Source organism: Lysobacter spongiicola DSM 21749 (genome assembly GCF_900167055.1).
GTDB classification, from domain to species: Bacteria; Pseudomonadota; Gammaproteobacteria; order Xanthomonadales; family Xanthomonadaceae; genus Novilysobacter; species Novilysobacter spongiicola.
The window spans coordinates 1-55,769 of record NZ_FUXP01000013.1; the positions used below are offsets into that span (position 1 = coordinate 1).

Annotated in this window: 51 protein-coding genes (1 of these 51 running past the window's edge); 32 read left to right on the forward strand and 19 right to left on the reverse strand. The window is 68.6% G+C overall.

Going from position 1 to position 55,769, the window contains the following annotated elements; all coding sequences use genetic code 11:
* The 6 genes from B5D37_RS15165 to cfa all read left to right on the forward strand — a co-directional run.
* A partial coding sequence (locus B5D37_RS15165) for a YadA family autotransporter adhesin (protein WP_200809251.1) occupies nt 1-2,694 on the forward strand: 2,694 nt, incomplete at its 5' end.
* A gap of 57 nt (nt 2,695-2,751) precedes the next feature.
* Nucleotides 2,752-4,617, forward strand: coding sequence for a S8 family peptidase (locus B5D37_RS12470; RefSeq protein WP_078759070.1), 1,866 nt, complete (start codon nt 2,752-2,754; stop codon nt 4,615-4,617).
* A 118-nt stretch (nt 4,618-4,735) separates the two neighbouring features.
* Nucleotides 4,736-5,593 (forward strand): 5'-nucleotidase, lipoprotein e(P4) family, encoded by an 858-nt coding sequence (locus B5D37_RS12475; RefSeq protein WP_078759071.1) that lies wholly within the window; start codon nt 4,736-4,738, stop codon nt 5,591-5,593.
* 91 nt (nt 5,594-5,684) lie between these two features.
* Entirely contained in the window at nt 5,685-6,620 is a 936-nt protein-coding gene (locus B5D37_RS12480) for a hypothetical protein (RefSeq protein WP_143814311.1), read from the forward strand.
* A 47-nt stretch (nt 6,621-6,667) separates the two neighbouring features.
* The gene (plsB, locus tag B5D37_RS12485) at nt 6,668-9,412 is read left to right on the forward strand and encodes a glycerol-3-phosphate 1-O-acyltransferase PlsB (RefSeq protein ID WP_425478068.1); all 2,745 of its coding nucleotides are present in this window, start codon (nt 6,668-6,670) and stop codon (nt 9,410-9,412) included.
* A 132-nt stretch (nt 9,413-9,544) separates the two neighbouring features.
* Nucleotides 9,545-10,738, forward strand: coding sequence for a cyclopropane fatty acyl phospholipid synthase (gene cfa / locus B5D37_RS12490; protein ID WP_078759074.1), 1,194 nt, complete (start codon nt 9,545-9,547; stop codon nt 10,736-10,738).
* Nucleotides 10,739-10,872: 134 nt separating this feature from the next.
* On the opposite strand, the gene B5D37_RS12495 is transcribed toward cfa, so the two are convergent.
* Entirely contained in the window at nt 10,873-11,091 is a 219-nt protein-coding gene (locus tag B5D37_RS12495) for a YdcH family protein (protein WP_078759075.1), read from the reverse strand.
* A gap of 65 nt (nt 11,092-11,156) precedes the next feature.
* Here B5D37_RS12495 and ttcA point away from each other — a divergent pair, with 65 nt between their 5' ends.
* Together ttcA and B5D37_RS12505 are read left to right on the forward strand one after the other, a co-directional pair.
* Entirely contained in the window at nt 11,157-12,059 is a 903-nt protein-coding gene (gene ttcA / locus B5D37_RS12500; RefSeq protein ID WP_078759076.1) for a tRNA 2-thiocytidine(32) synthetase TtcA, read from the forward strand.
* A 98-nt stretch (nt 12,060-12,157) separates the two neighbouring features.
* Nucleotides 12,158-13,063: a recombination-associated protein RdgC gene (locus B5D37_RS12505; protein WP_078759077.1), complete on the forward strand. Its 906-nt coding sequence runs from the start codon at nt 12,158-12,160 to the stop codon at nt 13,061-13,063.
* A gap of 48 nt (nt 13,064-13,111) precedes the next feature.
* Here the strand turns inward: B5D37_RS12505 and icmH are convergent, their stop codons facing one another.
* From icmH to tssJ, 3 genes are all read right to left on the reverse strand, one after another.
* Nucleotides 13,112-13,903, reverse strand: a complete 792-nt coding sequence (gene icmH, locus B5D37_RS12510; protein WP_078759078.1) for a type IVB secretion system protein IcmH/DotU — start codon at nt 13,901-13,903, stop codon at nt 13,112-13,114.
* A gap of 22 nt (nt 13,904-13,925) precedes the next feature.
* A complete protein-coding gene (tssK, locus tag B5D37_RS12515; protein ID WP_078759079.1) occupies nt 13,926-15,257 on the reverse strand; it encodes a type VI secretion system baseplate subunit TssK in 1,332 nt (443 codons plus the stop codon).
* Nucleotides 15,258-15,372: 115 nt separating this feature from the next.
* Complete coding sequence (tssJ, locus tag B5D37_RS12520; protein ID WP_234987882.1) at nt 15,373-15,921, reverse strand: type VI secretion system lipoprotein TssJ; 549 nt, start codon at nt 15,919-15,921, stop codon at nt 15,373-15,375.
* Between the two features lie 285 nt (nt 15,922-16,206).
* On the opposite strand from tssJ, the gene B5D37_RS12525 reads away from it, so the two are divergent.
* The 8 genes from B5D37_RS12525 (at nt 16,207) to B5D37_RS12560 (ending at nt 23,556) form a co-directional block, all read left to right on the forward strand.
* Nucleotides 16,207-16,812 (forward strand): tetratricopeptide repeat protein, encoded by a 606-nt coding sequence (locus B5D37_RS12525; RefSeq protein WP_200809252.1) that lies wholly within the window; start codon nt 16,207-16,209, stop codon nt 16,810-16,812.
* Nucleotides 16,813-16,850: 38 nt separating this feature from the next.
* Nucleotides 16,851-17,360: a type VI secretion system contractile sheath small subunit gene (gene tssB, locus B5D37_RS12530; RefSeq protein ID WP_078759081.1), complete on the forward strand. Its 510-nt coding sequence runs from the start codon at nt 16,851-16,853 to the stop codon at nt 17,358-17,360.
* A 3-nt stretch (nt 17,361-17,363) separates the two neighbouring features.
* Nucleotides 17,364-18,845, forward strand: coding sequence for a type VI secretion system contractile sheath large subunit (gene tssC, locus B5D37_RS12535; RefSeq protein ID WP_078759082.1), 1,482 nt, complete (start codon nt 17,364-17,366; stop codon nt 18,843-18,845).
* A gap of 127 nt (nt 18,846-18,972) precedes the next feature.
* A complete protein-coding gene (locus tag B5D37_RS12540) occupies nt 18,973-19,473 on the forward strand; it encodes an Hcp family type VI secretion system effector (protein ID WP_078759121.1) in 501 nt (166 codons plus the stop codon).
* A gap of 84 nt (nt 19,474-19,557) precedes the next feature.
* Entirely contained in the window at nt 19,558-20,046 is a 489-nt protein-coding gene (tssE, locus tag B5D37_RS12545) for a type VI secretion system baseplate subunit TssE (RefSeq protein ID WP_078759083.1), read from the forward strand.
* Between the two features lie 19 nt (nt 20,047-20,065).
* Nucleotides 20,066-21,898 (forward strand): type VI secretion system baseplate subunit TssF, encoded by a 1,833-nt coding sequence (gene tssF, locus B5D37_RS12550; protein ID WP_078759084.1) that lies wholly within the window; start codon nt 20,066-20,068, stop codon nt 21,896-21,898.
* A complete protein-coding gene (gene tssG, locus B5D37_RS12555) occupies nt 21,862-22,977 on the forward strand; it encodes a type VI secretion system baseplate subunit TssG (protein WP_078759085.1) in 1,116 nt (371 codons plus the stop codon). The genes tssF and tssG overlap by 37 nt, the downstream gene beginning before the upstream one ends.
* A gap of 36 nt (nt 22,978-23,013) precedes the next feature.
* Nucleotides 23,014-23,556 (forward strand): gamma carbonic anhydrase family protein, encoded by a 543-nt coding sequence (locus B5D37_RS12560; RefSeq protein WP_078759086.1) that lies wholly within the window; start codon nt 23,014-23,016, stop codon nt 23,554-23,556.
* Between the two features lie 51 nt (nt 23,557-23,607).
* On the opposite strand, the gene B5D37_RS12565 is transcribed toward B5D37_RS12560, so the two are convergent.
* Entirely contained in the window at nt 23,608-23,874 is a 267-nt protein-coding gene (locus tag B5D37_RS12565) for a YkgJ family cysteine cluster protein (RefSeq protein WP_078759087.1), read from the reverse strand.
* Nucleotides 23,875-23,877: 3 nt separating this feature from the next.
* Nucleotides 23,878-24,729 (reverse strand): shikimate dehydrogenase, encoded by an 852-nt coding sequence (aroE, locus tag B5D37_RS12570; protein WP_078759088.1) that lies wholly within the window; start codon nt 24,727-24,729, stop codon nt 23,878-23,880.
* A 79-nt stretch (nt 24,730-24,808) separates the two neighbouring features.
* Here aroE and B5D37_RS12575 point away from each other — a divergent pair, with 79 nt between their 5' ends.
* Nucleotides 24,809-25,687: a TolB family protein gene (locus B5D37_RS12575; protein WP_143814312.1), complete on the forward strand. Its 879-nt coding sequence runs from the start codon at nt 24,809-24,811 to the stop codon at nt 25,685-25,687.
* Between the two features lie 45 nt (nt 25,688-25,732).
* On the opposite strand, the gene hemB is transcribed toward B5D37_RS12575, so the two are convergent.
* The 3 genes from hemB to B5D37_RS12590 all read right to left on the reverse strand — a co-directional run bounded on the left by hemB (nt 25,733) and on the right by B5D37_RS12590 (nt 28,151).
* On the reverse strand, nt 25,733-26,728 hold the full coding sequence (gene hemB / locus B5D37_RS12580; protein ID WP_078759090.1) for a porphobilinogen synthase: 996 nt from the start codon (nt 26,726-26,728) through the stop codon (nt 25,733-25,735).
* A gap of 52 nt (nt 26,729-26,780) precedes the next feature.
* Complete coding sequence (locus B5D37_RS12585) at nt 26,781-27,029, reverse strand: hypothetical protein (protein WP_078759091.1); 249 nt, start codon at nt 27,027-27,029, stop codon at nt 26,781-26,783.
* Between the two features lie 78 nt (nt 27,030-27,107).
* On the reverse strand, nt 27,108-28,151 hold the full coding sequence (locus tag B5D37_RS12590; RefSeq protein ID WP_234987884.1) for a chorismate transformation FkbO/Hyg5 family protein: 1,044 nt from the start codon (nt 28,149-28,151) through the stop codon (nt 27,108-27,110).
* A gap of 97 nt (nt 28,152-28,248) precedes the next feature.
* Here B5D37_RS12590 and B5D37_RS12595 point away from each other — a divergent pair, with 97 nt between their 5' ends.
* The 9 genes from B5D37_RS12595 (at nt 28,249) to B5D37_RS12635 (ending at nt 35,217) form a co-directional block, all read left to right on the forward strand.
* Complete coding sequence (locus tag B5D37_RS12595) at nt 28,249-28,518, forward strand: phosphopantetheine-binding protein (RefSeq protein ID WP_078759092.1); 270 nt, start codon at nt 28,249-28,251, stop codon at nt 28,516-28,518.
* Nucleotides 28,519-28,532: 14 nt separating this feature from the next.
* Complete coding sequence (locus B5D37_RS12600) at nt 28,533-29,222, forward strand: COG4648 family protein (RefSeq protein WP_078759093.1); 690 nt, start codon at nt 28,533-28,535, stop codon at nt 29,220-29,222.
* Between the two features lie 59 nt (nt 29,223-29,281).
* The gene (locus B5D37_RS12605; protein ID WP_078759094.1) at nt 29,282-29,572 is read left to right on the forward strand and encodes an ApeI family dehydratase; all 291 of its coding nucleotides are present in this window, start codon (nt 29,282-29,284) and stop codon (nt 29,570-29,572) included.
* Complete coding sequence (locus tag B5D37_RS12610; protein WP_078759095.1) at nt 29,569-30,537, forward strand: lysophospholipid acyltransferase family protein; 969 nt, start codon at nt 29,569-29,571, stop codon at nt 30,535-30,537. Before B5D37_RS12605 ends, B5D37_RS12610 begins: the two co-directional genes overlap by 4 nt.
* Nucleotides 30,479-31,120, forward strand: coding sequence for a LolA-related protein (locus B5D37_RS12615; RefSeq protein ID WP_327078557.1), 642 nt, complete (start codon nt 30,479-30,481; stop codon nt 31,118-31,120). Before B5D37_RS12610 ends, B5D37_RS12615 begins: the two co-directional genes overlap by 59 nt.
* A 20-nt stretch (nt 31,121-31,140) precedes the next feature.
* A complete protein-coding gene (locus tag B5D37_RS12620) occupies nt 31,141-33,465 on the forward strand; it encodes an MMPL family transporter (RefSeq protein ID WP_078759097.1) in 2,325 nt (774 codons plus the stop codon).
* Nucleotides 33,462-33,944 (forward strand): hotdog family protein, encoded by a 483-nt coding sequence (locus tag B5D37_RS12625; RefSeq protein ID WP_078759098.1) that lies wholly within the window; start codon nt 33,462-33,464, stop codon nt 33,942-33,944. Before B5D37_RS12620 ends, B5D37_RS12625 begins: the two co-directional genes overlap by 4 nt.
* Entirely contained in the window at nt 33,941-34,678 is a 738-nt protein-coding gene (gene fabG / locus B5D37_RS12630) for a 3-oxoacyl-ACP reductase FabG (protein ID WP_078759099.1), read from the forward strand. Before B5D37_RS12625 ends, fabG begins: the two co-directional genes overlap by 4 nt.
* Nucleotides 34,679-34,755: 77 nt before the next feature.
* Nucleotides 34,756-35,217: a hypothetical protein gene (locus tag B5D37_RS12635; RefSeq protein ID WP_078759100.1), complete on the forward strand. Its 462-nt coding sequence runs from the start codon at nt 34,756-34,758 to the stop codon at nt 35,215-35,217.
* A gap of 21 nt (nt 35,218-35,238) precedes the next feature.
* On the opposite strand, the gene B5D37_RS12640 is transcribed toward B5D37_RS12635, so the two are convergent.
* The 6 genes from B5D37_RS12640 to B5D37_RS12665 form a co-directional block, all read right to left on the reverse strand.
* The gene (locus tag B5D37_RS12640) at nt 35,239-36,894 is read right to left on the reverse strand and encodes an NAD(P)/FAD-dependent oxidoreductase (protein ID WP_234987887.1); all 1,656 of its coding nucleotides are present in this window, start codon (nt 36,892-36,894) and stop codon (nt 35,239-35,241) included.
* Complete coding sequence (locus tag B5D37_RS12645) at nt 36,891-37,718, reverse strand: glycosyltransferase family 2 protein (RefSeq protein WP_078759101.1); 828 nt, start codon at nt 37,716-37,718, stop codon at nt 36,891-36,893. The genes B5D37_RS12640 and B5D37_RS12645 overlap by 4 nt, the downstream gene beginning before the upstream one ends.
* Nucleotides 37,711-38,511, reverse strand: a complete 801-nt coding sequence (locus B5D37_RS12650; RefSeq protein ID WP_078759102.1) for a beta-ketoacyl synthase chain length factor — start codon at nt 38,509-38,511, stop codon at nt 37,711-37,713. The genes B5D37_RS12645 and B5D37_RS12650 overlap by 8 nt, the downstream gene beginning before the upstream one ends.
* A complete protein-coding gene (locus tag B5D37_RS12655; RefSeq protein ID WP_078759103.1) occupies nt 38,508-39,719 on the reverse strand; it encodes a beta-ketoacyl-[acyl-carrier-protein] synthase family protein in 1,212 nt (403 codons plus the stop codon). The genes B5D37_RS12650 and B5D37_RS12655 overlap by 4 nt, the downstream gene beginning before the upstream one ends.
* Nucleotides 39,720-39,870: 151 nt before the next feature.
* The gene (locus B5D37_RS12660) at nt 39,871-40,788 is read right to left on the reverse strand and encodes a hypothetical protein (protein ID WP_078759104.1); all 918 of its coding nucleotides are present in this window, start codon (nt 40,786-40,788) and stop codon (nt 39,871-39,873) included.
* A complete protein-coding gene (locus B5D37_RS12665; RefSeq protein WP_078759105.1) occupies nt 40,785-42,242 on the reverse strand; it encodes a glycosyltransferase family 2 protein in 1,458 nt (485 codons plus the stop codon). The genes B5D37_RS12660 and B5D37_RS12665 overlap by 4 nt, the downstream gene beginning before the upstream one ends.
* 250 nt (nt 42,243-42,492) lie before the next feature.
* Here B5D37_RS12665 and B5D37_RS12670 point away from each other — a divergent pair, with 250 nt between their 5' ends.
* The 6 genes from B5D37_RS12670 (at nt 42,493) to B5D37_RS12690 (ending at nt 53,206) form a co-directional block, all read left to right on the forward strand.
* Complete coding sequence (locus B5D37_RS12670) at nt 42,493-44,871, forward strand: S9 family peptidase (RefSeq protein WP_078759106.1); 2,379 nt, start codon at nt 42,493-42,495, stop codon at nt 44,869-44,871.
* 69 nt (nt 44,872-44,940) lie between these two features.
* Nucleotides 44,941-45,609, forward strand: coding sequence for a TIGR00645 family protein (locus B5D37_RS12675; RefSeq protein WP_078759107.1), 669 nt, complete (start codon nt 44,941-44,943; stop codon nt 45,607-45,609).
* A 76-nt stretch (nt 45,610-45,685) separates the two neighbouring features.
* Entirely contained in the window at nt 45,686-46,237 is a 552-nt protein-coding gene (locus tag B5D37_RS14840; RefSeq protein ID WP_159447399.1) for a biliverdin-producing heme oxygenase, read from the forward strand.
* Nucleotides 46,234-47,988 carry a GAF domain-containing protein gene (locus B5D37_RS12680; protein ID WP_159447400.1) on the forward strand — a complete coding sequence of 585 codons (1,755 nt, stop codon included), beginning with the start codon at nt 46,234-46,236 and terminating at the stop codon, nt 47,986-47,988. Before B5D37_RS14840 ends, B5D37_RS12680 begins: the two co-directional genes overlap by 4 nt.
* A gap of 59 nt (nt 47,989-48,047) precedes the next feature.
* Entirely contained in the window at nt 48,048-50,228 is a 2,181-nt protein-coding gene (uvrD, locus tag B5D37_RS12685; protein ID WP_078759109.1) for a DNA helicase II, read from the forward strand.
* 98 nt (nt 50,229-50,326) lie between these two features.
* Nucleotides 50,327-53,206 (forward strand): sensor domain-containing diguanylate cyclase, encoded by a 2,880-nt coding sequence (locus tag B5D37_RS12690; RefSeq protein WP_078759124.1) that lies wholly within the window; start codon nt 50,327-50,329, stop codon nt 53,204-53,206.
* Between the two features lie 21 nt (nt 53,207-53,227).
* Here the strand turns inward: B5D37_RS12690 and chaB are convergent, their stop codons facing one another.
* The 4 genes from chaB to B5D37_RS12710 form a co-directional block, all read right to left on the reverse strand.
* A complete protein-coding gene (gene chaB, locus B5D37_RS12695; protein ID WP_078759110.1) occupies nt 53,228-53,455 on the reverse strand; it encodes a putative cation transport regulator ChaB in 228 nt (75 codons plus the stop codon).
* Nucleotides 53,456-53,618: 163 nt separating this feature from the next.
* Nucleotides 53,619-54,005, reverse strand: coding sequence for a DUF805 domain-containing protein (locus tag B5D37_RS12700; protein ID WP_078759111.1), 387 nt, complete (start codon nt 54,003-54,005; stop codon nt 53,619-53,621).
* 87 nt (nt 54,006-54,092) lie between these two features.
* Nucleotides 54,093-55,523, reverse strand: coding sequence for an MFS transporter (locus tag B5D37_RS12705; protein ID WP_078759112.1), 1,431 nt, complete (start codon nt 55,521-55,523; stop codon nt 54,093-54,095).
* Between the two features lie 18 nt (nt 55,524-55,541).
* On the reverse strand, nt 55,542-55,769 hold the 3' portion of the coding sequence (locus tag B5D37_RS12710) for a cupin domain-containing protein (RefSeq protein ID WP_078759113.1). Its footprint extends 168 nt past the window's final position; 228 of the gene's 396 nt are visible here — the last part of the coding sequence; the start codon falls outside the window, past its right edge; the stop codon is at nt 55,542-55,544.

Sequence of the window (55,769 nt, forward strand, 5' to 3'; positions counted from 1 at the left end):
AGCACCGCGGTCGGCGGCACGCTTTATGTCGAGGATGCCGAAGGCAACGTGCTGTTCGACCAGAACACCGTGGCCAACGAAGTCGGCGCCACGGCCACCGGCGCCGGCGCACAGGCCAATGGTGCCTACAGCACGGCCAGCGGCGCGGCGGCCAGTTCCAACGGTGCGCAGTCCACCGCGATGGGCTACAGCAGCATCGGTGGCGGGGACGGCAGCAGCGCGTTCGGTGGCTTCAGCGAAGCCGGCGGATTCCTGTCCTCCGCCCTGGGTTATGGATCGGTCGCCTCCAGCGACTACGCCACCGCCGTCGGAGCGGCGGCGACCGCCAGCGGCGCCAGCAGCACCGCGGTGGGTGAGTACAGCCTGGCCACGGGCGAGGAGAGCACCGCCGTAGGCGGCACCGCGTTCGGCTTCTTCTCCACGGAAGCTTCCGGCACCGGCGCCTCGGCATTCGGCAACGGTGCATGGGCTACCGGCGCCTATAGCCTGTCGATGGGCTGGCTGAGCAGTGCCGATGGCGACAACTCCGTTGCCGTGGGCGGCGCATCGTGGGCAGAGGCCGCCGACTCCACCGCCCTCGGCTACGGCTCCAACGCCGCAGCCGAGAACAGCGTCGCGCTGGGTGCCGGCTCGGTTGCCGACCGTGCGAACACCGTGTCGGTGGGCGAAGCGGGTGGCGAGCGCCAGATCACCAATGTCGCTGCTGGTACCGCGGGCACGGATGCCGTCAACGTCGACCAGCTGAATGCGGTCGCAGCCGAAGCCGGAGAGACCAGCCGCCACTTCAAAGCCACCGGCGAAGCCGATGCCGGGGTCGAGGGTGAGGAGTCGCTGGCAGCCGGCGCGGACGCGTATGCCGAGGGCGACTACGCAACGGCCGTGGGTTCGGCCAGCAGCGCGATCGGCGAGGGCGCCACCGCTACCGGCTCGGGCGCGATGGCACTGGGCGGCGCGGCGACGGCTGGCGGCATGAATGCCACCGCCATCGGCGACAACACCAGCGCCTACGGCAGCAACAGCCAGGCTACTGCAGGCGACGCCACCGCGACCGGTGCCAACAGCATCGCGTCCTCCGAATACGCCACCTCAACCGGCGCAGAGAGCGAAGCGAGTGGCCTCTACGGTACTGCCAATGGTGCGGCGAGCATCGCCAGCGGCGACGGAAGCGCCGCGACTGGCGCCCTGAGCGAGGCGTCGGGCACCGAGTCCACGGCTGCGGGCTTCTTCAGCCTGGCCAGCGGAGAGCTGTCCACGGCCATCGGTGCCGAGAGTGTCGCCAGCGGGACCACCGCGGCTGCACTGGGCTTCGCTGCCGAGGCGGGTGGAGACTTCTCCACTGCGGTGGGCGGGCTTTCCAACGCCGCCGCCTACAACAGCACGGCTGTCGGCAACAGCGCGATCGTGGCCGGGGAAGACGGTACCGCCGTCGGCTCCGACAGCATCGTGACCGCGGACGGCGGCACTGCGGTGGGCCAGGGCAGCATCGCGATCGGCGACAACAGCGTGGCCCTGGGTGCCGGCTCGGTCGCCCTGCGCGATGACAGTGTCTCGGTCGGCCTGGCAGGCAGCGAGAGGCAGATCACCAACCTCGCCGCCGGCACGATGGCCACCGATGCCGTCAACTTCGGCCAACTCAGCAACGTGGCGTCCGTCCTCGGCGGCGGCGCTTCCATGGCCGGCGGCGTCTTCGCTCCGCCGAGCTACATGATCCAGGGCAACAGCTACGGGAACATCGGATCGGCATTCGCCGCCGTGGACCAGCGGCTGAGCGCCCTGCAGGTCGAGATCGACTCGGTGGACATGGTGCCCGGTCCGCGTGGTCCGGAAGGCCCGGTAGGCCCCGTAGGGCCGACCGGAACGGAGGGCCTGGCAGGTACGCCGGGTGCAGAAGGTCCGCAGGGTCCGCAGGGCGCATCAGGTGTCGTGTCGTCGCGCGGGCCGGGAACCGGCCTGGGCGTTGGCAGCTCCACGGCCGATCCGGATGACACCGCGGTCGGTGCCGGTGCGGTGGTCGACGCTTCCAACAGCACCGCCGTTGGCAGTGGCAGCTACGTCGATGCCAGCGCCAGCAACTCGGTCGTGGTCGGTGCCAATGGCAGCTCCAGTGCTTCCGGCGGCACCGTGGTGGGCCAGGATGCTTCGGTAACCGCGAACGGTGCAGTCGCACTCGGCCAGGGCTCCGTTGCCGACGAGGCCAATACGGTGTCGGTCGGCTCCGCCTCCAACCAGCGCAGGGTGACCAACGTCGCCAGTGGCGTAGCGGCGACGGACGCGGCGAACGTGGCCCAGGTGAATGCGGGCGACGCACAGGCCCTGAACTCGGCCCGCTCCTACACCGACACCCGGGCCACGCAGACCCTGAGCTCGGCCAACGCCTATACCGACACGCGCTTCAACGTACTCAGCGACGACTTCACCGCGTTCCGCGGCGAGGTTGACCAGCGGTTCAACGAGTACGACCACCGCATCGACCAGATGGGGGCGATGAATGCCGCCATGGTCAACATGGCCACCAGTGCCGCCGGCATCAACACCACCAACCGGGTGGGCATGGGCGTCGGCTTCCAGAACGGTGCGGCCGCCCTGTCCCTGGGCTACCAGCGCGCGGTTTCGGACCGCGCGACGGTCACCTTCGGCGGAGCCTTCAGCGGCGACGACACCTCCGTGGGTGCCGGCGTCGGCTTCGGCTGGTAGGCGGCACAAATCCAACAACACACCGAAAGACGACGAACCACGAAGGAAGGAATCGAGATGACCCAGAAACACAACGCCCTGAAGATGACGCTGCTGGCCACCGTAATCGCCTCCGCGATCGCCGCACCCGCCGCGATGGCCGGCAACGGCACCCCGTTCGAGACGCGGCCGGTATCGACCAGCACGCCTGCGCAGGACGGCGCCCGGCTCATCGTGCAGTACCGCGATGGTGCGGCTGCGCCTGCCGCGAAGCTGCGGACCGTCAACGCCGCCGCGAGCCGCGCCCATTCCGCGCGCATGATCCGTTCGACTGCCGATGCCCGCCAGCCGGCTCCGACCGCCCGTTACATGCGCAAGCTCGCCGTCGGCGCCGACCTGCTGAAGCTCTCCCACAAGGTCGGCAAGGCCGAGCTGGACGCGCTGGTGCGGGAGCTGTCCGCGGACCCGGCCGTCGCCCATGTCGAGATCGACCAGATGCTTCGCCATACGGGCCTGCCGCAGCGCAGCGCGCCGGTCATGGCGCAGCCGCAACTGGTGCCTGACGACCAGTACTACCAGCAGTACCAGTGGCACCTGCAGGACACGGCGGGTGGCATCAATGCCACCGAAGCCTGGGACACCAATGCCGGGGCAGGCGTGGTGGTCGCGGTGCTGGATACCGGCATCGTGCCGCACCCGGACATGGACACGAACATGTTGCCGGGCTACGACTTCATCACCGACTCGGAAGTGTCCCGTCGCCCGACAGATGAGCGTGTACCGGGTGCATACGACTACGGCGACTGGTACGAGGATGGCGAGTGCGGCGAGCCTGTGGGTTCGGGCAGCTCGTTCCACGGCACCCACGTGGCGGGTACCGTGGCCGAACTGACCAATAACAGCATCGGCATGGCCGGCGTTGCGCACAACGCGCAGGTGCTGCCGGTCCGCGTGCTGGGCAAGTGCGGCGGCTACACCTCCGACATTGCCGACGCGATCATCTGGGCCGCCGGCGGCTCCGTCGCCGGCGTCCCCGACAACGGGACACCTGCCGAGGTCATCAACCTCAGCCTGGGCGGGAGCGGCAGCTGCGCGGCGATCAGCCAGGCGGCAATCAACCAGGCGGTGGCACTGGGTACCACGGTGGTGGTGGCAGCCGGCAACAGCAACGGCAACGCCGCCAACTACACCCCGGCCAGTTGTGACGACGTAGTCTCGGTCGGTGCGGCGCGCATCACCGGTGGCCGCGCCTCCTACTCGAACTATGGTGCGGTGGTCGACCTTGCCGGCCCGGGCGGCGGCGGTGGCGTGGACGGCAATCCCAACGGCTACGTCTGGCAGGCCGCGAACGATTCCGATACTTCGCCGGACCTCGGCAGCCCCACCTACATGGGCTTGGCCGGCACCTCCATGGCGGCCCCGCACGTGGCGGGCGTCGCGGCCATGATCCAGAGCGTCGTGGTCGGTGCAGGAGAGGCCCCCAAGACCCCGGCCGAAGTCGAGGCGATCCTGGTCGACAGTGCCCGGGCCTTCCCGGCCACCCCCGACCAGCCGATCGGCAGCGGACTGCTCGACGCGCCGGATGCGATCGCCGCCGCGCTTGGCGATGACGATGACGACGGTGACGACGACGCCATCCCGCTGACCAACAAGGTGCCGCTCGGCGGACTGTCCGGCAGCGCCGGCAGCGAGAAGCTCTACAGCATCGAGGTGCCTGCCGGCGCCCGTATGCTGAACGTGCTGACCTATGGCGGCAGCGGCAACGTCAGCATCTATGTCAGTGCCGGCGACGCCCCGACCACCGAGGATTACGACCACCGTTCGGCGCGTCCGGGCAACAACGAGACGGTGCGGGTGCGCAACCCTGAAGCGGATACCTACTACATCCGCGTCGTGGGCGCAGCCGCCTTCTCCGGCGTGACCCTGCAGGCCCGCGTCGACTGATCCCCCTGCTCGTGCTCGTAGTACAGGCCCCGGCACTCGCCGGGGCCTTCTTTTTGGAGCTGCTGGCGCTCGCTGCGGGTGGGCTAGACTGCCTCTCCCCGCAGACCGGCCGATTGCGATGTCCCTACGCCTGCATGCCGTGGCGCTGACCACCGCCCTCTCACTGCTCGCCGGTTGCCAGCACGGCGCCGTGCGCCCGGCCCCCGACGACAACCTCAATGCGGTGTTGTGGATGCAATCGTCCGCGGAGTATGCCGCCGGCACCCGCCAGGCCTATCGTGCGGCGGCGGAGCGGCTGGACCAGGCGCTGGCCGACCCTGACTGGAGCGCGCTGGCGCCGGGCGAGCGTCCCGCGTCCGGGGCGGGCAGGAGGCCGGCGGTGGTGCTCGATGTCGATGAGACCGTGCTCGACAACTCGCCCTACCAGGCACGGTTGGTGCGTGACGGGGCGGAATTCGACGAGGCGACGTGGGCAGCCTGGGTCGCCGAGGCCAGCGCCCGACCGGTGCCGGGGGTGCTCGATTTCGCCCGCGAGGCAAGCGAACGCGGGGTCACCCTGCTCTACGTCTCCAACCGTACCGAAGAACAGCAGGCCGCGACCCTGCGCAACCTGCGCTCGGCCGGCCTGCCGGTGGTCGATGAAACGGTATTCCTGGGCAAGGGGATGGAAGTCGAGGGCTGCCGGCAAGAGTCCAGCAGCGACAAGCACTGTCGCCGGCAGTGGGTCGGGCAGCGTTACCGCGTCCTGATGCAGTTTGGCGACCAGCTGGGTGATTTCGTCCGGGTCGAGCCCAACAGTCCGGCGCACCGCAGGGGGCTGGTGGAGACCCACGGCGACTGGTTCGGCGAACGCTGGTGGATCCTTCCCAACCCCAGCTACGGAGACTGGCAGCCCGCGGTTTTCGACAACCAGTGGAGCAGGCCAGCGGCCGAGCGGCGGGCGGCAAAACGGGATGCGCTGGAGACCGCCCGCTGACGGCGGATGCCGTTTCCGGGACCCGCTTGGCTTGTTACCCCGGCCGCCCACGGTGAAGATGGCCGCAATGCGACTGGGGAGCCGCAACTGCATGTCCTTGATTCGACGTTTTGCCACCTTCATCCAGCCGGCGACCGCCGTGGCGGTGCTCATCGGCATGCTGGTGATCGGTGGCTGCGACCGCGGCCCGACCGGTGCCAAGGATGATCCGGTGCCAGCTGGGCCGACCGAGGCGGTGCGCCAGCTCATCCAGGACCTGCGCAACGACGATCTTCCAGCCTACGCGCGCCACGCCCTCCCGCCCGCCCTGCACCGCCGCATGGAGGTGGCCTGGTCGGAGGGGCGTACCATCTGGCCCTTGACCGAGTTGCCGCTGGATGATCGCCTCCCGGCCTTCATCAGCGTGTTGGCCGCCCCGGAAGCGGAGAAAGAGCTGCTGGCGGCCTACAACCGCCAGTTCGCCGGTGCCGACCGCGAACTGCGCAGTGCCGCGGCCACGCTGGGGCTGTTCGCGGGACAGTATGTCCAGGGCGCAGCCGAATACAGCGATGCCGAGCGCGAGCACTACCTCCAGCTGATCGCCGCGCTGAGCGAGTGGGGGCGGCAGGCGCCGCTCGGCGATCCGGAACGGGCCAGGCGGGTGATTCCCTCACTGGTCGCCGCGGCCCGTACCACCGGCCTGGCGGGCCCGGAAGCGTTTGCGAGGAACGGCATGGAACGCAGCCTGACACGCCTTGGGCCCTTCTTCTCGCGGATGAAGCAGGTGTTGGCCGAATTCGGCCTCGACCTGGATGCCTCGCTTGCCGGCAGCCAGGTCACCCTGATCCAGCAGACCGGTGACACCGCCCGGGTGTCGGTGGCCTATGAAGTGTCCGGCCGCCCGGTGGTGGCAGAGGTGCTGCTCGAGCGCCTGGACGGTCGCTGGTACCTCACCGATCTGCTGCGCCATGCGGAAGTCGAGGCCGGGCCTGCACCAGCATCGGCCCCGGCGGTACCGGGAGCGGATCCGGCCGTCCGGACCCCTTGAGGGAGCGATTCGGCGGCGGGGTCGGGCGAAACGGCATAATGCCCCCGATGCCGAACCAGACCCCCCTGCCATTCCCTGAATCCGAGCCGGGTAAGACGCCCGACCCGGCCGCTGGCGCCACCGATCCTGCGGCCCCGCCCGTGGATTCGTCCACGGGTGCGGTTCCGCCATTTGCGCCCGGCTCGACGCTGGGCCGCTCCGAGGCCGCGGAAGAGCCGTTGCAGGCGCCACCACCGGGCCCCGGCCGCCCGCCCAAGGCCGAGGTGGAAGGCCGGCCGTGGTGGGCACGGTTGCTGGGCAAGGTCCTCTCGCCCTGGGTCTCGCTGACACTGGAGCCGGCCGAGCCTGCCGAGTTCGCCCCGGGCCTGCTGGAGAAGCCGGTCTGCTACGTGATCGAGCACTACGGCCTGTCGAACGCGCTGATCCTCGACCGGGCCTGTCGTGAAACCGGCCTGCCATCGCCGCTGCGCGAGCTGCCGGGCAATCCGCTGGGCCGGCAGCGCGCGTATGTCGCACTCTCGCGCCGCAACGTCAGCACGCTGGCGCCGCTGCAGCAGTCGCTCGGCACCTCACCGCCCGCTTCCAAGACCCACTCGGGGTCCCTGGCGCGGTTGCTGGAGGCGCATCGCGAGGATCCGGCACTGGACGTGCAACTGGTCCCCGTATCGATCTTCGTCGGCCGTGCCCCGGACAAGAGCAGCGGCTGGTTTTCGGTGCTGTTCTCGGAAAACTGGGCCATCGTCGGCCGGTTCCGCCGCTTGCTGGCAATCGCCCTCAACGGCCGGGACACGACGGTGCGGTTCGCCCCGCCTGTCAGCCTGCGGGACATCATCAACGAGGACCTTCCGCCGGAACGTACCGTGCGCAAGCTCTCGCGCGTACTGCGTACCCACTTCCGGTTGATCCGTGCCGCGGTCATCGGGCCGGACCTCTCCACCCGGCGGTTGCTGGTGGACCAGGTGCTGGCATCGACCCCGGTGAAGGAAGCCATCGCCGACCAGGCCCGGCGCGAGAACTCCAGCCCCGCCGATGCCTGGCGCAAGGCGCATGGTTACGCTTACGAGATCGCGGCGGACTATTCGCACCCGGTGGTGCGTTCGGCCAGCTTCCTGCTGACCCCGGTCTGGAACCGCATCTACCGCGGCGTGCTGGTCCACCACCTGGACAAGCTCAAGCAGGCCGCGCCGGGCCACGAAGTGGTGTACGTGCCCTGCCACCGCAGCCACATGGACTACCTGCTGCTGAGCTACCTGCTGTACACGCGCGGCATCGTGCCGCCGCACATCTTCGCCGGCATCAACCTCAACCTGCCGGTGATCGGCACCCTGCTGCGCAAGGGCGGCGCGTTCTTCGCCCGCCGCAGCTTCCGCGGCAACGCGCTGTACTCGGCGGTGTTCCGCGAATACATGGCCCAGCTGGTGTCCGGCGGCTATTCGATCGAGTACTTCATCGAGGGCGGGCGATCGCGCACCGGGCGGCTGCTGCCACCCAAGGGCGGCACCCTGGCGATGACGGTGCGCGCCTACCTGCGGCAGCCGACGCGGCCGGTGCTGTTCCAGCCGGTCTATATCGGCTACGAGAAGCTGATGGAGGGCAACAGCTACCTGGACGAGCTGACCGGGAAGCCGAAGGAGAAGGAATCCATCTGGCAACTCATCACCGGCATCCCGAAGGTGCTGCGCTCCAACTACGGGCAGGTGGTGGTCAACTTCGGCGAGCCGATCCTGCTCAACGACGTGCTGGCACGCCATGCACCGGAGTGGCAGGGCGAGCGCCTGCCGGATGAAGAGAAACCGGCGTGGCTGTCGACGACGGTCGACGCGCTCGCGCAGAACATCCAGGTCAACGTCAACCGCGCAGCCGACGTCAATCCGATCAACCTGCTGGCGCTCGCGCTGCTCTCCACGCCCAAGCACGCCATGGGCGAGAGCGACCTGCTCGCCCAGATCGCGCTGAGCAAGACCCTGCTCGCGGAACTGCCGTACTCGGACCGGGTGACGGTGACGCCGCACGCGCCGGAGGAGATCGTTGCCCACGGCGAGGAGATCGGGGTGCTCATGCGCACCACGCATCCGCTGGGGGACGTGCTGCATGTCGGGGGCGACAACGCGGTGCTGCTCAGCTACTTCCGCAACAACGTGCTGCATCTGTTCACGTCGGCTTCGTGGGTCGCGTGCTGCTTCCAGAACAACCGCCGCATGGGCCAGGACGGCGTGCTCCGCCTCGGCCGCAGCGTGTACCCGTTCCTCCAGTCCGAGTTGTTCCTGCCATGGACGGAAGACGAGTTCGTGCAGCGCCTGGCCGGCACGATCGATGTGTTCGTGCGTGAGGGGCTGCTCGAGCGGGTCGGGGAGGACGACGGCGGCATCCTCGCCCGCAACGCCGGCCAGTCCGATGAGGTGTTCCGCCTGCGTGCGATCGGCCATTCGCTGCAGCAGGCGTTCGAGCGCTACTACATCGCGATTTCCGTGCTGGCCAAGAACGGCCCCGGCACGCTCAGCGCCGGCGAACTGGAAAGCCTGTGCCAGTTGGCCGCCCAGCGCCTGAGCCTGCTGTATGCACCGGCCGCGCCGGAGTTCTTCGACAAGACGCTGTTCCGGGGATACATCCAGAAGCTGCGCGAGCTGAAGCTGGTCCGGGTCGACGAGAATGGCAAGCTGACCTTTGATGACCGGCTGGAGGCGTGGGCGCGCGACGCCCGTTTCATCCTCGGCCGCGAGCTGCGCCACAGCATCGAGAAGGTCAGCCCCGAGGCCGCCAGGCAGGAGCCCGAGGACGCCCTGCCGGATTGACCGGCGACGGCCTGCAACGGCAGAGGTGCCGCGCTAACATGGGCCAGGGCCGGAGCGTCGCGGACCGGCCGGGGCGCCCCAGGGCGCTGGAGCGGAACAACGGGGCCGCGACGACTGCCGGAGGATCGTGCCATGGCACCACCACCGCCCGCCGCCCTTGCGACCAACCCCGATGCGCCGAAAGCGCCGGGGAGTGTCCCGCGGCCAAGCTTCGACAACCCCGCCCGCCAGCTGGTCGCCGACCTGCTTGCCAGCGCCGATATCCAGGTCAACGGCGACCGGCCGTGGGACATGCAGCTGCATGATCCGGCCGTGCTGGACCGGGCACTGGCACAGGGCAACCTCGGCTTGGGTGAGTCGTACATGGCAGGCGCCTGGGACTGCGGGCAACTGGATGGCTTCTTCGACCGCCTGCTGCGCGCCCACCTCGATCGACGGGTGAAGCCGGTGCGGCTTGCCTGGCACGCGTTGCAGGTGAAATTGCGCAACCGCCAGGACCGCAGCCGCGCGTGGCAGGTGGGCAAGGCCCACTACGACCTCGGCAACGACTTCTACGAATCGATGCTCGACCCGTCGATGGCCTACTCCTGTGGCTACTGGCGCGATGCCGAAACGCTGGAGGAGGCGCAGGTGGCCAAGCTCGAGCTGATCTGCCGCAAGCTCGGCCTCCAGCCGGGCATGCGGGTGCTCGACATCGGCTGCGGCTGGGGCAGCTTCATGGCGCACGCCGCGCGGCACCACGGGGTGGAATGCGTGGGCGTAACGGTCTCGCGCGAGCAGGCGGCCTGGGCACGCGAGCGGCACGCCGGCCTGCCGCTGGAGATCCGCCTGCAGGACTACCGGGAGCTGGACGAACGCTTCGACCGCATCGTCAGCGTCGGGATGTTCGAACATGTCGGCCACAAGAACCACCGCCAGTACATGGAGGTGGCGGCGCGCTGTCTGGGGGACGGCGGGCTGTTCCTGCTGCACACCATCGGCAAGAACCGGCGCGATGGCATGCCGGACCGATGGATCGACAAACACATCTTTCCCAACGGCGAGACACCCTCGATCGGCCAGATCGGCGACGCCATCGACGGCCTGCTGGTGGCCGAGGACCTGCACAACTTCGGCGCCGACTACGACCCCACGCTGATGGCCTGGTACAACAACTTCGAAGCGGCCTGGCCGCGCTTCGCCGACCGGCTTGGCGAGACCTTCCGGCGCAAGTGGCGCTACTACCTGCTGTCCTGCGCCGGTGCCTTCCGCGCCCGCGAACTGCAGCTCTGGCAATGGGTGCTGTCGAAGGAGGGCATGGCCGGCGGCTATCGCCGGCCGGAATAAGCTGCGTCGCCGCGCTGCTGTCCCCCGAGGATTCTTGTTCAGGTGTAGGAGCGGCTTCAGCCGCGATTGGAACCGGACTGTCGTACCGCCTCACGATCGCGGCTGAAGCCGCTCCTACAGGAGCATGCCGAGGCTCAGGCAGGCTGGTCGGGGATCAGCGCGCTCTCCAGCCGGGCGATGCAGTCCTTGAGCATCAGCTTGCGCCGCTTCAGCCGCTTGAGCGCGAGGTCATCATGCTCGCCGAGCCGGTCGGCATGGGCGAGCACGTCGATGGCGGTGTCGAGGTCGCGGTGCTCCAGCCGCAGCTCCGCCAAGCGGCGGGTGATGTCTGCGGGGTCGTCACTTTCGTTCATGCGGCCAGCTTAGCGCGTGGCCGGGCCGGGCGTGCCACCGCCGCGGCCGGTAGAATGGCCCCCTGATGAGCAACGTCCAGCCCCTGTCCACCCTGACCCCGAGCGAGGTCGAAATCGACCCGCTGCCCCTGGCCGAGCCGGTGCCGCGTCAGCGCAGGGTGGCCGATGACCTCGAGCGGCTGGGCAAGCGCCTGCGCCACCAGGTCGGCCAGGCGATCGCCGACTTCGGCATGATCGAGGAGGGCGACCGGGTGATGGTCTGCCTGTCGGGCGGCAAGGACAGCTACACGATGCTCGACGTGCTGCTGCAGTTGCAGCGCAAGGCACCTGTCAGTTTCGAGCTGGTCGCCGTCAATCTCGACCAGAAGCAGCCGGACTTCCCGGAACACGTACTGCCCGCCTACCTGGAGTCGATCGGCGTCGAGTACCGCATCCTCGAGCAGGACACCTATTCGGTCGTGACCCGGGTGGTGCCCGAGGGCAAGACGATGTGCTCGCTGTGTTCGCGCCTGCGGCGCGGCGCGCTGTACACGTTCGCCGAGGAGCAGGGTTTCAACAAGATCGCGCTGGGCCACCACCGCGACGACCTGGTCGCGACCTTCTTCCTGAACCTGTTCTTCCACGCCAAGCTCAGCGGCATGCCGCCCAAGCTGCTGTCCGACAACGGCCGCCACGTTGTCATCCGGCCGCTGGCCTACGTGGCCGAGGCCGACATCGCCCGTTACGCTCGGCTGAAGGAATTTCCCATCATCCCCTGCAACCTGTGCGGTTCGCAGGAGAACCTGCAACGCAAGCAGGTGCAGCGCATGATGGCCGACTGGGAGCGCGAGACGCCCGGCCGGATCGAAACCATCGCGCGGGCACTGGGCGACATCCGCCCGTCGCAACTGAGTGATCCCAGGCTGTTCGACTTCCTTGGACTGGCGCCGGGCGCGCAAGTGGCCGCCGACGACGGCATCCGGGGCTGAACCCTTCCTCCCAGCGTCGTGCAGACGCAACGGCATCCCCGGCGCTTTCGCGTCGTAAAGGTGCCTGCGAAGCACGGCGCATCGACACGGACCATTGAATGTTCTTTCGCAACCTGACCTTCTTCCGTTTTCCCGCCACCACCAAACTCGATGACCTCGATGCCGGCCTGGAGCAGTGCCAGCTCAAGCCGGTCGGCCCGCTGGAGTTGTCCAGCCGTGGCTTTGTCTCGCCGTTCGGCCGCGACTCCGAAGTGCTTGCCGCGCGCCAGGGTGAGTCGATCTGGATCACCGTCGGCGGCGAGGACCGGCTGCTGCCGGGCTCGGTGGTCAACGACATGCTGGCCCGCAAGCTGGCCGAGATCGAGCAGAAGGAAGGCCGCAGGCCCGGGGGCCGCACCCGCAAGCGGCTCAAGGACGAACTGATCACCGACCTGATGCCGCGCGCCTTCATCAAGCCCAGCCGCACCGATGCGTTGCTGGACCTGGAGAACGGCACCGTGGTGATCGACACCTCCAGCCGCAAGACCGGCGAGAACGTGTGCAGCGAGATCCGCCGGGCGCTGGGTAGTTTCCCGGCACTGCCGCTGAACGCCGAAGTGGCGCCGCGCTCGATCTTGACCGGCTGGATTTCCGGCGAGCCGCTGCCGGACGGGCTGAGCATCGGCGACGAATGCGAGCTGCGCGACCCGGTGGACCAGGGCGCAGTGGTCAAGGTGCAGCGCATGGACCTGCACAGCGACGAGATCGCCCGCCACCTGGAGACCGGCAAGCTGGTCACCCGGCTGGCACTGAACCTGGACGACCACGTCAGCTTCGTGCTCGGCGAGGACCTGGTGGTGCGCAAGTTCAAGCTGCTCGATGGCGCCGTGGACCAGCTGGAATCCACCGACCGCGACGACGTCCGCGCCGAGCTGGATGCACGCTTCGCATTGATGAGTGCCGAGGTGAAGCGATTGTTCGCGGTGCTCGAGTCCGCGCTGAAGCTGAGCAAGGCCGACGCCTGAGGATGATGCTCGTGGCCCGCTGGCGGTGACGCCTGCGGGGGCCGTCGGCTACGGCAGCGTGATCGTCAGGTGCGCCGTCGCCCCGGGCATCTGCACCACGTCCTCATAGGCCGCGAGGTCCCGGGCCGTGCCGCGCTCGAGCACCGTGTGCAGCGTGAGGTAGCCCAGCAGCGCCGCGACCGCCATCACCGCGGCCGGCGCCCACATTGGCATGACCCGGCGCAGCGCGTGGGTCACCCGGTCCGGTGGCGCCCAGTGCGGCGCGAAACCGGTGCGCTTGCCCTTGAGGTAGACGATCTCGTCGCCCAGTCGCGCGATCAGGTAACCCAGCTTCTCCGGCCCTTCCAGCCGGTACTTGCCCTCGAAGCCGAGCAGCAGGCAGTAGTGGTAGACCTCCAGCGACGCCAGCCGCGGCGCACCCTGCGCACGCAGCTCTTCGAGCCGGTCGAAGAAGTGCTCGCCGGCCAGGTGTTCGCCGAACAGGCGCAGTTGCAGCGGGTTGCGCTCCCATTGCTCGCGCAGGCTGGAGGGCTGGCCGAGCATGGCCTCGTCGACCGCGGCGCAGAACGCGTACTTGCTGGCGTATACATCTTCGGCGGCGATGCCGAGTTTCGATGCCCCCCGCTCGACCCCGGCCAGGAAGCGCTGGATCGATTCAAGGAAGGCCGCTTCGCCATTGGGCAACCGGCCGCGCCTGAGCAGCATCAACAGGTAGAAGCCGTCGGCGAACAGGTCCAGCAGGCTACGCGGGTTCGCCGCGCCGGCGGCAGGTGCCATCGCGGACTGGTTCGCGGTGAGCGAAGGCATGCGCTGCGGGACCGGGGGATTGGGGTATTCCATCACGTTGTTGCGTCCTTGGCCGCTATGCGGTGAGTGCGAGCAGTTCCAGCTTCAGGTCGCGCACGCCGGACGGCACGTAGATCGTCAGCGCCTGCGAAGCGAGCATGCGTTCGTACAGCGCGCCACGCGGTTCAATCGCGAAGTACTGGCAGCCGGGCCGTACCGGAATCGCAGCCGGGACCTGCGGCGCGTGGGTCAGTTTCACACCGGGCAACGCCGACAGCACGCACTTCTCGACGTCGTCGGGTGCCCCCACCTTGAAGCGCACCGGCACGGTCTGCACCAGCTCCTGTCCGGGCAGATCGGCGCCGACGCCGAGGTACAGCGCGCAGTTGCCGTCAAGCTTCTGCGAGTCGAGCCGGCCGACGTGGAACGACGGCTTGGCCTCGTGCAAGGCGATGGCGAAGTAGCGCTCGGAAATCACCGTGCCGAGCAGCTCGCGCACGATGCCGAACAGGCGGTCGAAACCGTCTTCCGGCTTCTCGTGGTGGTAGGCCGGCAGGTCGGCCAGCGTGTATTCGCGGGAGAAGGTCAGCAGGCCGCCGGCCAGGCGCAGCAACTCCTGGTGCAGGCGCTCTGGATGCAGGCGGGGATGCTGGAGCAGGTGCGAGAGGGCGGCGAAGGCGGCGTTGGTGGTATGCAGCAGCCAGAACGAGGCGATATCGCCGGAGCGGAACTCCACGACCGACTGCGAAGGTTCCCGGTGCAGCCCGTACAGGGCGTCGGCCTTGGCCTGCAGGTTCTCCAGCAGCCGCCGCAGGTTTGCCATCAGGGCGGGCGCCGCCGACAGCGCGGCGCTGGGTGGAACGAACTGGTCGTCCAGCTCGAAACCGCCGGTTGCACTGCGCCTGACCCGGGCCACCGGCAGGCTGACGAAGGGATCGCGTGGATCGTCGTCGAGCAGCAGCCGCACGGTCTTGCGCAGGTAGGCCAGCTCCGCCTCGCCCGCGTCGGTGAACAGATCGGCGGTGCTGCGGTTGGACTGCAGGTATCGCCCGTGGCTGCCGGTCCCGGTGCTGCAGTTGCCGCCGTGGTCCCGCAGCAGCGGCAGGGCCAGGTGGATCGTGGTGGACTGCACCGAAGCGGGCAGGTCGGCCAGCGACAGCGCCTCGGGCAATTCATCGTCGCCGGGAGCCAGGTAGATCTCGCCGTCGGGAAACACCACGGACAGTTGCAGCGCCCGCAGGGTCCCGCTGGCGAGCGCGTGGTCGTCGAACCGGCTCTGCCGCACGCCCCATGCATAGGGATGCACCGTGCTGGCGAATTCCTGCAGCCGTGCCTCGTGATAGGCATCCTGCCGCTGGAAGTGTTGCGGACGCAGGAACAGGCCCTCGCCCCAGAAAACCTTGGACATCCGACTCATGCCGCTTCATCCCTGAAATACCGGCCCTGCCGGTGTTGCTCCAATGCGCGGCTCTCCGGCCGGGCGCGGCGCAGCGTACTACAACTGCGTGCCTTGCAGCGCCGGGTCAGCCATCGGTTCCGCACTGGTTGCCGGCGAGCGTGTGCGAGCCAGTGGCGAGCGCGGTGACCAGTGCCGGCCCCGGTGTCGTCATCGCGCAGGCATGCATGCCGACCGCGATGCCTTGCGGAGGTGCCCGGCCGACGTCGAAAGCCAGTCGCCAGCGCGTTGCCGCGGGTTCGCGGAACAGCGCCACAACGCCCACGTGCGTGGCGCCGGCGGCGAGTGGCTCCAGCACCGAGTGCCGCTGGCCGGGCGCAAGCAGGATCTCGGTGACCGACAGCAGGTCCGGGCCGAGGATGTCGCTTTCCCGCTGCTCGTCGAGGAACGCCGCGAACGGCGCATCGGAGAACCGTGCCGTGCTGCGCAGCTGGTAGACCCGCACCACCAGCGATGCCGGCCGGCCATCACTGCCGGCGTTGAGGTTGGTCGCGGCCTGCAACTGCAGCGACAGCTCGGTGGGCGCGGCCTCGTCCTTCAGGCCCACCGCCTGCAGGGTCTTCCCGAAGGCGGACCCGATGCCGGGCTTGGCGCTGCAGCCGGCAAGTGCCAGCACCAGCAATCCGACCACTGCGGCAGCAAGGCGGCAGGAAATACGGGGCAGTAGAGTGGGTCTGCGACAACCATCCATGGTCGGGCTCCAGAAGCTTCCGTGCGGACCGGCATTGCCGGCAGGATTGCGGTGCCGGCCTTCGTGGTGAAGAATAGGCGCCGCCGGTGCCTTCTTGGCTCCGGTGATGCAAGGCTACTACAGCAATACCCGGTGCCTCCAGACGACATCGCCTGGAACCATGGAGATCGGTCGCACCCGCACCGTGCGCGCTCACAAGGAGAGTGTGGAATGAAGACCCTGTTGGCGGCTGCGTGCCGCCTGATGCTGCCCGTTGTCGCGGTGCTGGCGCTTGGCGCCTGCAGCACCATGTCGCGCAAGCCGGCCAGCTATTCCGAAGTGCTGGGCCAGGCCGAGTCCGAGGTCGCGGCCGGTCGCGTCGAATCGGCACTGATCGGATTCAACGAGGCTGCGCGGATCGATCCGGTGAACAAGGAGCCCTGGCTGCGCAGTGCGCAGTTGCAGTTCGACGCCGGCAACTACGGCCATGCGATCGTCGCCGCCGAGGAAGTGCTCCAGCGCGATCCCGCTGACAAGGTGGCCGACAGCGTCCTGACCGTGGCGGGTCTGCGCATCGCGTCCCAGTCGCTGCAACGCCTGCAGGGCAACGGCGCACTCGCGTCCGAGAGTGCCCGGGCCGAAGCCGAGCGGCTGGCCGCGACCATGCGGGACACCATGGGCGAGGCGTTCCTTGCCGGACCCGAAGCCAGCGCCGAAAAGGCCCGCGCCTCCAGCCGCGGCCGCGCCGCGCCGCGCCGTCGCGCTGCGCCCAAAGCGGCGCCCGCCGCCAAGCCGAAATCCGATATCGACAACCCGTTTGGGGTGTTGGGCGGCTGACGCCGCGATCCGCAGGTACTCGTCAGGGAGACGATGAGATGTCCAAGAAGGAAAGTATCCAGAAGCGCCTCGAGAAGGTGCGGCCGCCGCGCGTGCAACTCACCTATGACGTGGAGAAGGGTGACGCGATCGAGCAGAAGGAGATCCCGTTCGTGGTCGGCGTGCTGGGCGACTTCAGCGGCCAGCCCGATCAGCCGCTGCCGCGCCTGAAGGAGCGCAAGTTCGTCAACGTCGATCTCGACAACTTCGACGAGGTCATGGAGGGGATGACGCCGCGGGCGGCGTTCCGGGTGCCGAACAAACTGGGCGCGGACGGGGGCGAATTCGCCGTGGAGCTGCGATTCAACTCGATCGATGACTTCCGTCCCGAGTCGGTGGTCCAGCAGGTCGAGCCGCTGAGGAAACTGCTGGAAGCACGCTCGAAGCTGGCCGACCTGCGCAACAAGGTGGCCGGCAACGAAAAGCTGGAGGACCTGTTGAACGATGTCCTCGCCAACACCGAGCAGCTTCGCCAGCTCGGTCAGGCCGAACCGGTGGACCAGGAGTAAGCCATGAATGCACAGGCAACCGCAGTCCGTGCCGCCGGCACGGCCGAAGCCGGCCTGCTCGACCAGATCGTCGAGCAGAGCAAGGTCGCGAAGTCCGAATCCGAGCACCAGCGGGCTCGCGACATCATCTCCGAACTGGCGCGCGAGGTGCTGCAGGGCACCGTCGTGGTCTCGGAAAACCTCAACCTGACCCTGGATGCACGCGTGGCGGAGCTGGACCGGATGATCTCCGAACAGCTCACCGCGGTCATGCACGCGCCGGAGTTCCAGCAGCTGGAAAGCACCTGGCGCGGCCTGCACTACCTGTGCGGGCAGACCTCCACCGGCGCGCAGCTGAAGATCAAGGTGCTCAACGCGCCCAAGCGCGACGTGGTCAAGGACTTCAAGGCCGCGATCGACTTCGACCAGAGCGCGCTGTTCAAGAAGGTTTACGAGGAAGAGTTCGGCACTTTCGGTGGCTCGCCCTTCGGCACGCTGATCGGCGATTACCAGATCGGCCGCCAGCCGGAGGACATGTACTTCATCGAGCAGATGTCGCATGTCGCCGCGGCCTCGCATGCGCCGTTCATCGCCGCCGCCTCCGAGGACATGTTCGGGCTCGAAAGCTTCACCGACATGGGCAAGCCGCGGGACCTGGCCAAGGTGTTCGACACCGTCGAGTACGCCAAGTGGAAGTCCTTCCGCGACTCCGAGGACAGTCGCTACGTCGGGCTGACGCTGCCGCGCTTCCTCGGACGGCTGCCGTACAACCCCAAGGACGGCACCACGGTGGAGGGCTTCAACTACGTCGAGGACACCGACGGGGCGGACCACTCCAGCTATCTGTGGTGCAACACCGCCTACGCGTTCGGCGCGCGGCTGACACGTGCATTTGAGGACTTTGGCTGGTGCGCTGCGATTCGCGGCGTCGAGGGTGGCGGGCTGGTGGAGGAACTGCCGACCCACACCTTCCGTACCGACGACGGCGAGGTCGCGTTGAAGTGCCCCACCGAAGTCGCCATCACCGATCGCCGCGAGAAGGAGCTCAGTGACCTGGGCTTCATTCCGCTGGTGCACTGCAAGAACACCGACTACGCCGCCTTCTTCGGCGCGCAGTCGGCGCAAAAGCCGAAGAAGTACAACACCGATGCGGCCAACGCCAACGCTTCGCTGTCGGCCCAGCTGCAGTACATCTTCGCCGTGTCCCGCGTCGCCCATTACCTCAAGGCGATGATGCGCGAGAAGATCGGCAGTTTCGCCTCGGCAGGCAACGTCGAGGATTTCCTCAACCGGTGGATCGCCCAGTACGTGCTGCTGGATGACAACGCGACGCAGGAAGCGAAAGCGCAATATCCGCTGCGAGAGGCTTCGGTGCAGGTGTCCGAGGTGCCCGGCAAGCCGGGCGTCTATCGGGCGGTGTCGTTCCTGCGCCCGCACTTCCAGCTCGACGAGCTGTCGGTGTCACTGCGGCTGGTGGCCGAACTGCCCGCCAGCATGAAGAAGTAGCCACCGCCCCGCTGCAAGGCGGACGGGGCGCAGACCCTGGAGGGCGGTGGTCGCGACAAGGCAACACGACATGCCGGCCACGGCCGGCGACATCTCACGGAAGAACGGAACAAAAGGAAACCAGACCATGCAACACGCATTCCTCAGCATCGACACCATCAAGGGCGAGTCCAAGGACGCCGAGCACAAGGATTGGATCGAGATCGAATCCTTCAACCAGGACGTGCTCCAGCCGCGTTCGGCCACCGCATCGAGCGCCGGCGGTACCACCGCCGCACGCGTCGAGATGACCCCGATCGAGCTCAACAAGCGCATCGACCTGGCCTCCACGGCGTTGTTCCAGGCCTGCGCCAATGGCACCACGTTCCCGAAGGCCCGTATCGAATTCATGCGTGCCGACAAGGATGGCAACGCGATCAACTACTACACGATCGAGCTGCTGAACGTGCTGGTCCACCGCGTGTCCACCGCGCTCGGCCACGACGGCATGCCGTCCGAGCAGGTGCAACTGAGCTTCGGCGCGATCAAGTGGTCGTACACCCAGCAGAAGCAGGGTGGCGGCACCGGCGGCAAGACCGTTGCCCAGTGGAGCAACACCAACAACAAGCCGACCTACACGGTCTCGTGATGTGCCGGCGTGGTGGCGGCCCCGGTCGCCGCCACGCCACGCCACGCAACGTCACGCGATGCGGTGCTTGAGCAGACAGGACCCATGAAAGGATTCGAGCCCAGCCTGCTGGAAAAGCTGTTCGACGATGAGCCGCGCAGGGTCGCGACGCGCGAAAGCGCGCGGCCGGTGTCGCTGGAGCAGTACAAGGATTCGGTCGCCCGCGACCTGGAAGGACTGTTGAACTCGCGCGCCGCCTATGGCGAGCAGGACCTGGCTGCGTACCCCAACTGCCGCAGGTCGATGATGACCTATGGGCTGCGTGACTTCTCGGCGATGAGCCTGGCCAACGGCCATGACCGAGCGGCGATCTGCCGCGCGCTGGAGCAGGCGATCGCCCGCCACGAGTCCCGCCTGCACGATGTCAGGGTGCGGCTCGACGGCAACAGCCGCGGCGTCGGCGGATTGCACTTCTCGATCCACGGCCTGCTCGACCTGCAGCCCGCCCGCGAGGCCGTGAGCTTCGACGCCATGCTGCAACCCAATACCCTGCAGTACTCGATCAGCCGCATGCGCCGGCCTGCCGCGGCATGAGCACCGGCGCCCGCGGCTGATGGACGACCTGCTGCCCCACTACGAGCGCGAGCTCGGTTTCCTGCGCCGCCACGGACGCGAGTTCGCCGAGCGCTACCCGAAGATCGCCGGCCGCCTGCTGTTGTCCGGCGATGGCAGCCAGGATCCGCACGTCGAGCGCCTGATCGAGTCGTTCGCGCTGCTCACCGCGCGCGTCAGCAAGAAGATCGAGGACGACTATCCAGAGTTCACCGAGGCCCTGCTCGAAGTGATGTACCCGCACTACCTGCGGCCATTTCCTTCCTGCTCGGTCGCGTGTTTCGACATGGGTCCGGCCCTGTCGCAGCTCACCGATCCGCTGGTGGTGCCACGTGGCACGCTGCTGCACTCACGCAGCGTGCGTGGCGCGAGCTGCCGGTTCCGCAACGCGTATGACGTGGTGCTGGCGCCCATCCGGGTCGTGGATGCCCGCTACTCCGGCATTGCGCGGGTCCCGATGGCCGTGTCTTCACCGCCGGGGGCGGGTGGGCAGGTCTCCCTGGATTTCGAATGGCTCGGGGACCACGAGGGGCCCCCGTCCGCGCTCGATGTCCTCCGCCTGTTCATCGACGGCGAGCCTTCCTTCTGTGCCGCGCTGCGGGATGCATTGGCGATCGGTGTCAGGGCGGCCTACGTGGAGCCGACCGGCAGCGGGCGCTGGATGCCGCTGCCAGCGTCGCCGTTGCGCCAGGTCGGCTTCGCGGAAGACGAGGCGCTGGTGGATTTCCCGGATCGCTCCCATCCGGCCTACCGGCTGCTGACCGAGCTGTTCGCGTTCCCCGAGAAATTCGGCTTCTTCGACCTCGACCTGGGTGTGCCCGGCATGCGCAGCGGTGGCGCCTTCACCGTGCACCTGCTGCTGGACGCCGAGCCGGCCGGGGCGCCGCGCGGACGGCTGCTGGAGTCTCTCGGCCGGGACAACATCCGCCTGGGCTGCACGCCGGTGGTCAACCTGTTCCCGCAGCATGGCGAGCCGATCCGGGTCACCCACCGCGACACCCACTACCCGGTGGTCGCCGATGCCCGCCGTGCATTCGCCTACGAGGTGGTGTCGATCGACTCGGTACGGCAGGTACGGCAGACGCCACGGGGCGAGGAGGTCACCGAATTCCGGCCGTTCTACTCCCTGCACCACGGCGAGGCGCCCGACCAGGCCGGACAGTACTGGCTCACGCGTCGCGACGAGCAGGTCGCGCGCACCAGTCCGGGGTTCGAAACCGAGATGTCCTTCGTCGACCTGTCCTTCAATCCGGTCAGGCCAGGTACCGACGTGGTCAGCCTGGAGCTGACCTGCAGCAACCGCGACCTTCCGGCGGACCTGGCGTATGGCGTGGCCGGAGGCGACCTGACGATGGAGGGCGGCGGCGCGGTCCGCGCCATCAGCCTGCTCCGGAAGCCGACGCGGTCGATGCGCTTCGAGCGCGGCCGCGGCGCACAGTGGCGGCTGATCTCGCACCTGTCCCTGAACCACCTCTCGCTGGGCCAGAGCGGCCTGCCCGCCCTCAAGGAGATGCTGCGCCTCTATGACATCGCGCAAAGCACCGCATCGGGTCGGCAGATCGACGGACTGGTCGCGCTGGAGCACCGGCCGGCCACGGCATGGCTGCCCGGGAAGCACTTCGCCAGCATCGTCCGGGGCATCGAGATCCGCCTGACGATCGAGGAGAGCGCCTTCGTCGGCCACGGCGTGGCGGCCTTCGCCAACGTGCTCGACCACTTCTTTGGCCTGTACGTGCACGCCAACAGCTTCACCCAGCTGACCTTGCTGTCGGCCGACACCGGGGAGGAACTCGTCAGATGCCAGCCACGCAGCGGCGAATCGATCCTGGTGTAGCGCAACAACTGCTGGCGGCGCCGCACCGCTTCGGCTTCTTCCAGGCGGTGCGGATACTGGAGCGGGTGTTCGCCCGGCAGGGCATGCGCCCGGGTGATGCACTCGCGCGCATGGTGCGCTTTCGCAATTCCACTGCGATGGCGTTTCCCGCGGCCGAGCTGGAGTCGATCCAGGCCCGCTCGACCGACGGCACGGCGCTTGAGCGTCCCGCCGCGGTCGAGCATGCCTTGCAGATGGAGGACCTGGGATCGGTGCAGCTGGTGCCGGCCTTCATGGGCATGCTCGGCGGCCAGGGCGTGCTTCCACTGCACTACACCGAGACGCTCGCCGCCCGCGAAACCTACCAGCGCGACCATGCCCCGCGGGCGTTCCTGGACATCTTCAGCAACCGTGCGGTTGCGCTGCACTACGCAGCGTGGAAGAAGCACCGCCTCGCGATCCAGTACGAGCTGGACGGAGACGAGAAGTTCCTGCCGCTGGTCCTCGCGCTTTCGGGGCTCGGCATGGCGTCGCTGCGCGGCCGGTTGCAGGATGGCGAGGGCGACGTCTTCGATCAGTCCATCGCGCACCACGCTGGCAGCATCCGCCAGCGCCCCGTATCGGCGGCGGTGCTGCAGCGCACGCTGTCGTCCTATTTCCGGGTCCCGCTGAGGGTCGAGCAGTTCATCGGTGCCTGGTACCCGGTGCCGGAGACGCAACGCACCCGCCTGGGCGTCGGCAACGCGGCGCTGGGCAGCACGGCGCTGGCCGGGGAGCGGGTATGGCAGCGCGACCTCCGGGTATGCCTGTGGGTCGGCCCGCTCCGGCGCAGCGAGTTCGACGCCTTCCTGCCCGGAGGTGCGGCCAACCGGGCGCTGTCGAAGTGGCTGGCGCTGCTGACCGGGTCGTCGCTGGAATACCGCGTGCGGCTGGTGCTGGCCCCCGATGACCTGCGCGGCATCGCACTGGGTGGAGACTCGGAAGGAGGCAAGACGGGAGAAGGTGCCGGGGCCCGCCTGGGTTTCGACAGCTACCTGTGTTCCCGGCCGGCCACCGGGCCGCGCTCCGACACATGCTACGAGGTGCAGGCCCTGCACTGACCCGAATGGCGTGCGGCGCCCACGTACAATGCGCCGATGAACATCCGTCCCTACCTCGAGCACCACCCTTCACTGGGTGAGCGCGTGTACGTTGATCCGGCCGCGACGGTGATCGGTGCCGTCACCCTTGGCGACGACGTCTCGATCTGGCCCGGCTGCGTGGTCCGCGGCGACGTGAACTCGATCGAGATCGGCGCACGCACCAACGTCCAGGACGGCACCATCGTGCACGTCACCCACGAAGGGCCCTTCACCCGCCCGGGTGGGCTACCGACCGTCATCGGCGAGGACGTGACCATCGGCCACGGCGCGATCATCCACGCCTGCCGGCTGGAGGCCTTCTGCCTGGTGGGCATGGGTGCCCGCATCCTTGATGGGGCGGTGGTGTCGCGCTACGGCTTCGTCGGCGCCGGCGCCGTGGTGCCGCCGGGCAAGACGGTGGGCGAAGCCGAGCTGTGGCTGGGCAACCCGGCCCGCTTCGTGCGCCGCCTGACGGATCGCGAGATCGAGAACCTGGAGTACAGCCCGCGGCACTACATGCGGTTGAAGGACAGCTATCTGGGGATGGCCAAGGGCTGAGCCAGGCGATGGCGGCCGCTCCGGGGAGCACGGTCGCGGCTGAAGCCGCTCCTACAGGGGGCGGTCGGGGCGGGTGGCCTGCTCGAGGGTGCCGAGCAGTGTCATGGCTTCGTCCCTGCTAACCCCGCACATGTCCGGCCCGGGGCGCAATGTCCCGCAAAAGGCCGGCCGCGATGGGTCACCGAACAGCCGGCAGCGCAGGTCGTCGTCGAGCTGGACGCAAGGCATGCCGGCCGGCTTGCCGTGGGGCATGCCGGGGATCGGCGAGTTGATCGAGGGGGCGGTGCAGCACGCCCCGCAACCGGCCCGGCAGTACATGGTTCAGCGACCGATGCTGCCGATCGGATGCTCGGCCCGCAGCTCGTCATGGATCGCATCGGTATCCGGATGCACGCCGTGCCACAGCTCGAAGCTCTCCGCTGCCTGCTCCACCAGCATGCCCAGCCCATCGATCAGCCGGTCGGCGCCGGAGGCCCGCGCCCATGCAAGGAACCCGATTGCGGCCTCGCCGTAGGCCAGGTCCACCACGTCGCAGCGACGCCTGATCAGCGAGCCGGGGAGCGGCAGTTCGCTGCCGTCGGCGTCGTGGCCAATCGAGGTGGCATTGATGATCAGGTCGAACGAGCCGAGGGTGTCGAGGTCCCTGAAGTAACGCGGGTGCACGCGCGCGGGCTCCCCGAGCGCGTCGGCCAGGGCATCGGTGCGCGACTCGGTGCGGTTGACGATGAAGAGGTCGGCGATCCCGGCGTCGAGCAGTGCCGGCGCCACGCCATGGGCGGCCCCGCCGGCGCCGATCAGCAGCACCCGGCGCCCGCGCAGGTCCTGGCTATGGCGATCGGTAAGGTCGCGCACCAGCCCCAGGCCGTCGGTGTTGTCGCCGCGCCAGCCGGTGGCGGTGCGGACCAGGGTGTTGACCACGCCCGAGCGCTCGGCGCGGTCGGCCAGGCTTTCGCACAATGCCGCCGCGGCGCGTTTGTGCGGCATCGTGACATTGGCGCCTGCGCCACCATCGCGGTGGAAGCGCTCCAGCGCCGCCGCAAGGTCGGTCGGGGCGGCGTCGAGCGTGCCGTAATCCATCGCGATTCCCGTCTGGTGCGAGAACGCGGCATGGATGCGCGGCGACAATGAGTGCGAAACCGGGTGGCCGATCACGGCAAAACGGGGAACGGACATGGAGGCTCCCTTGGATGGTTTGATTGGGGTGGATGACTTGAGAACAGACAGTCGTACGGGACGTACGCGCCGGCTCCTGATGAGCGCCAGTCTACTCGCCGGATGCTGCACGGCGGGAGCCGCGGCGGCTTTCCTGTCCGAGTACGGCATCGAAGGCATGCACATGGTGTCGACGCCGGCCTCGGAGGTGCGGGCGACGGTGAGCCACGACGGTCGCTGGATCGTCTGGGGCAGCCGGGATCGCGAGGGTGGTGCGGGCGGTGGCGATCTCTGGCGCGCCGAGCTGATCGACGGCCGCTGGCAGGATCCGCAGCCGCTGTCGCTGAACTCGCCGGGCGAGGATCTCGATCCCGCCTTCGCCGCCGATGGCCGGTGGCTGTACTTCGCCTCCGACCGCAAAGGTGGCGCCGGCGGCCATGACCTCTATCGCGCCCCGGTCGGCGCCGATGGCAGTGTCGGGCCCCAGGAGCGATTGCCCGGCCCGCTCAACACGCGCGGGAACGAGTCTTCGCCGGTCCCCACGCAGGATGGCCGCCACCTGCTGTTCGCCAGTGACGGGCACGGAGGAGCCGGTGGGCTCGATCTGTTTGTATCGCAATGGCAGGACGGCGAGTGGGGTGAACCCCGCGCGCTGGAAGGCATCAACACCGCCGCGGATGAGATGGAGGCGACCTGGCTTGGGAGCGGGACCGGCATCGTGTTCACCCGTTCCAGCGCAGATGGCCAGGCCATGCGCCTGCAGTTGGCCCGTTGCCAGGCCGGCGGCTTCGTGGAGGCCGGGGTGCTGGAGCTGTCGTTCAACACACCCGAGGACCGCACCCGCGGGCCGGGCGTCGACTGGAACAAGCCTGCCGAGCTGCTGGTCAGCGGAATCGCACGGGCTCCGCGAGCCGGTGGTACCGACATCTACCGCATGAAGGCACCCGCGGTGGACGGATCCGGCGACTGCCTGCCCTAGACGGGCGGCGCCTGCACCCGCGACCGCCTGTCGTGGCGGCCCTTGTCAGGCCGCTTCACGCAGCCAGCGGGCGGCATCGAGGGCGTGGTAGGTCAGTATTCCGTCGGCACCGGCGCGGCGGATGCTGGTCAGGGCCTCCAGCACGCAGGCGCGCTCGTCCAGCCAGCCGTTCATCGCCGCTGCCTTGAGCATCGCGTACTCGCCGCTCACCTGGTAGACGAAGGTCGGCACGCCGAAGCTGTCCTTCACCCGGCGCACGATGTCCAGGTAGGGCAGGCCGGGCTTCACCATCACCATGTCGGCGCCTTCCTCCAGGTCGAGCGCGACTTCCTGCATCGCCTCGTCGCTGTTGGCCGGGTCCATCTGGTAGGTCTGCTTGTCGGCCTTGCCGAGCGCGGCCGCGCTGCCCACTGCATCGCGGAAGGGCCCGTAGAAGGCGCTGGCGTACTTGGCGCTGTAGGCCAGGATGCGGGTGTGCACGTGCCCCTCCAGCTCCAGCGCGCTGCGGATCTGGCCGATGCGGCCATCCATCATGTCGCTGGGGGCCACCACGTCGGCGCCGGCGCGCGCATGCGACAGCGCCTGCTTGACCAGCACTTCGACGGTTTCGTCGTTCATCACGTAGCCGCTGTCGTCGAGCAGCCCGTCCTGGCCATGGCGGGTATAGGGATCCAGTGCCACGTCGGTGATCACGCCCAGCTGCGGGAAGCGTGATTTCAAGGCCCTGACCGCGCGCTGGCACAGGCCTTCGTCATCGAACGCGGCGGCCGCGTCCAGCGATTTGGCCTCGGGGGCGGTGACGGGGAAAAGTGCTAGTGCCGGCACCCGCAGCTCGCACGCCTGCTCGGCCGCGCGCAGCAGCTCGTCGATCGACAGGCGTTCCACGCCGGGCATCGACGCCACCGGCTCGCGCCCATCGTGCCCGTGCACGAACACCGGCAGGATGAGGTCGTTGGTGGTAAGGACGGTTTCCCGCATCAGGCGGCGGGAGAACTCGTCGCGGCGCATCCGCCGCGGGCGTGCGTAGGGGTGGCTGCTCATGGGGCCATTCTACGACGCCGGCCGCCCCCGCCGGGGTCAGGCGATGCGGCGGTCAGACGATCCCGCCACCCAGCCCGAGCCGCACGATGCCGACGATGATCACGATGCCGTTCAGCACCAGGCCGGCCTTGGCGCGGCCACGGTTCTGCTCGCGGGTCAGGGCGATGCCGATCGCGGCGATCACCGCGCCCACCGCGGCGAACGGGATCAGGAACCAGTTGCCCCAGCCCAGCAGCGGGATCAGCGCTATCACCATCAAGATCATCGCGACCACGCCCCACAGCAGGCTGATCAGTCCCATGTTCGTTCTCCCTCGTATCCTGTTGCCGGCAAACGCCGTGGGTGGAATGTTCGCCGCGAACGCCGGGCGATGCACGGCTCAAAGGTCATGGACGCCATCGATCTCGATGCGCAGTTCGCGCCGGCAGACGGCGCCCTGCAGCACGATCCGCGGAACCTCCGGTCCCAACCGTTCCGCCAGCAGCCGGGAGGCAAGCTCGAGTTCTCCGGCATCACGCACATAGACCTTCAGCCGCGTGCCCGGACCAAACTCGCCCGGCAAGGAAGGGCGATGCGCGCGGGCCTGCTCGAGCAGGCTGGCGAAGTTCGCCAGGGTCTCGTCCAGCTGCGTGGCCAGCGAATCGGCGTGGCGCGATTCATGGCCGACGATGGCGGCGGTGCCGGACAGCAGCAAAGGCATCGAGTCGTCGGGCGGCAGCATCGCCCGCGCGAAGCTAGGCGGTTGCGGCCCGTAGCAGCGCGGATAGCGGTAGGCGCTGATCTGGCGCGGATTCTCCAGCGGCGTGCCCGGCGAGGTGGCGGCAAGCCAGTACACCTGCAACCGGCGGCGGCCGTCGACGCGGCCGATGGCGGTGGCGGCCGGGAGCCGGTTGGCGTCGAAGCTCCCCAGTCCTTCGGCACGGCCCACGCAGAAGCGGCGGTAGCGTTCCTGGTCGTCGTCGCCAAGGGTGATGCCGTCGAGGTAGTTCCAGATGCGCAGCAGGTGCGGGTATTCGCTACCCGAGGTGAAGCCGAGCATGCGCCTGTAGGCCGCCTCTGCCGCCGCGCGGATGTCTTCGCCATCGGGCTCGTCGATCTCCAGCGCACCGAACTGCAGCGAGCCGTCGCTCGCCCAGGCGATGCCATCGGCTCGCCCATGCCGGACGCCGGCCCGGGCTCGCCAGACCTCGAACTGCGGCCGGCCTTGCTGGCGCAGCGGGACCCGCAGGTAGCGCGGGTCGTCGTGGTCGGGCGCCGCATCGCCGAAACCCAGGACCACGAGGGTGTCCGGCGCCGCCAGCAGCGCCTCGGGCGACGTGTCGGAATAGTCGACGGAAAGCCGTGGGCCATTGGCGGGAACGGGCGACGCGTGGGGATCGGCCGGGGCGGCGCGCGCTGCGGCGCCGGGTGCTGGATCGGTCATGCGGCCATGATACTGGCGGGGCGCCATCGCCGTCGCAGTTGCGCCGCCGCGCCCGATGCAGGATCGTTGCGCCTCCCAAGCCGCCGGTAGTCCCCTGATGTCCGAACAAACCTCCGCCGAGCACGAACTGGCGAAGCTGCTGGTCGACAGCCTGAACCTCGAGGATACCGACCCCGCGCAGATCGACCCGGAAGCCCCGCTGTTCGGCGACGGGCTCGGCCTGGACTCGATCGACGCCCTGGAGCTGTCGCTTGCGATCAGCAAGAAATATGGCTTCCAGCTGCGCTCCGACAGCGATGAGAACCGCAGGATCTTCGGATCGCTGCGCAGCCTGTCGGCGCACATCGAGGCACACCGCGCCGCCTGAACAGGCGCGCCCGCATGCCTCTCCTGATCGCGCTGCGGGTCTTGCTGGCGGTGGCCTATCCGCTGCTGGCGCACCGGGCCAGCGTGGCCGGCAGCGAACCGCTGGCGCTGTTGGCCCTGCTCGACCTTGCTCTGATCGTGCTGCTGCTGCCGCTGGCCCGGGCGCGCGCCTGTGCCTGGTTGCTGCTGGCCGCGTGCGCGGCCGGGCTGTGGGCACTGCGCGGCACCGGGGTGGCGGCGTTGCTGTTGCTGGCGCCGCCGGTGGTGTTCACGGCGTTGTTGGGGTGGTGGTTCGGCCGCAGCCTGGCCCCGGGACGGGTGCCGCTGATCAGCCGCATCGTCTCCGCGCTGGAGGACTGTGAGCCGCATGCGCTGGAGCCCGACCTCAAGCGCTACACCCGGTCGCTCACGGCGTGCTGGGCGCTGCTGCTGGCGGCGCTCTCGCTCGCGAACCTGGTACTGGCGCTGGTGGCGGTGCCGGACGGGCTGCTGGTCCGGCTGGGCCATGCGCCGTTGCTGGCCGTGTCGCAGCAGACCTGGTCGTGGTTCGCGAACCTGCTCGATTACGGTGTGGTGGCGGGCTTCTTCATGGCCGAGTACCTGTACCGGAAGCTCCGTTTCCCCGGCCGGCATCCCAGCTTCCTCGACTTCATGCGGCGGATGGCGGGGCTCGGGCCCGGCTTCTGGCGGACGCTGTTCCATTGACCCGGGGGTGGGTGGCTTATCCTTGTGCCCGGATCCAACCGCCCGCCGCGTCGCCCTCCATGCAATTCTCCGTTCCATTCGATCATCCATGCCTGCCGGGCCACTTTCCGGGACAGCCGGTGGTGCCCGGGGTGCTGCTGCTCGATCACGTAATCGATGCGATCCACGCGGGTGGTGGCGGCCCGGCGGATGGCCTTCGGCTGCCGCGGGTCAAGTTCATGCAGCCGCTGCTGCCGGGTGAGCTCGCCCGGATCGAGCTGGAGGGCGCCATGCCGCGCTGGAAGTTCCGGGTCCTGCGTGGCGAGACCCTGCTGGCCAGTGGTGAAGTGACCGCGGGAGCGCCATCGTGACCGCCGACTGGAAGCAGCGTCCCGAAGGCGGTGGCTGGTTCGCGCTCTGGCTGATCAGGACCATCGCCCGCCATGGTGGGCGTGCGGTGGCACGTGTGCTGCTGATCCCGATCACGCTGTACTTCCTGGTCGTGCGCGGACCCGAACGGCGTGCATCCCGCGCCTACCTGGGCCGCGTGCTGGGAAGGCGCGCGAGCCTTGCGGACGTCGCCCGGCACATCCACTGTTTCGCCTCCACCATCCTCGACCGGGTGTTCATGCTCAGCGGCCAGCTGGACCGGTTCGACATCGACATCGACGGGCTGGATGGCCTGCACGCTCAACTGGACCGCGGCAAGGGCGTGCTGGTGTTCGGCTCCCACCTGGGCAGTTTCGAGGTGCTGCGGGTGCTGGCACGCAAACGTCCGGACGTATCGGTGCGGGTGGTGCTGGACAAGGGCCACAACCCCGCGATCACCCAGTTGCTCGATGCGCTGGATCCGGAAATGGCGCGCAGCGTGATCGATGCCGGGCAAAGCGGCCCTTCGCTGATGCTGGCGATCAAGGAGGCCACCGACGAGGGCGCCCTGGTGGCGTTGCTGGTGGACCGGGTGCACCCCGGCCACCCCGGCCACGCCAGCCGCTTCCTGGGGGCCCCGGCGTCCTTCCCGACGGCGCCATGGCTGATCGCGGCGGTGCTCAAGGTGCCGGTGGTGCTTGCCTTCGGCCTGTACCGCGGCGGGCGCCGCTACGACCTGCGCTTCGAGGTCTTCAGCGAAGGGCTGGACGTCCCGCGGTCGCAGCGTTCGCGCCTGTTGCCCGAGCTTGTCGAGCGCTATTCGTCGCGGTTGCAACACCATGCATGCGACGCCCCGTACAACTGGTTCAACTTCTATGATTTCTGGCGGCCCGATGACACTTCCACGCATGACATGGTTGCTGGCGATGCTGGCGCTGAGCGGCTCGCTGCACGCGGCGGCGCCTGAGGCTTCGACCCGGGTCGACAGCGGCTGGATCCTGGACCGGCTCGCCCGGCCGGCGCCGATGCGCACGGCTTTCGTGGAGCTGAGGGAGTCGCGCCTGCTGAAGGCGCCGCTGAGGCTGGTGGGCGAATACCGCCGGCCGCAGGATGAGGTGCTGGTCCGGGAAGTGCGGTCGCCATACCGGGAAACCACCACCATCGAGGCCGGCCAGGCCACCATCCAGCGCGCAGGAAAGTCCCCCCGCAGCTTCGCCCTCGACCGTGCACCGGAGCTGGCGGGCATGCAGGCCAGCTTCGGCGCCCTGCTCTCGGGCGATCGCGAAACCCTGTTGCGGTATTACGAGGTCTCCAGCAAGGGCACCCGACAGGACTGGGAGCTGACCCTGGTGCCGAAGCAGGCGCTGGCCGGCAAGGTCGAGCGCATCGACCTCCACGGTCGCGGCGCGGAGCTGCGCTGCATGGAAACCCTGGCGGCCGGCGAGACCGAGCCACAGCGCACCCTGCTGGCGGGTGCGGCGAGCGATGCCGCCGAACTTGAGGATCTTGCCGACCTGCAGGCCCTGTGTCGCGGCGACGACAACCCGTGACGACAGCAGCTGGTGGCGGTATGCGCCGCCTCGGGCTGGCAGCCACGTGGCTGGCCGTGTTGCTGCTGGTGGCCTGGTGGCTGCTGCCGCGGTTGCAAATCAGCAGTGACCTGCGCGACTTCATGCCGGCGCCGCAGACCCCCGGGCAGAAGCTGCTGATCGACGAACTGGGCGAAGGGCCGGGTTCGCGCCTGCTGCTGGTCGCGCTGTCGGGTGCGGAGCCCTCGGTGCTGGCGCGGCAGTCGGAAGGCATCCGGGAGCGTCTGGCGGACGATGCGCGCTTTGCCGTCGTCGCCAATGGCGGTGACGCCGGCATGGAAGCCATCCCAGGGTACCTGCGGCCGTATCGCTACCTGTTGTCTCCGACCCTGGACGAGCAGCGGTTCGACGCCGCCTACCTTGCCGGGGAACTGGAGGCGCGGCTGCAGGATCTGGGTTCGCCGGCCGCAGGGATGATCGAGCCGCTCCTGCCGGCTGATCCGACGCTGGAGTCCCTGGTGCTGCTCGACCAGTGGGAACCGGCGCATGCGCCCCAACGGTTGCACGGGGTGTGGTTCGACCAGGCGGGCCGGCAGGCACTGATGTTGTTGCAGACGCACGCGGCCGGATTCGATCCGGCCGGCCAGGAGGCGGCGCTGGCCGCGCTGGACGATGCCTTCGCCGAAGCCTCCAGCGGTAGCGGTTCGCGGTTGCTGGTGAGTGGCCCCGGGGCGTTCTCGGTATCGATCGGGCAGCGCACCGCGGCCGAGGCCAGCCTGTTGGGTGGGCTGGGGGGGTTGGCATTCGTGCTGTTGATGGTGCTGGCGTACCGCAGCTGGAAGGCACCGTTGATGGCCGCGCTGCCGGTCGCAAGTGCAGGCCTAGCCGGGATGGCGGCGGTGGCCTGGCTGTTCCCGGGCGGCGTCCACGGCATCACCCTGGCCTTCGGCTTCACCCTGATCGGCATCGCCGCCGACTATCCGATCCACCTGCTGAGCCACCAGCGCCCGGGTATTCCACCGGGTGCGGGTGCGAAGGCCCTCGGACGGACGCTGGGCATCGGCGTGGTCTCCACCTGCATTGCCTACCTGAGCTTCTTTGCGGCCGGTGTCGACGGGCTGCGGCAACTGGCCGTGTTCACGGTGGTCGGGCTGGCAACCGCGATGCTGACCACGCGGTTCCTGCTGCCGGCATTGCTCGCGCTGGCGGCCCGCGACGTCGCCGATTCCCGGCTGCTGTCGCGATTGCATGCGGTCGTGTGGCGATGGCCGCGGCTGGGGCCCGCGACGGTGGCGATCATCGCGGCGGTTGCGGCTGCGGTGGCGCTGTTGGCCCCGGGTCCGTTCTGGCAGAACGATCTCTCCCGCCTGACCCCGGTGCCGGAAGACTCGTTGGAGCTGGACGCGCGACTCCGCGGCGAGCTCGGCGCACCCGACGTGCGCTACCTGCTGACGGTGGAGGGGATCGACGTCGAGGCGGTGCTGCAGGCATCCGAAGAGCTCCGTCCAGTGCTGGACGACTTGCGACGGCAAGGGGCGATCGAGGGCTACGATCTGGCTGCCCGCTACCTGCCCAGCGTCGCCCGGCAGCGGGAACGGCAGGCACGGCTGCCGGATGGCGCCACGTTGGCCGCGTCGCTCGACGAGGCGCTGGCCGACAGCCCGTTCCGACCCGACGTGTTCGCGCCTTTCCTTGCCGACGTCGGGCAGGCGCGCGTGGCGGCGCCGCTGCGCCCCGCCGACCTGGAGGACAGCATGCTGCATGGCAGTATCTCGGGGCTGTTGCTCGACCAGGGCGACAAGGCCACCGCGCTGGTGTCCTTGAGTGGCCTGCGCGACCCGGCCGCGGTCGCGGCGGCGGTCGAGCCGCTCGGCGCGCGTTTGCTGGACCTCAAACAAGCGTCGGAGTCGCTGGTCGCGGCCTATCGGGAGCGGGTGCTGTGGGCATTGGCCGCGGCCGTCCTGCTGCTGGTGGTGGCGGTGTCCGTCGGCCTGCGTGAGCCGCGGCGGGTGGCGCGTGTGCTGGCGCCGATGCTGGTGACCGGGCTGGTGGTCGTCGCGGTGCTGAGGGTAGCCGGGGTCGAACTCAACCTGTTCCACCTGGTGTCGTTGATCCTCGCGGCCGGCCTTGGGCTGGACTACGCGCTGTTCTTCGACCATGCCGGCAGCCGGCGCGAGGAACAGTTGCACACCGTGCATGCCATCGGCGTCTGCAGCCTGACCACGCTGTCGGTGTTCGCCCTGCTCGCCAGCTCGCAGATCCCGGTGCTCCGGGCGATCGGTGTCACCGTTGCACTCGGTGTTGCCTGCAACCTGCTCGGGGCGCTGCTGATCGCTCGCCACCGGCCGCCGGGGCAGGCGGCATGAGCGGCGCAGTGGCGCCCGAAGCCATGCAGTCGCTGGTTCCGCACAAAGGTGCGATGTGCCTGTGGGACGAGGTGCTTGCATGGGACGCGGACAGCATCCGGCTGGCCACCATGCGGCACCGCGACGTCGATCATCCGTTGCGAAGCCACGGGTGCCTGCGGGCGATCCACCTGTGTGAATACGGCGCCCAGGCGATGGCGGTGCACGGCGGGCTCAGGTCGGGCGGCCAGGCCGCACCGGGCATGCTGGTGTCGCTGCGGGCGGTGGAGCTTTCGGTCGACCGCATCGACGACCTCCCCGGTGCCATCGAGTGCCACGCGCAGTTGCTGGTCGACGGCGACAGTGGCTGGCAGTACCAGTTCCGTATCTGCCACGGCAGCGACGTCCTGGCCGAGGGCCGGGCCGCGGTGATGCTGCAGCCGGCGCATGAAGCTACTCCTACAATGGGCCCGGCATCGCAACCGGAGGGAACCCCATGACCCCATCCACCGCGCCGCGCCGCGCCCTCGTGACCGGTGGCAGTGGCGACCTGGGCGGCGCGATATGCGCGCGCCTGGCATCCGATGGGATGCACGTCATCGTGCACGCGAATGCCAACATTGCGCGCGCGGAAGCCGTGGTCGAGGCGATCCACCACGAGGGCGGCAGCGCCGAAGCCGTGGCCTTCGACGTGGCCGACGGCGAGGCCACCCGCGCGGCGCTGGAGTCGCTGCTGGAAGACGGCCCGATCCAGGTGCTGGTGAACAACGCCGGCGTGCACGACGACGCGCCGATGGCCGGCATGACCGAGGCCCAGTGGAAACGGGTCATCGATGTATCGGTGCACGGATTCTTCCATGTCACCCAGCCGCTGCTGTTGCCGATGGCCCGCACCCGCTGGGGCCGCATCGTCAGCGTCTCCTCGGTGGCCGGCGTGCTGGGCAACCGCGGACAGGCCAACTACGCTGCGGCGAAGTCGGCGCTGCACGGGGCCAGCAAGTCGCTCGCGCGGGAGATGGCCAGCCGCGGCATCAGCGTCAACGTGGTGGCGCCGGGTGTCATCGCCGGGCGCATGGCGGAGCAGGCATTCCCGCCGGAAGTGGTGAAACAGATGGTCCCGGCAGGCCGCACCGGCACGCCGGAGGAGGTTGCCGCGCTGGTGGCCTTCCTCTGTTCGGCGGATGCCGGCTACGTGAACGGGCAGGTGATCGGCATCAACGGCGGCATGGGCTGAACCCGGGGCCGGGCTTCACCCGCTGATATCCGGTCCCGGCGCATACTCGCCCCGCACCCGGTCCGGAGGAATTCGCCATGCGTCTGTCCCACTTGTTCATGTTGTCCGCGGCCCTGGCGCTTGCCGGCTGCGCCAGCACCTCGAAGGTCATGCTCGGCCAGCCGCGCGCGCCGATTTCGCCGGAGCAGGTGATGGTGTACTTCTCCGCTCCGCCCGGCCGATACGAAGAGATCGCCATGCTGGAGACCAGCAGCGGCGGACTGACCTATGGCGAACAGGCCAAGACCGACGCCGTCATCGGCAAGCTGAGGGCCGAGGCTGCCAAGCTCGGCGCCAACGGCGTGCTGTTCCAGGGCAGCGAGACAGGACATGGCGGTAGCAGCGTCGGTGTCGGCGTCGGCACCGGCCGTTTCGGCGGGAGCAGCTATACCAGCGGCGGAGTCGGGGTGAACATCAGCCCCACGCCGAAGCATGCCCGTGGCATCGCGGTCTACGTGTTCGATCCGCCGCCGCCGGGCAGCCAGCCGCCGATCGACTGATCCGGCAGCGGACGAGCCGGATCAGGCAGGTACCGCCGCCGCTCCGTACCATTGGGGTGGCAGCAGGCCGTTCGCGTACGCGGGAACGTCTTCCACCAGCGCGCCCAGGCCGTGATCATTCAGGCCCGGGTGCTGCTCGCGCGCGCCGGCCAGCAGTTCGGCGGCCAGCCGATCCATGAGGACAACGTTGTCCTGCATCCGCGCGACAAAGGCGTCGTCGTCCAGTTCGGCTGAAAGCGACTCATTGATGTCGCGGAACCAGTCGATTCCGTACTGGTCGAGTTCGCGTTCATCCATCGGGGCGGGCGCCCCTCCAGATATCCGGGTGTTGAGTCGGCCCCATTCCGCGAGCATGGCCTGCATCGCTTCGTTCAACGCACCCGCCCTGGTGAATGCCTCGCGCATCCGGCCGAGCACCGTCAGCGAGGTGGTGCGGCCCGAGATGTAGAGCGGGGCCAGCAGCGACCAGTAATAGGTGTAGTCCCAGATCACCTTCAGCGGCATCACCGCGGCGTCCCCGAACAACGGGTACTGGCCCTGGTACAGGGTCAGCGTGCTGCGGTAGAACGAAAAATACAGCTGCTGGTAGATGTCGGCGTAGGGTGTGATGTCGGTGCCGGCGCGATCCTTGGAGATGAGGTCGCAGATGTAGCCGTTGCTGATGGCGATGAAGTCGCTGCCCGGCGAGTAGAACGGATCGAGGAAGACCCCGGCATCGCCCGTCAGGGCCCATCGATCGCCGGAAAACACCTCGCGGCAACCGTGGGAAAAATGGCGGAGGAACCGGAAATCCTGCAACTCGTGGCGGGGGTCGTCGAGGTCGCTGGCGATGCGCGGCTGGTGCTTGCGCACCCAGTCCATCGCCTTGTCATGGGTGTCGATGCCGTCCAGCGGGTGCATGCCGGCATCGCAGACGATGCCGATCGAATGTGCACCGGAGGCCAGCGGGATCAGCCACAACCAGTACCCGGGGCCACACATGTGGTTGGTGGATTTCCAGCGATTGGGCAGGGTGCAGCGTTGCCGCCATGAGGGATCGGTGGACCACTCGTCGGGCTTCAGGTGGCCATCCACGCGCCACCAGACGGCGTTGACGTCGTGGTCGTTGCTCTCGGCGAGTCCGAGCTTGCGCTTGAGCACGGCAGCACGTCCGCTGGCATCGACCACCCAACGTGCCCGTGCCTGCCGCGACTCGCCCGCGTGCTTGAACACGACGCGGTGGTCGGCATCACCGGTGCCGAGCTCGATATCGCGCACGGTCGCGCCATCCACGAACTCCACGCCCAGTTCGCGCGTGTGCACGCCCAGGAAGTTCTCGAAGCGGCCGCGGTCGAGTTGCCAGGACGGTGTCGGCAAGGGTTCGCTGACCCCGATCTCGGTGCAGCGGTCGACCTGTTCGCGGCCGTCGCTGAAGAAGAATCGAAAACCGAACTTGCGGATCTGCTCGGTATCCAGGTGTTCGCGCAGGCCGAGTACGTTGGCAAAGTAGTGGGCGCCGATTTCCACCGTGGACTCGCCCACCTTGAAGGCGGCTTCGCGAACCGGATGGGTGTTGCGTTCGATGACGGCGATGCGGATCGTCGGATCCTGGCGCTTGAGTTGTATGGCGAGGCAGAGCCCGGCGAGGCCGCCGCCGAGGATGGCGACATCGGTGTGCAGCGGCCCTGGCGGGCTCACCGGATGTTCGCCGGTTGCTGCAGCACGGGGCGCGCGAACTCGCCGCTCGGATCGTCGATCACCGGCGGATTGGCGCGGATGCTGCGATGGATTCCCCACAGGCCGCCCTTCCGGAGGACCGCCGCCACGATATGGGTGGTGATGCGGGTGAAATCGCGCAGCGGCCGGAAATGGCTGGCGCGGAACTGCTCGTGGGGCTCCTGCGAGGCCACCGTCTGGTAACGCGATTCGATCGGGACCGATACGCAGCGGGTGCCCAGCAACTGGGCCGCCGAAATGACGATCTGCGCCTCGAACACGAAGTCTTCGCCGGGGCAGTCACCCAGTGCGGCCACGGCGGCCGGGTACAGGCGCTGGCCACTCTGGCTGTCGGCGATCTGGTAGCCGGTACCCCATGCCAGGCCCCAGTCGCCGAACGCGTTGGCGAGGCGACGGTAGCGCGGTTGCTGCGAGCGCTTGCGCAGCCGCGCGCCGATGACGATGTGGTCCGGGTAGCGGTTCGCCGCCGCGATCAGGCGCGGGATGTCGTCGGCCGAATGCTGGCCGTCGCCGTCCATCGTCAGCACACCCTTGAAGCCCTGCCGGAGGGCCTCGGCGAAGCCGTCGCGCAGGCTGGCACCCTTGCCCTTGCGGGTGTCGTGGCGGAGCACGGTGACGGGGAGGTCCGCGATCTGCGCCAGGGTATCGTCGTCGGAGCCGTCGTCGACCAGGATGACGTTGCTGCACTGGGTCAGCGCACCCTCGACCACGCCGCGGATGCGCAACGCTTCGTTGAGGGCCGGTATGACCACGGCGATGTTGTGGCGGTCGAGGCGTTCAGCCATGCGGGGACTCCGGATCGAATAGGGTGGCGCGCAGCAGCCGGTTCCGGCCTGCATCGAGAGCGGCGCCGGGATCCCCGGCGGCCAGGCTGTCGAACAGCGGAAGCATCGGTGCCATCGCGTTGGCGCGGGCGTGCATCGCCAATGGTCCATCGGGGGGCGTTGGCATGCCGTCAGCGAGCATGACCTGTATCCGCCGGGCGCCTTCGCGCCCGGTGCGCGACAGGACCATCGCGGCCCCCAGCAGGCCCGTGCTCGGGGAAACGTTGGCCAGCGGTCCGGTGGATGCACCGTCGTAGGCGACCAGCAGCACCGCCTCCTCCCCGGCCGCCAGTTGCACCAGTGCTTCGAGCAGGCCCTGGGCGAAGGTCGCGTGGAATGCGCTGATCGCCGTGGCCGGCGCCATCGCACCGGTACCGATGGTCCAGTAACCGGCTGCCGCGTTGTGCACCGAGTTATGGAAGCGCGTCGGTGAGATCGTGGCAGGCTGGTCGGCCAGCGTGGCGCACATGTAGTCGGTGATGGCGAGCTCGCCGTGCATGGAGGCGAACACCGATGGCAGCGTCGCCGGGTCACGGCCAGCCGCGCGACAGGCCTGCTGGGCGACCTCCAGGGCCACCGCGACGGTACCCGGCGCCCGCCGTCGTTCATTGGGTGCGAGCAACTGTGGCGCGGGCCTGCGAGGTGCATCGGCGGCGAGCGTGCCGTCGCGAACGAACGCACATGCCGCGTCCCAGTCCGGCAGGCCCTCGCTCCAGAAACCGATGCCTTCGATGGTCGCTGAAAGTGTCGTCATGTGCGGGCGAAGACCAGCGAGCAGTTGTTGCCGCCGAAGCCGAAGGAGTTGTTCATCGCGTAGCGGATCGACGAGGTGGCGTCGTCGAACCTGATCTGCGGACCGCAGGCATCGTCGGGCTGCGAGCTGTTGAGGATGCCGGGCAGGTGGCCATCGCGCAGCGCCAGCAGGGCGAACACCGACTCCACGATGCCGGCCGCGCCCAGGGTGTGGCCGGTCCAGCCCTTGGTCGAGCTCGCGTGCAGCGAATCGGGGAACAGCCCCGCGACGGCGGCCGCTTCGATGCTGTCGTTGGCGGGTGTCGCGGTGCCGTGCAGGTTGAGGTAGCCAACCGCCTCGGCTTCGATACCGGCGCGCGCGAGCGCATCGGACATCGCCATGCGTGCGCCCAGCCCCTGCGGATGCGGCGAGGACATGTGGTGGGCATCGCTGGACTCGCCGTAGCCGTGCAATCCGAGACCCATTGCCTCGCCGGCGCCTGCGCGTTCGAGCAGGGCGAAACCGCCGGCCTCGCCCAATGACAACCCGTCGCGCCGGGCATCGAAGGGGCGGCACGGCTCGCGCGACACCAGTTGCAGCGAATTGAAGCCGTACAGCACGCTGCCGCACAGGGTGTCGACCCCGCCGACCAGCGCGGCATCGACGATGCCGGCATCGATCAGGCGCGATGCCTGTGCAAAGACCTTGGCGCTGGAAGAGCAGGCCGTCGCCACGGTGATGCATGGACCGCGCAAGCCGGTGGCCTGCTGCACGAAGTCGCCCAGCGAGTGCACGGTGTGCACGATCGGACGGGCGAGTCCCGGCGGGAACGCGGGCGTGCCATCGTTACCGGGCACCAGGCCCCGGTAGGCCTCCTCGCTGGCACCGATCGAGGAGGTCGAGGTGCCGACCACGATGGCGATGCGGTCGGCACCATGGCGATCGACCAGGGCCTGCAGCTGGTCGAGCAGCGCGTCCTGCTGCAACGCCATCCAGGCCAGCCGGTTGTTGCGGCATTCCCATTGCGCCCACTGCGTCGGCAGCGCCGCGTCTTCGAGGCCCTCCACGCGTCCCGTCCAGCAGCGCAGCGGAGCGCCGTCGGCATCGTCGGGGCCGAAGGCGTTGGGCTGCAAGCCGCTGCGTCGCCCGATCAATGCCGTCTTCTGCGCCTCGACGCCGCGGCCGAGCGCGGTGGTGGCGGTGAAGGCCAGGATCGGAAGGGGCGCCATGCGGAACGGCTTCCCCGATGGAGGTGGCACTGGCGGCACGCGGGCTTCCTGTACTGCGATGGCGGGGAAAGGCTGGCGCGGGGCCGAGGCGGGACGAGTATAGCCAGCGGGGCAGGGCCCCGGTCCACCCGGCGCCTGAACAGGGAAGGGCTCAGAACGGCCTGACCAGCTCGAGCATCAGCTGGCGATAGCCGTAACTCTGGCCGGCGCCGGTGGGTGTGTTGCTGTAGCTGGCGGTGGCCCTGAAGTACCAGTCGCGCCCGGTGCGCGGACTGGTGACCGCGGCTTCCACCAGCCGTGCTTCACGTACGTCGGCACCGCTGTTTCGCTGCCAGCCCCAGCCCAGTGCCGCGCTGTACATCCAGCGCTTGTGGAACCGGCGGACCTGCAGGACCGGCACCGCCTCTGCGAACCAGCGCGGCGAGTAGTAGTCGTACTCGCCCGGCGTGCTGTTGTGGAACGCGCGGGTGCGCAATTGCGCGCTCAGCCCCCACTCCGGGACGACGGTGGCGATGTAGCTGGCGCGCAGGTGCGCGCGGATGTTGCTGCCGGTGAAATCCTGCACGCCCACCAGCGTGGTCAGCTGCTGGCGTTCGCCCTCGCCCAGCGGCAGGTCGAAGGAGGCCCCCAGGAAGGTGTGGTGCAGGCCTTCCACGCCGCGCGGCGTCTCCAGCACGTCGCGCTCGACGAAGTACTCCTGTCGCACCCGGCCGCCTCGCACGAAGTTGGCGTTGCCGACCACGGTGTCGCCGTCGGTGCCGACCTGCCCGTTCCAGAGCCAGTGGTCGTTGTAGTCGGCGAAGCGGTAGTAGGCGCGGTGGTCGCGCCAGCGTTCACCGCCGAGCGGGCGGATGTCCAACCGCTCCAGCTTGATGCCGCGGTAGCGCTCCACGTCCTCGAACCGGTAGTCCAGGGTCAGGCCGGTCTCCAGCGTCGAGGTGTCGTCGGCATCGTCGGAGGCGAAGACGCTGAGGTGGGCGGCGCCATCGGCGAGCGCGGCCGGCGGAGCGATGGACAGGGCCAGCGCCAGCGTGGCCGCCCACCGGCCATGGCGCTGCCGCCGTATCACTTGGTCCCCCAGCGCTTGCGCAGGCCGAGGGTTTCGGCGGCATAGCCCCAGACGCAGATCGGTTGTAGAAGCATCGAATACACCAGCATGTAGGACAGGAACCCCGTGATGTTCCGCCGCACCTTCAGGTCCTGGCGCTTGAACATCGCGTGTTGCACCCGGTAGATGAAGGCGTTCCAGATCACCGCCAGCGGCAGTACCAGCAGCGTCATGATCCCGGCGATGTAGTAGTGGCCGAACAGCGCGAGCACCACGCCGGGGATGAAGGCGAAGGTGTAGACCAGGTCGAGCGGCAGGAACAGTACATTCCACCAGATGAAGATCAGGGTCATGCGCGCCTTCGACAGCAGGCGCGGGTGGGTCTTGAACGCTTCCAGCAGGCCGCGCGACCAGCGCTTGCGTTGCCGCGCGAACTGCGCAAGTTCGTCCGGCACGCTGGTGAACACCACTGCGTCTTCGCAGTACCCGATGCGGTGGCCGCGTTCCAGGAGTGCCCAGGAGACCACGATGTCTTCGCCGACGCAGGGTGGCCAGCCGCCCAGCTCCCGCAGCGAGTCGCGGTCGTACAGCGAGAACGCGCCCTGCGCCACGAGCGTGCCGTGGTACATGCTCTGCATGCGTTTCACCGCCGCGATGCCGTGGAAGTAGTCCCACTCCTGCACCCGCGTCAGCCAGTTTTCGCGGGAGTTGCGCACCAGCACCGCACCGGCCACGGCGCGGGTACCCGGCGGGTCGGCGACGTAGCGTTCGACAATGCGCTGGATGGCGTCCTCGTAGACCCACGAATCGCCGTCGATGGTGATCACGATGTCGTGCTCGCACATCGCCAGGCCGCGGTTGAGCACGCCGGCCTTGCCGATATTGCGCTCACCGCGCACCAGCTCGATATGGTGGCCCGGCCGCAGCATGGCGGCGCGGATCGCGGCCTCGGCCACGGCCACGGAGTCGTCGGTGGAGCCGTCGTCCAGCACCAGGACCTGCATGGCCCCGGCATAGTCCTGCAGAGCGATGCTGCCGATGGTCGCGGCTATGTTGCCGGACTCGTTGTAGCAGGCCACCAGGATCGACACCCCGGGGTACCGGTCCAGGCGTCTTCGCTCCGGCCGCTTGTCCAGCAGGATGCTGGAGATCAGGAAGGCATTCATGAAGCCGGGCACGTAGGCGATGAAGGCGATCACCACGATCGCCATCGGACGCCCCAGCAGGCCGGAGAGATCGTCCAGCCACCGCAGCGACAACCAGATGCTCAGCGCCGCCCAGGTGAGTGCCACCACCAGTGCGATGGCGTACTTGGCCCGCACCGGCAGATAGAAGCCCGTGCCGCGCTCGAGCGGCTCGCTGAGGCCGAGGGCTTCACCCCTCGTGGATCCATGTGGGACGGCGTTCGCGGTGCCTGCTTCCTTGCCACCGCCGCCTGAATCAGCCACGCACTCCGGGGCGACATAGCCAGGCATGCCTTTGGATCCGGCAATGCTGGCGGAGGGTGCGGACGTGCATGGAGGCTCCAGTCGCAGGCCAAAAAAACCCCGGGCCAGGCCCGGGGCAGGTTGTCGAGACGCCGAACAGAGGCGGCGACACGTGCGGATTGTACGCTATGGAGTGTGCGGCCCGTCACAGAACCCGACCCTTCGGTGGCGGATACGGTTTAAAGTCCTCCGCTCCGGCCGGGGAGCCGGGGCCAATTCTTCGAATCGAGGGTTTTCCATGGGTGATGCGAGCGGCAGGTCGCGCCTGTACGGTGCCTTGGCGGGTGGATTGCTGGCCACGGCGGCACTGCCGGCGGCCGCCCACGATGCGGGGCGGGTGCTGACCCACGAGGACTACGCCCGCGCCGAGCGCTTCATGGGCTACAACACGGCCCCGCTGGTCGACCACATGGTCACCGCGGTGGTCTGGCAGGACGACGGCCACTTCTGGTTCCGCGACCACGATGCCGATGGCGACCACTTCCGCCGGGTCGAGGCTGCCACCGGGACGGTTTCCGATGCCTTCGACCGCGAGCGCCTCGCCACCGCGTTGGCGGATGCGACCGGGGAGCCGGTCGACGCCGCCAAGCTCGGTGTGACCGGGATCGCGACGGATGCGGAAGGCCGGCTCGAAATCACCATCGGCGAATCGCGCTACCGCTGTGACCTCGTCGACCGCGGCGGGTGCGTCGCCCTGGAGGATGCCGCCACCCGCAAGCCGGGCCGCGGCGAAGCCGATGCGACGGGACGCGAGCCGGCCGTGGAGTCCCCCGACGGCAAGCTTGCTGCCTTCATCCGCGACTGGAACCTCTGGGTCCGCGACACCGGCACCGGCGTGGAAACGCAGCTGACCACCGACGGCGTCGAGGACTACGGCTACGCCACCGACAACGCCGGCTGGACCCACAGCGACCGCGCCATCCTGGTGTGGTCGCCGGACTCGCGGAAGATCGCGACCTTCCAGCAGGACCAGCGGCGGACCAGCGAAATGGTGCTGGTCGGCACCAACGTCGGCGCCCCGAAGATCGAGCGCTGGAAGTACCCCTTCGTCGGCGACGAGCACGTCACCATGATCGAGCGCGTCATCATCGACGTGCCCACGCGCAAGGTGGTCCGCCTCGACATGCCGCCCGACCAGCACCGCTCCACCCTGTGCGACGACGTCAGTTGCAATGGCGGCTGGGAAGACGTGCAGTGGGCGCCGGACGGCAGCACCCTGGCCTTCGCCTCGACCTCCCGCGACCACAAGGACACCTGGCTGCGGATCGCCGATGCCGCAACCGGCGCAGTGCGCGAGGTGTACCACGAGCACGTCCCGACCTACTTCGAGAGCGGCAACGGCCGGGTCAACTGGAAGTACCTGCCGGGTATCGGTCCGCAAGAGTCGGGCGAGTTCATCTGGTTCTCGGAACGCAGTGGCTGGGGACACCTGTACCTGCATGACCTCGCCACCGGCGAGCTGAAGCATCCGGTGACCGGCGGCGAGGGCAACGTCACCCAGGTGCTGCGGGTGGATCCGGACACCCGCACGATCTGGTTCCGTGGCGTCGGCATGGAGCCCGGGCGCAATCCGTATTACCAGCACTTCTACAAGGTCGGTTTCGACGGCGGTGAACCGGTGCTGCTCACGCCGGAGGACGCAGACCACGCGATCACGCTGTCGCCCGACGGCACCTATTTCGTCGATGCCTGGTCGACCCCGACCACGCCGCCGGTCACCGTGCTGCGCGACAGCGACGACGGCAGCACCATCGCCACCATCGCCACTGCCGACGACAGCCGCCTGCGCGCGACCGGCTGGGTGCCACCGACGCCATTCACGGTGAAGGCCCGGGACGGCGAAACCGAGCTGCACGGCCTGATGTTCATGCCCGCCCACCTGGATGAAAACAGGAAGTACCCGGTGGTGAACTACATCTACCCGGGCCCGCAGACTGGCTCGGTGCGGGGACGTTCGTTCTCCGTGGCGCGCAGCGACCACCAGGCGCTGGCCGAGCTGGGCTTCATCGTCATTGCCCTCGATGGACTGGGCACGCCGTGGCGTTCCAAGGCATTCCATGACGCCTTCGACGGCGACATCGGCGACAACACCCTGCCCGACCAGGTGACAGGCCTGCGGCAACTGGCCGAACGCCACCCGTGGATGGACCTCGGGCGGGTGGGTGTCTGGGGCCATTCCGGCGGTGGCTACGCCACGCTGGATGCGATGCTCACCTACCCGGACTTCTACAAGGTCGGCATCTCCGAGAGCGGCAACCACGACAACCGGAGCTACGAGGACGACTGGGCCGAGAAGTGGCAGGGGCTGGAGGTCGTGGATGCGGAAGGCAAAAGCAACTACGACGCGCAGGCCAACCAGAACCGGGTCGGGAACCTGCAGGGCAAGCTGCTGCTGGCGCACGGGATGATGGATGACAACGTGCCCCCTTCCAACACGATGCTGGTGGTGGACGCGCTGATCAAGGCGAACAAGGACTTCGACCTGCTGCTGTTCCCCAATGCCCGCCACGGCTTCGGCGAGGACACCCCCTACATGACCCGCCGCCGCTGGGACTACTTCGTCGAGCACCTGATGGGCGCGACGCCGCCCCCGCAGTACCGCATGAAAGCGGACTGATCGCGCCATCCGACCATCCGTACGACACCTTCGCACCACCTCCCTTCAAAAACAGGCAAGAGCAATTCAATGGCCGATCCCCGCACGACCGCCGTGTCTCGCAAGGACCCGAGCACCTTCCTTCCGAAGCTGATCTTCAGCTCGCGCTGGCTGCAACTGCCGCTGTACCTGGGGCTGATCGTCGCCCAGTGCGTCTACGTGTTCCTGTTCATCAAGGAGCTGATCCACCTGGTCAGCGACGCGCCGGGCATGACCGAGCAGATGATCATGCTGCTGGTTCTGAGCCTGATCGACGTGGTGATGATCTCCAACCTGCTGGTGATGGTGATCGTCGGCGGCTACGAGACCTTCGTCTCGCGCCTGCGGCTGGAGAACCATCCCGACCAGCCGGAGTGGCTGAGCCATGTCAACGCCAGCGTGCTGAAGGTGAAGCTGGCGATGGCGATCATCGGCATCTCCTCCATCCACCTGTTGAAGACCTTCATCGAGGCCGGGGCGATGGAAAGCGGGTTGCCACTGTGCGGCACGGTGGAGGCGCTCGCTGCCGCGCAGCAGGCGGCCGAGTTCGCCGCAGCCAACGCCGGGATGGTAGCCACCAAGATCTGCACCACTGCCACGGCCGCAGGCGTGCTGTGGCAGACCATCATCCACTGCGTTTTCATCCTGTCGGCCATCGGCATCGCCTGGACCGACAAGCTGATGCATCCCGCCAAGCCGGCGAAGGCGGCGGCGCACTAGGCCCATGAACGCCGGTTCCGGTACCTGAACCGGCGTTCGAGCCACTTCATCCGGTGGACGGTAAGGTGTGCCCCCGATGACATCGAATCCCGCCCACCGGCACCTCCGCCTAGCGACCGCAGATGCCCACGCGCGGGTGGACGCGGTCGTCGGCGGCAGCCTGGACAGCGTGTGCGGCTATGCCGCGTACCTGCGCGGCATGCACCGCTTCATCACCGCCAGTGCGGAAGCGCTGCCGGCCGGCAGCCAGCACATCGTATTGGCGCCTCGTGCGTGGCTCGAGGCGGATCTGGCGGCGCTGGAACTGCGGCCGATCGAAGCCTTCCCGGTCCCGCCCATGGCCGGGGACCGCGCCGCCGAGCTGGGATGGGAATACGTCGTCACCGGCGCCTCCGTCGGCGCGCGCTACCTGCTGCGCGGCGCGCAGGCATTGGGTTTTGCGGCGGGCCGCGGTGCCAGCTTCCTGGACGGGCATGCGCGCAGCCGCGCCTGGCCCGAGTTCCTCGCCACGCTGGAGCGGGAGGCCCTGGCAGGGCCGCTGCTCGAGCGGGCGTGCCATACCGCCCAGCTCGCGTTCGAGACCGCCGAGCGGGCTTTCACCACGGCCCGCAGGGAGGCCACACGATGACCGATACACAGAACCCCGTGGTGGAGGACTGCCTGCGCGAGCCGATCCACCTGTCCGGTGCGATCCAGCCACACGGATACCTGGTCAGTTGCGATGGGTCGGATTGGACGGTGCGCCACGTATCGGCCAACGTGGAGGCACTGTTCGGCGTGCCGCCGGAGGAACTGCTGGGCAAGGCGCTGTCGGAGTTCATTCCGGACGACGTGCTGCATGCCATCGACGATGTCGTCGCTGGCGAGGAGGCCAACGGCGTCGCCCAGCGTGCATGCACTTCCAACATCGGGCCGCTGATGACCGTGTGCGACGTCACCGCCCACGTCGCCGACGATCTGGTCCACGTGGAGCTGGAGCCGCAGCCGTTCCGGGTGCAGGAGCGCGCGCCGACCTCGATCGCGCAATCGATGGTCGCGCAGATGGGCATTGGCGACGATGGCAGCGGCTTCTTCCAGCGCACGGCGGAACAGGTGCAACTGCTGACCGGCTACGACCGGGTGATGGTCTATCGTTTTCGCGAAGACGACTCCGGCGAGGTCATCGCCGAAACATGCCGCGACGGCATGGAGCCTTACCTCGGCCTGCGCTATCCCGCCACCGACATCCCGCCGCAGGCCCGCCACCTGTACCTGCGCAACCGGATCCGCGTCATTCCCGATGCCACCTATGCGGCGGTGCCGCTGGTGCCGCCGTTTCTGCCCGACGACCAGGCGCTCGACCTGAGCCAGCACGTGCTGCGCAGCGTCTCGCCAATCCACCTCGAGTATCTCGGCAACATGGGCGTGGTCGCTTCGATGTCGATTTCGATCGTCAGTGGGGGCCGCCTGTGGGGCCTGATCGCCTGCCACCATGGCAGCCCGCGGCCGCTGACGGCGGCTGTCCGTGCCGCCGCGGACCTGTTCGGCATGTTCGTGTCGATGCGCGTGGCGGCGCGGGAGCAGGAGCAGACGATGGAACACTACGAGAGCGCGCAGCGGGTCCACGAGAAGCTCGCGCAGCGGCTGTCGCGAGCGCCGGATTTCGATGGTGCACTGATCGGCGAGCTCGAGTCCCTGCAGGGCGTGCTGGCGTGCGACGGCTCGGCTGCCTGGCTGGGCGGCCAGTGGCACACCTGTGGTCGCGCGCCGGCATCGCGCAACCCGCAACCCCTGCTGGAGTGGCTGCGGCGCCAGGGGCATCCGGCCGTGGCGACCGCCGACGCGGCAGCCGACTGGAACGTCCCGGCACTCGGCGCTCCCGGATTGGCCGGACTGATGGCGATCAACCTGGGAACCCCGCGTGACTGGCTGTTCCTGTTCCGGGTCGAGCAGGTCGAGCAGGTGCGGTGGGCGGGCGAGCCGAAGAAGGCGCTGGTGGTGACGGACGATGGCGAGCGCATCGCACCGCGCAAGAGTTTTGCGACCTGGCGGGAAACCGTGCGCGGGCGCAGCGTCGGCTGGTCGGCCAGCGACCTGCGTGGCGCGCAGCGCATGCAACGCGTACTGCGCGACCACCGTTCACGCGTACTCGCCCATGGTGATCCGGGCCATTACGAGCATCGCCACGTGCGACAGCGGCTCCAGGACCAGAAGCTGCGCCTGGATGGTGCCGCGGCCCTGCTGGACGGACTGGTGCATCTGGAAGAGCGCGACGCCGCCCGCATCAGTGACAGGATCGACCGGCTGGAGGAGGACCTTCGCATGCTGATGGGACGTTCCGCCGCACCGCCCGGCTCCGCGATCGACCCGTCCCGCGACAGCGCCGGCGCGCTGTCCTAGCGCCGGCAGCGCCCGGTGCCCGTCGCGGCGGGCGCGACCGGCACCGGTAGAATGCCGCCATGGATGTTTCCCACCTGCTCGACGCGCTGAACCCGGCGCAGCGCGAGGCTGTTTCCGCGCCTCCCGGCCACTATCTGGTGCTCGCCGGCGCCGGCTCCGGCAAGACCCGCGTGCTGACCCATCGGATCGCCTGGTTGCACGAGGTCTTCGGCGTGCCGACCCACGGCATCCTCGCCGTCACGTTCACCAACAAGGCCGCGGCGGAAATGCGCCAGCGCGTGGACGCGCAACTTGGCGGGGGCACCCGTGGCATGTGGATCGGCACCTTCCACGGCCTGGCGCACCGGTTGCTGCGGCTGCACTGGCAGGAAGCGAAGCTGCCGGAAGGTTTCCAGGTACTCGATTCCGACGACCAGCTGCGGCTGGTCAAGCGCGTGGTGCAGGGCCTGGAGCTGGACGAGAGCCGGTTCCCGCCCCGGCAGATCGCCTGGTGGATCAACGCCCAGAAGGATGAGGGCCGTCGGCCGGAGCACCTGCAGCCCGAGCCGGGCGACCAGTGGACCGACGTGATGCAGCGCTGCTATGCCGGCTACCAGGAACGCTGCGACCGTGCCGGCCTGGTCGACTTCGCCGAGTTGCTGCTGCGCGCGCACGAGCTGCTGCGCGACAACCCGGGGTTGCTGGCCCACTACCGCCACCGTTTCGGCGAGATCCTGGTCGACGAATTCCAGGACACCAACGCCATCCAGTACGCCTTCGTGCGCGTGCTCGCCGGCAACAGCGGGCATGTCTTCGTGGTGGGCGACGACGACCAGTCCATCTACGGCTGGCGGGGGGCCAAGGTCGAGAACGTGCAGCGCTTCCTGCGGGATTTCGAAGGCGCGCAGACGATCCGGCTCGAGCAGAACTACCGCTCAAGCGCCAATATCCTCGACGCCGCCAATGCGGTCATCGCGCACAATCCCGACCGCCTGGGCAAGAAGCTGTGGACCGACAGCGGCAGTGGCGAGCCGGTCGATCTCTACGCGGCCTACAACGAGATCGACGAGGCCCGCTTCGTGGTCGAGCGCCTGCGCCAGTGGGTGCGCGATGGCGGCAGCCATGGCGAGGTCGCGATCCTCTATCGCAGCAATGCGCAGTCGCGCGCCTTCGAAGAGGCGTTGCTCTCGGAACAGGTCCCGTATCGTGTCTACGGCGGCCAGCGATTCTTCGAGCGCGCGGAGATCAAGGACACGCTCGCCTACCTGCGGCTGGTGGCCAACCGCAGCGACGATGCGGCATTCGAGCGCGCGGTCAACACACCCACCCGCGGGATCGGCGAGCGCACGCTTGATGAAGTGCGGCGTCGCGCCCGGGCCGACGGAGTGCCGTTGTGGAACGCCGCCCGCGCGCTGGCCGGCGAGCCTGTGCTCGCTGCGCGCGCACGCAACGCGCTTGCCGGGTTCATCTCCCTGATGGATGACCTGGACGCTGAACTGGCCCCGATGCCGTTGCAGGAAAAGATCGACCATGTGCTGGCACGGTCGGGGCTGCGCGAGCATTACGCGCGAGAGAGCAAGGGCCAGCTCGACTCGCGAACCGACAACCTCGATGAGCTGGTCTCCGTCGCCTCGCGCTTCACCCGCAACGATGAGGAAGACGCCGAGGCGATGCCCGAGCTGGTGGCGTTCCTCAGCTATGCATCGCTGGAGGCTGGCGAAGGCCAGGCCCAGGCCGGTGAGGATGGGGTGCAGCTGATGACCCTGCACAGCGCCAAGGGCCTGGAGTTCCCGCTGGTGTTCCTGGCCGGGCTGGAGGAGGGGCTGTTCCCCAACAACCGTTCCATCGAGGAATCCGGGCGCCTGGAGGAGGAGCGTCGGCTGGCCTACGTCGGCATCACCCGTGCCCGCGAAAAGCTGGTGCTGAGCTACGCCGAGGCCCGGCGCATCCATGGCATGGACATGTACGGGGTGCCCTCCCGGTTCCTGCGCGAGATCCCGCCGGCGCTGCTGCACGAGGTCCGGCCCAAGCTGCAGGTCTCCCGGCCCATGGCGGGTGCCGGCCAGCGGCGCCACCTCGGCCATGCCGCGATCGAGGCGCCGGCACTGCCGCTGGGCGCCAACGTGCGCCATGCCAAGTTCGGCACCGGGGTGGTCACCGATTTCGAGGGCAGTGGTGCCCACGCGCGGGTCCAGGTGAACTTCGACGATGTCGGCAGCAAATGGCTGGTGATGGCCTACGCCAACCTCCAGCCCGCCTGAGCAGGGGCGGGCGGATGGATGCGGGTTCGCGGATCGTGCGAAAGTCGGTTCGCAGGAAGCGCTGAAGTCCGTCCGATGGCGGCCGATAGAGAGGGATGATGGACCAAGACCCCACCCGTTCTCCCGTGGCCGCAGGCGCGGCGCCCGCGGACCTGCCGGCGCTCGCTGCCGCGCTGGCCGACGAGGCGGCGGACCTGGCGGGCGTGGATGCCCGGGTGCACTGGTGGCTGGAGGATGGTCGTGCCGGCAGCCGCGGCAACTTCCCGCCACGGGCGGACCTCCTCGAGTCGACGCCCGTGGAGCTGCCGACCACCCTGGCGCTCGTTCCCGCCGGCTGGAGCAGCAGCAGCGGGGCCACCCTCGAGCTCGTCCTCCCTCCCGAGGGTCCGGTGCGCCGGCGGGTCGAGGCCTGGGCGGGCCGCGTCGCCCCGTTCGTCGCCGCCGCGCTGGAACGTGAGCGGCTTGATCGCGAGGTAGAGCGCCTGGCCAAGGCGGAAAGCATGCAGCGCGCGCTGTTCGAGATCTCCGACCTGGCCAGCGGCTCGCTGGAGTTCCAGGAGATGCTCCGCAGGCTGCACGCGGTGGTTGCGACGCTGATGTACGCGGAGAACTTCTTCATCGCCCTGCACGACGCGGAACGCGACACCATCCGCTTCGTGTATTTCGTCGATACCGCCGATGAAGTCTGGCAGTCGCCCGACCTCGAAGAAGAGTCGCTTGAATCCATCCGCCACAGCCTCACCTGGTACCTCATACGCGAAGGGCGGCCCTTGCGCGGCCCGACCCAGGCGTTGATCGACCAGGTGCCGGGGCCGCTGAAGGTGGTCGGCCCCCACAGTGCGGACTGGCTCGGCGTGCCGATGCTGGAGGAGGGCCGGGTCCGCGGGGTCATGGTGGTCCAGCACTACGACAAGTGGCCCTGCTACAGCGATGAGGACCAGGCCGTGCTGTCGTTCATGGGCAGCCACATCCTGGCCGCGCTGGATCGCCGCGAGGCGGTCGAGACCCTGGAGCGCGAGGTGGCCCGCAGGACCCAGGCACTGACCGAGGAGGTGCGCGAGCGGGAGCGTGGCGAGCGCCTGCAGGCAACGCTGTTCCGCATCGCCGAACTCTCCCAGACCGCCACCGGGCCGGACGACTTCTATCCTGCGGTGCACGAGGCGGTGGGCCAGCTCATCGCCAGCGAGAACTTCTACATCGCATTGCTGTCGGACGACGGCACCGTGCACTTTCCCTATTTCGTCGACGAGCGCGGCACTGCGCCGCCGCCGCGGCCGCTGGGCCACGGAATCTCCGACCACGTGCTGCGGACGGGCATGCCGCTGTTGGCCGATGCCACGACCGTGGAAGGTCGCGCACGGATCGCGGCGCTGGTGGAAAGCGGCGCGATCGGTCCGGATCGAAGCGGCTCGATGACCTGGCTGGGCGTTCCGCTGGCATGCGACGGACGCACTGTTGGCGTCCTGGCCGTGCAGAGCTACCAGCCCGGGGTGCGCTACGAACCGCGCGACCAGGAACTGCTCACCTTCATCGGTTACCAGATCGCCAACGGCCTGACCCGGCAGCGGGCCGCGGCCGCACTGAAGTCCGCCTACGCGAGCCTGGAGTTGCGGGTGGTGGAGCGTACCCAGGCGCTGCGCGAGCAGATCGCCGAGCGTGAGCGCATCGAGGAACGGCTCAAGCACGAGGTCCTGCACGATTCGCTGACCCACCTGCCCAACCGTGCCTACCTGCGCGAACAGCTTGAGCGGGCACTGGCGCGCAGCCAGCGCGATCCGGCACACCGTTTCGCCATCCTGTTCATGGACCTCGACCGCTTCAAGGTCATCAATGACAGCGCCGGGCATCTGGTTGGCGATGCGCTGCTGGTCGAAGTCGCCAAACGCTTCGCGTCGTGTGCGCGTGGGCCCGACCTTGTGGCGCGCTTGGGCGGTGACGAGTTCGCCGTGCTGATGGACGGCATCTCCACCGACGATGCGCCGGTGCGGCTTGCGCAGCGGTTGCTCGACGCACTCGCCGAGCCCGTGCCCGTAGACGGACGCGAGCTCTTCAGCTCGGTCAGCATCGGCATCGTACTCAGCCATCCGCGCTACACCGCCGTCGACGAGATGTTGCGCGACGCTGACATCGCCATGTACCGGGCCAAGGCGGGTGGCCGCCACCGATTCGAGCTCTTCGACGAGACGCTGCACCAGCAGGCCACCGACCAGCTGAAGCTGGAATCCGACCTGCGCCAGGCGATCACGCTGGACGAGTTCGAGCCGTTCTTCCAGCCGATCCTGAAGCTGGACGACCGCACCGTCGTGGGCTACGAGGCCCTTTTACGCTGGCACCACCCGGTTCGCGGCTGCCTAGCGCCGGGGGCGTTCCTGCCGGCGGCGGAGGCGGGTGGGCTGTTGGAGGCGGTGGACTGGCGGATGTACGAGTCCGTCTGTCGCGCCGTACCGGCACTGCTGGGCCCGGGCCAGTACGTCAACGTCAACGTCTCGCCCCGGCACCTGTTGATCGACGAATTCGACACGCGTTTGCTCGCGTTGCTTCAGAAACACGACGTCAAACCGGCGCAGCTGCGCATCGAGGTGACCGAGTGGGCACTGATGGATGACCCGGTACGTGCGGGCCAGGTCCTGGACAAGTTGCGGCGATCCGGCGTGGTGGCGGCGCTGGACGATTTCGGCACTGGCCAGTCATCGCTGGGTTCCCTGCACAGCCTCAACCTGTCGGTCGTGAAGATCGACAGGATGTTCGTGGAAGCCCTTAGGTGTGGGGATGGTTCGTCCGCATCCACCGCGGTCGCCGACGCCATCCTGACGCTGGGGCGCGCACTGGGTCTGGAAGTGGTGGCCGAGGGCATCGAGACCGACGCCCAGCACCAGGCGCTGGCGGGCCTGGGTTGCGAACTGGGCCAGGGTTACCTGTTCGGCAGGCCCGCGCCCCTGGCCCAGATCATCCGCGAGCGCGGTGCGGGCGAGGGCTGAGTCCGATGGCGCAGGGGCACGCTATTTGGCGTGCCACTTGTCGTCGTCGCCCTTCTCGTACTTCTGCTTCACCGCCGACCACGCCACCTTGTGCGCGGTTTCTTCGCGGGAGGCATCGCCGCGGCGGTCGTCGGCATCCTTGTACTCGTCCCAGGCGCTGTTGAACGCCTCCTTGTAGATCTCCTGCCCGTGCTTGGGAACGTTGTCGCGCACCTGGTCGGGCAGCTTGCTGATGCTGTCGTACGGCATGGCGGTCTCCTGTCTGGTCCAGGGACGCCGATGCTGTCCGGGCACGGGTTAATCGCGGGCGAAGGCGCCGTGATGCGGCCCTTCCACCGCGCTCTCCCGGGCCGGCCGCCCACATGGAAACGGCGCCACGCGGGCGCCGTTTCCGGGGTGCGACGGGCGAGGCTCAGGCCATCGCCGGAACGCCACCTTCGTCGGACTTCGGATCAGGACCGAAGCGGTTCTCGCCGCGCGTGCCTTCCATCACCATGAAGACCAGCAACACGATCGCGCCGACAAAGGGCACCAGGGCGATCAGCAGCCACCATGCGCTCTTGTCGATGTCGTGCAAGCGGCGGAAGCTCACGGCCAGGCTCGGCAGCAGCACGGCCAGGCTGTACAGACCGCTGAGCAGGCCGAAACCGCCCTCGTTCATCGAACCCATCGCGCCGTCGATCAGCATCAACACGATCGATACGATCAGGTTGAACAGCGTGAACATCCAGTATTCCTTGCGGCGCGCGCGGCCGGAAAAGCCGACGTAGTTCTTCAGGACCTTCAGGTACCAATCCATGTTTCATCCCCAATTCTGTTGAGTGGTTGCTTGCCCGGCACGGCCCTCCCCGGCCCGTGCCCGGCTGAATGCTAGCAGGTGGCGGCGTCAGGTGGCCGGTCGCTGCACGGCCTTGGGATCGGACAGTTCCTTGCCCGCCTGCGCGTGTCCGGCCATTTCGGCACCGGCATCCGGCGGGAGCCGCCACATCATCCAGACCGAGCTGGCCGACACCAGGCCGACGGTGAGGAAGGCGAAACCGAAGTTCACCACCGCCTCCATGGGTTCACCGGTCGCCAGGCTCGCCGTCATCAATGCATAGCCGCCGATGGCCACGCCGATCGCCAGCGACACCTGTTGCGCCATCGCTGCCAGGCTGCTGGCCTGCGCCATGCGCGGCTGGTCGACCTCGGCATAGATGATCGCGTTGAGGCTGGTGAATTGCAGGGAGCGGAAGCAGCCGCTCGCCAGCAGCACGCCAATGATCAGGGGGTAGGGCGTGTCGGCGCGGAACAGGCCGAACCCGCACAGCAGGGCGGATGCGGCGAGGGCGTTCGTCACCAGCACCCGGCGGAAGCCGAAGCGCTTGAGGATGCGCGCCGCGATGGTCTTCATGAACATCGCGCCCGCGGCAGAAGTGAAGGTCAGCAGTCCCGACTGCAGCGGGTTGAGGCCGAAGCCGAGTTGCAGCATCAGCGGCAACAGGAACGGAGTGGCGCCCACCCCGATCCGGAACAGCGATCCGCCGAGCATGCCGAGGCGGAAGGTCACCAGCCGCAGCAGCCCGAGATCGATCAACGGATGCGGATGCCGCCGCGAATGCACCACGTATAGCCCGACCAGTCCAATACCGCCGGCCAAGGCCCCGAGCGCCATCCACGTCGGCACCAGGTGTCGACCAAACGTCGAGAACCCGAAGATCGCCAGCGCCAACCCACTCGCCGACAGCCCGAAGCCGGTCCAGTCCAGCGGCTTCACCGGCTGTCGCAACATCGGGATGTGCCGCCATGCCAGCCAGATGCCGAGCAGGCCGATCGGCAGGTTGATCAGGAAGATGAAACGCCAGTTGCTGTACGTGGTGATCAGGCCGCCCAGCGGCGGGCCCAGCATCGGCCCCAGCAGCGCGGGAACGGTGAGCCAGCTCAGCGCCTGTACCAGCTGGTGCTTGGGGATGGAGCGCAGCAGGACCAGTCGCCCGACCGGCACCATCATCGCGCCCCCCACGCCCTGGACGAAGCGCCCCGCCACCAGTTGCCCCAGTGAGCCGGCGGCGGCGCAGCCCAGCGACCCGAGCAGGAAGACCGCGATCGCGGCCATGAAGGTGGGCCGCGCACCGAACCGGTCGGCGACCCAGCCGCTGACCGGGATGAACACCGCCAGCGCCAGCATGTAGGTGGTCAGCGCCAGCTTCAGCGAGACCGGCTCGACGCCCAGGTCCACCGCGATCACCGGCAGCGAGGTGGTGATCGCGGTGGAGTCCATGTTTTCGATGAACAGCGCCGTGGCGACGATCAGCGGCAGCAGGCGCTCGTGTCTCACCGGAGGTGCGGCCCGGCCTTATTCGGTGGTGGTGCCGTCGAAGTGTTCGTCGTCGGACTCGGCTTCCGGCTTGTCCTTGTGCACCACGCCCTCGCGGTGCTCCGGCGGCGCGTAGATGGTGTAGAGCTTCAGGGGCTCGCTGCCGGTGTTGACGACGTTGTGGCGCGCGCCGGCGGGCACGATCACGGCATCGTCGGCCTTGACCCGGTGACTGGTGCCGTCGATCACCACCTCGCCGGAGCCGGC

What these genes read in the sequence shown, in the direction of transcription:
- B5D37_RS12470 (WP_078759070.1), top strand. Translation starts at nt 2,752, where the DNA reads ATGACCCAGAAACACAACGCCCTGAAGATGACGCTGCTGGCCACCGTA.
- B5D37_RS12475 (WP_078759071.1), top strand. Translation starts at nt 4,736, where the DNA reads ATGTCCCTACGCCTGCATGCCGTGGCGCTGACCACCGCCCTCTCACTG.
- B5D37_RS12480 (WP_143814311.1), top strand. Translation starts at nt 5,685, where the DNA reads ATGTCCTTGATTCGACGTTTTGCCACCTTCATCCAGCCGGCGACCGCC.
- plsB (WP_425478068.1), top strand. Translation starts at nt 6,668, where the DNA reads ATGCCGAACCAGACCCCCCTGCCATTCCCTGAATCCGAGCCGGGTAAG.
- cfa (WP_078759074.1), top strand. Translation starts at nt 9,545, where the DNA reads ATGGCACCACCACCGCCCGCCGCCCTTGCGACCAACCCCGATGCGCCG.
- B5D37_RS12495 (WP_078759075.1), bottom strand. Translation starts at nt 11,091, where the DNA reads ATGAACGAAAGTGACGACCCCGCAGACATCACCCGCCGCTTGGCGGAG.
- ttcA (WP_078759076.1), top strand. Translation starts at nt 11,157, where the DNA reads ATGAGCAACGTCCAGCCCCTGTCCACCCTGACCCCGAGCGAGGTCGAA.
- B5D37_RS12505 (WP_078759077.1), top strand. Translation starts at nt 12,158, where the DNA reads ATGTTCTTTCGCAACCTGACCTTCTTCCGTTTTCCCGCCACCACCAAA.
- icmH (WP_078759078.1), bottom strand. Translation starts at nt 13,903, where the DNA reads ATGGAATACCCCAATCCCCCGGTCCCGCAGCGCATGCCTTCGCTCACC.
- tssK (WP_078759079.1), bottom strand. Translation starts at nt 15,257, where the DNA reads ATGTCCAAGGTTTTCTGGGGCGAGGGCCTGTTCCTGCGTCCGCAACAC.
- B5D37_RS12525 (WP_200809252.1), top strand. Translation starts at nt 16,207, where the DNA reads ATGAAGACCCTGTTGGCGGCTGCGTGCCGCCTGATGCTGCCCGTTGTC.
- tssB (WP_078759081.1), top strand. Translation starts at nt 16,851, where the DNA reads ATGTCCAAGAAGGAAAGTATCCAGAAGCGCCTCGAGAAGGTGCGGCCG.
- tssC (WP_078759082.1), top strand. Translation starts at nt 17,364, where the DNA reads ATGAATGCACAGGCAACCGCAGTCCGTGCCGCCGGCACGGCCGAAGCC.
- B5D37_RS12540 (WP_078759121.1), top strand. Translation starts at nt 18,973, where the DNA reads ATGCAACACGCATTCCTCAGCATCGACACCATCAAGGGCGAGTCCAAG.
- tssE (WP_078759083.1), top strand. Translation starts at nt 19,558, where the DNA reads ATGAAAGGATTCGAGCCCAGCCTGCTGGAAAAGCTGTTCGACGATGAG.
- tssF (WP_078759084.1), top strand. Translation starts at nt 20,066, where the DNA reads ATGGACGACCTGCTGCCCCACTACGAGCGCGAGCTCGGTTTCCTGCGC.
- tssG (WP_078759085.1), top strand. Translation starts at nt 21,862, where the DNA reads ATGCCAGCCACGCAGCGGCGAATCGATCCTGGTGTAGCGCAACAACTG.
- B5D37_RS12560 (WP_078759086.1), top strand. Translation starts at nt 23,014, where the DNA reads ATGAACATCCGTCCCTACCTCGAGCACCACCCTTCACTGGGTGAGCGC.
- B5D37_RS12565 (WP_078759087.1), bottom strand. Translation starts at nt 23,874, where the DNA reads ATGTACTGCCGGGCCGGTTGCGGGGCGTGCTGCACCGCCCCCTCGATC.
- aroE (WP_078759088.1), bottom strand. Translation starts at nt 24,729, where the DNA reads ATGTCCGTTCCCCGTTTTGCCGTGATCGGCCACCCGGTTTCGCACTCA.
- B5D37_RS12575 (WP_143814312.1), top strand. Translation starts at nt 24,809, where the DNA reads ATGAGCGCCAGTCTACTCGCCGGATGCTGCACGGCGGGAGCCGCGGCG.
- hemB (WP_078759090.1), bottom strand. Translation starts at nt 26,728, where the DNA reads ATGAGCAGCCACCCCTACGCACGCCCGCGGCGGATGCGCCGCGACGAG.
- B5D37_RS12585 (WP_078759091.1), bottom strand. Translation starts at nt 27,029, where the DNA reads ATGGGACTGATCAGCCTGCTGTGGGGCGTGGTCGCGATGATCTTGATG.
- B5D37_RS12590 (WP_234987884.1), bottom strand. Translation starts at nt 28,151, where the DNA reads ATGACCGATCCAGCACCCGGCGCCGCAGCGCGCGCCGCCCCGGCCGAT.
- B5D37_RS12595 (WP_078759092.1), top strand. Translation starts at nt 28,249, where the DNA reads ATGTCCGAACAAACCTCCGCCGAGCACGAACTGGCGAAGCTGCTGGTC.
- B5D37_RS12600 (WP_078759093.1), top strand. Translation starts at nt 28,533, where the DNA reads ATGCCTCTCCTGATCGCGCTGCGGGTCTTGCTGGCGGTGGCCTATCCG.
- B5D37_RS12605 (WP_078759094.1), top strand. Translation starts at nt 29,282, where the DNA reads ATGCAATTCTCCGTTCCATTCGATCATCCATGCCTGCCGGGCCACTTT.
- B5D37_RS12615 (WP_327078557.1), top strand. Translation starts at nt 30,479, where the DNA reads ATGACATGGTTGCTGGCGATGCTGGCGCTGAGCGGCTCGCTGCACGCG.
- B5D37_RS12620 (WP_078759097.1), top strand. Translation starts at nt 31,141, where the DNA reads ATGCGCCGCCTCGGGCTGGCAGCCACGTGGCTGGCCGTGTTGCTGCTG.
- B5D37_RS12625 (WP_078759098.1), top strand. Translation starts at nt 33,462, where the DNA reads ATGAGCGGCGCAGTGGCGCCCGAAGCCATGCAGTCGCTGGTTCCGCAC.
- fabG (WP_078759099.1), top strand. Translation starts at nt 33,941, where the DNA reads ATGACCCCATCCACCGCGCCGCGCCGCGCCCTCGTGACCGGTGGCAGT.
- B5D37_RS12635 (WP_078759100.1), top strand. Translation starts at nt 34,756, where the DNA reads ATGCGTCTGTCCCACTTGTTCATGTTGTCCGCGGCCCTGGCGCTTGCC.
- B5D37_RS12645 (WP_078759101.1), bottom strand. Translation starts at nt 37,718, where the DNA reads ATGGCTGAACGCCTCGACCGCCACAACATCGCCGTGGTCATACCGGCC.
- B5D37_RS12650 (WP_078759102.1), bottom strand. Translation starts at nt 38,511, where the DNA reads ATGACGACACTTTCAGCGACCATCGAAGGCATCGGTTTCTGGAGCGAG.
- B5D37_RS12655 (WP_078759103.1), bottom strand. Translation starts at nt 39,719, where the DNA reads ATGGCGCCCCTTCCGATCCTGGCCTTCACCGCCACCACCGCGCTCGGC.
- B5D37_RS12665 (WP_078759105.1), bottom strand. Translation starts at nt 42,242, where the DNA reads ATGCCTGGCTATGTCGCCCCGGAGTGCGTGGCTGATTCAGGCGGCGGT.
- B5D37_RS12670 (WP_078759106.1), top strand. Translation starts at nt 42,493, where the DNA reads ATGGGTGATGCGAGCGGCAGGTCGCGCCTGTACGGTGCCTTGGCGGGT.
- B5D37_RS12675 (WP_078759107.1), top strand. Translation starts at nt 44,941, where the DNA reads ATGGCCGATCCCCGCACGACCGCCGTGTCTCGCAAGGACCCGAGCACC.
- B5D37_RS14840 (WP_159447399.1), top strand. Translation starts at nt 45,686, where the DNA reads ATGACATCGAATCCCGCCCACCGGCACCTCCGCCTAGCGACCGCAGAT.
- B5D37_RS12680 (WP_159447400.1), top strand. Translation starts at nt 46,234, where the DNA reads ATGACCGATACACAGAACCCCGTGGTGGAGGACTGCCTGCGCGAGCCG.
- uvrD (WP_078759109.1), top strand. Translation starts at nt 48,048, where the DNA reads ATGGATGTTTCCCACCTGCTCGACGCGCTGAACCCGGCGCAGCGCGAG.
- B5D37_RS12690 (WP_078759124.1), top strand. Translation starts at nt 50,327, where the DNA reads ATGGACCAAGACCCCACCCGTTCTCCCGTGGCCGCAGGCGCGGCGCCC.
- chaB (WP_078759110.1), bottom strand. Translation starts at nt 53,455, where the DNA reads ATGCCGTACGACAGCATCAGCAAGCTGCCCGACCAGGTGCGCGACAAC.
- B5D37_RS12700 (WP_078759111.1), bottom strand. Translation starts at nt 54,005, where the DNA reads ATGGATTGGTACCTGAAGGTCCTGAAGAACTACGTCGGCTTTTCCGGC.